The sequence below is a fragment of the Ideonella sp. genome (assembly GCF_041287625.1).
GTDB lineage: Bacteria > Pseudomonadota > Gammaproteobacteria > Burkholderiales > Burkholderiaceae_C > Ideonella.
In genome coordinates this window covers 56,821-111,665 of record NZ_JBGGNH010000056.1, presented here as the reverse complement: position 1 = coordinate 111,665, position 54,845 = coordinate 56,821, and the positions used below count along the sequence as shown (strand labels likewise).

52 protein-coding genes and 1 riboswitch (2 of these 53 only partly in view) are annotated in these 54,845 nt (G+C 68.9%); of the genes, 26 read left to right on the top strand and 26 right to left on the bottom strand.

Translation table 11 applies throughout. The features are described 5' to 3' along the window. From iolC to ACAH41_RS20890, 4 genes are all read right to left on the bottom strand, one after another. A protein-coding gene (gene iolC / locus ACAH41_RS20905; protein ID WP_370538448.1) for a 5-dehydro-2-deoxygluconokinase crosses the window boundary here: on the bottom strand, positions 1-887 show its beginning. The gene continues 1,138 nt to the left of window position 1, outside the view; only the first 887 of its 2,025 coding nucleotides appear in the window; its start codon is at positions 885-887; its stop codon lies off the left edge, out of view. Continuing rightward, a complete protein-coding gene (locus ACAH41_RS20900) occupies positions 887-1,687 on the bottom strand; it encodes an ATP-binding cassette domain-containing protein (protein WP_325654306.1) in 801 nt (266 codons plus the stop codon). Before ACAH41_RS20900 ends, iolC begins: the two co-directional genes overlap by 1 nt. Positions 1,688-1,717: 30 nt before the next feature. After that, complete coding sequence (locus ACAH41_RS20895; RefSeq protein WP_325654304.1) at positions 1,718-2,878, bottom strand: ABC transporter permease; 1,161 nt, start codon at positions 2,876-2,878, stop codon at positions 1,718-1,720. A 65-nt stretch (positions 2,879-2,943) separates the two neighbouring features. After that, positions 2,944-3,978, bottom strand: coding sequence for a sugar ABC transporter substrate-binding protein (locus ACAH41_RS20890; protein WP_325654302.1), 1,035 nt, complete (start codon positions 3,976-3,978; stop codon positions 2,944-2,946). Positions 3,979-4,176: 198 nt separating this feature from the next. On the opposite strand from ACAH41_RS20890, the gene ACAH41_RS20885 reads away from it, so the two are divergent. The 3 genes from ACAH41_RS20885 (at position 4,177) to ACAH41_RS20875 (ending at position 7,182) form a co-directional block, all read left to right on the top strand. Beyond that, the gene (locus ACAH41_RS20885; RefSeq protein ID WP_325654300.1) at positions 4,177-5,079 is read left to right on the top strand and encodes a MurR/RpiR family transcriptional regulator; all 903 of its coding nucleotides are present in this window, start codon (positions 4,177-4,179) and stop codon (positions 5,077-5,079) included. 73 nt (positions 5,080-5,152) lie between these two features. Next, positions 5,153-6,148, top strand: a complete 996-nt coding sequence (iolG, locus tag ACAH41_RS20880; RefSeq protein WP_325654298.1) for an inositol 2-dehydrogenase — start codon at positions 5,153-5,155, stop codon at positions 6,146-6,148. Next, positions 6,145-7,182, top strand: coding sequence for a Gfo/Idh/MocA family oxidoreductase (locus tag ACAH41_RS20875; RefSeq protein WP_325654297.1), 1,038 nt, complete (start codon positions 6,145-6,147; stop codon positions 7,180-7,182). Before iolG ends, ACAH41_RS20875 begins: the two co-directional genes overlap by 4 nt. 37 nt (positions 7,183-7,219) lie before the next feature. Here the strand turns inward: ACAH41_RS20875 and ACAH41_RS20870 are convergent, their stop codons facing one another. From ACAH41_RS20870 to ACAH41_RS20860, 3 genes are all read right to left on the bottom strand, one after another. Beyond that, positions 7,220-8,248 (bottom strand): amidohydrolase family protein, encoded by a 1,029-nt coding sequence (locus ACAH41_RS20870; RefSeq protein ID WP_325654295.1) that lies wholly within the window; start codon positions 8,246-8,248, stop codon positions 7,220-7,222. A 250-nt stretch (positions 8,249-8,498) separates the two neighbouring features. Further along, positions 8,499-10,058 carry a methyl-accepting chemotaxis protein gene (locus ACAH41_RS20865; RefSeq protein ID WP_325654293.1) on the bottom strand — a complete coding sequence of 520 codons (1,560 nt, stop codon included), beginning with the start codon at positions 10,056-10,058 and terminating at the stop codon, positions 8,499-8,501. Between the two features lie 54 nt (positions 10,059-10,112). Beyond that, positions 10,113-10,664 (bottom strand): hypothetical protein, encoded by a 552-nt coding sequence (locus ACAH41_RS20860; protein ID WP_325654291.1) that lies wholly within the window; start codon positions 10,662-10,664, stop codon positions 10,113-10,115. A 347-nt stretch (positions 10,665-11,011) separates the two neighbouring features. Here ACAH41_RS20860 and ACAH41_RS20855 point away from each other — a divergent pair, with 347 nt between their 5' ends. Next, the gene (locus tag ACAH41_RS20855; protein WP_325654289.1) at positions 11,012-13,237 is read left to right on the top strand and encodes an ATP-binding protein; all 2,226 of its coding nucleotides are present in this window, start codon (positions 11,012-11,014) and stop codon (positions 13,235-13,237) included. Between the two features lie 87 nt (positions 13,238-13,324). Here the strand turns inward: ACAH41_RS20855 and ACAH41_RS20850 are convergent, their stop codons facing one another. Continuing rightward, a complete protein-coding gene (locus ACAH41_RS20850; RefSeq protein ID WP_325654287.1) occupies positions 13,325-13,990 on the bottom strand; it encodes a TetR/AcrR family transcriptional regulator in 666 nt (221 codons plus the stop codon). Positions 13,991-14,124: 134 nt separating this feature from the next. Here ACAH41_RS20850 and ACAH41_RS20845 point away from each other — a divergent pair, with 134 nt between their 5' ends. The 19 genes from ACAH41_RS20845 to ACAH41_RS20755 all read left to right on the top strand — a co-directional run bounded on the left by ACAH41_RS20845 (position 14,125) and on the right by ACAH41_RS20755 (position 31,072). Beyond that, complete coding sequence (locus ACAH41_RS20845; protein WP_325654285.1) at positions 14,125-14,553, top strand: DUF2147 domain-containing protein; 429 nt, start codon at positions 14,125-14,127, stop codon at positions 14,551-14,553. A 30-nt stretch (positions 14,554-14,583) separates the two neighbouring features. Continuing rightward, positions 14,584-15,462, top strand: a complete 879-nt coding sequence (locus ACAH41_RS20840; protein ID WP_325654283.1) for a TorF family putative porin — start codon at positions 14,584-14,586, stop codon at positions 15,460-15,462. Positions 15,463-15,492: 30 nt separating this feature from the next. Beyond that, positions 15,493-17,121 carry an FGGY-family carbohydrate kinase gene (locus ACAH41_RS20835; RefSeq protein WP_325654282.1) on the top strand — a complete coding sequence of 543 codons (1,629 nt, stop codon included), beginning with the start codon at positions 15,493-15,495 and terminating at the stop codon, positions 17,119-17,121. Continuing rightward, on the top strand, positions 17,118-17,780 hold the full coding sequence (locus tag ACAH41_RS20830; protein ID WP_325654280.1) for a class II aldolase/adducin family protein: 663 nt from the start codon (positions 17,118-17,120) through the stop codon (positions 17,778-17,780). The genes ACAH41_RS20835 and ACAH41_RS20830 overlap by 4 nt, the downstream gene beginning before the upstream one ends. After that, positions 17,777-19,270, top strand: coding sequence for an aminotransferase class III-fold pyridoxal phosphate-dependent enzyme (locus ACAH41_RS20825; RefSeq protein WP_325654278.1), 1,494 nt, complete (start codon positions 17,777-17,779; stop codon positions 19,268-19,270). Before ACAH41_RS20830 ends, ACAH41_RS20825 begins: the two co-directional genes overlap by 4 nt. After that, positions 19,251-19,913 carry a hypothetical protein gene (locus ACAH41_RS20820; RefSeq protein ID WP_370538447.1) on the top strand — a complete coding sequence of 221 codons (663 nt, stop codon included), beginning with the start codon at positions 19,251-19,253 and terminating at the stop codon, positions 19,911-19,913. Before ACAH41_RS20825 ends, ACAH41_RS20820 begins: the two co-directional genes overlap by 20 nt. 29 nt (positions 19,914-19,942) lie before the next feature. Further along, complete coding sequence (locus ACAH41_RS20815) at positions 19,943-21,100, top strand: MFS transporter (RefSeq protein ID WP_325654275.1); 1,158 nt, start codon at positions 19,943-19,945, stop codon at positions 21,098-21,100. 5 nt (positions 21,101-21,105) lie between these two features. Next, positions 21,106-21,385: riboswitch (cobalamin riboswitch) on the top strand. Positions 21,386-21,526: 141 nt separating this feature from the next. Beyond that, positions 21,527-22,375, top strand: coding sequence for a precorrin-4 C(11)-methyltransferase (gene cobM / locus ACAH41_RS20810; protein ID WP_325654274.1), 849 nt, complete (start codon positions 21,527-21,529; stop codon positions 22,373-22,375). Continuing rightward, positions 22,372-23,385, top strand: coding sequence for a sirohydrochlorin chelatase (locus tag ACAH41_RS20805; RefSeq protein ID WP_325654273.1), 1,014 nt, complete (start codon positions 22,372-22,374; stop codon positions 23,383-23,385). Before cobM ends, ACAH41_RS20805 begins: the two co-directional genes overlap by 4 nt. Beyond that, on the top strand, positions 23,342-24,067 hold the full coding sequence (locus ACAH41_RS20800; RefSeq protein ID WP_370538446.1) for a precorrin-8X methylmutase: 726 nt from the start codon (positions 23,342-23,344) through the stop codon (positions 24,065-24,067). Before ACAH41_RS20805 ends, ACAH41_RS20800 begins: the two co-directional genes overlap by 44 nt. Beyond that, on the top strand, positions 24,064-25,245 hold the full coding sequence (locus ACAH41_RS20795) for a cobalt-precorrin-5B (C(1))-methyltransferase (RefSeq protein ID WP_325654271.1): 1,182 nt from the start codon (positions 24,064-24,066) through the stop codon (positions 25,243-25,245). Before ACAH41_RS20800 ends, ACAH41_RS20795 begins: the two co-directional genes overlap by 4 nt. An 8-nt stretch (positions 25,246-25,253) precedes the next feature. Further along, positions 25,254-26,639: a precorrin-6y C5,15-methyltransferase (decarboxylating) subunit CbiE gene (gene cbiE / locus ACAH41_RS20790; protein ID WP_325654392.1), complete on the top strand. Its 1,386-nt coding sequence runs from the start codon at positions 25,254-25,256 to the stop codon at positions 26,637-26,639. Further along, the gene (gene cobI / locus ACAH41_RS20785) at positions 26,636-27,457 is read left to right on the top strand and encodes a precorrin-2 C(20)-methyltransferase (protein WP_325654268.1); all 822 of its coding nucleotides are present in this window, start codon (positions 26,636-26,638) and stop codon (positions 27,455-27,457) included. The genes cbiE and cobI overlap by 4 nt, the downstream gene beginning before the upstream one ends. Next, positions 27,450-28,205 carry a cobalamin biosynthesis central domain-containing protein gene (locus ACAH41_RS20780; RefSeq protein ID WP_325654267.1) on the top strand — a complete coding sequence of 252 codons (756 nt, stop codon included), beginning with the start codon at positions 27,450-27,452 and terminating at the stop codon, positions 28,203-28,205. The genes cobI and ACAH41_RS20780 overlap by 8 nt, the downstream gene beginning before the upstream one ends. Continuing rightward, on the top strand, positions 28,202-28,636 hold the full coding sequence (locus tag ACAH41_RS20775) for a cobalamin biosynthesis protein (RefSeq protein ID WP_325654263.1): 435 nt from the start codon (positions 28,202-28,204) through the stop codon (positions 28,634-28,636). The genes ACAH41_RS20780 and ACAH41_RS20775 overlap by 4 nt, the downstream gene beginning before the upstream one ends. Beyond that, a complete protein-coding gene (locus tag ACAH41_RS20770) occupies positions 28,633-28,827 on the top strand; it encodes a CbtB domain-containing protein (RefSeq protein WP_325654262.1) in 195 nt (64 codons plus the stop codon). Before ACAH41_RS20775 ends, ACAH41_RS20770 begins: the two co-directional genes overlap by 4 nt. A gap of 11 nt (positions 28,828-28,838) precedes the next feature. Beyond that, a complete protein-coding gene (locus ACAH41_RS20765; protein WP_325654261.1) occupies positions 28,839-29,666 on the top strand; it encodes a CbtA family protein in 828 nt (275 codons plus the stop codon). A gap of 18 nt (positions 29,667-29,684) precedes the next feature. Then, positions 29,685-30,704 (top strand): precorrin-3B C(17)-methyltransferase, encoded by a 1,020-nt coding sequence (cobJ, locus tag ACAH41_RS20760; RefSeq protein WP_325654259.1) that lies wholly within the window; start codon positions 29,685-29,687, stop codon positions 30,702-30,704. Beyond that, positions 30,701-31,072 carry an NAD(P)H-dependent oxidoreductase subunit E gene (locus tag ACAH41_RS20755; RefSeq protein WP_325654258.1) on the top strand — a complete coding sequence of 124 codons (372 nt, stop codon included), beginning with the start codon at positions 30,701-30,703 and terminating at the stop codon, positions 31,070-31,072. Before cobJ ends, ACAH41_RS20755 begins: the two co-directional genes overlap by 4 nt. A gap of 98 nt (positions 31,073-31,170) precedes the next feature. Here the strand turns inward: ACAH41_RS20755 and ACAH41_RS20750 are convergent, their stop codons facing one another. Genes ACAH41_RS20750 through ACAH41_RS20730 form a run of 5 tightly spaced genes read right to left on the bottom strand, consistent with a single transcriptional unit; the run spans position 31,171 to position 37,094 of the window. Further along, positions 31,171-32,238: a tartrate dehydrogenase gene (locus ACAH41_RS20750; protein ID WP_325654257.1), complete on the bottom strand. Its 1,068-nt coding sequence runs from the start codon at positions 32,236-32,238 to the stop codon at positions 31,171-31,173. Positions 32,239-32,268: 30 nt separating this feature from the next. Further along, a complete protein-coding gene (gene hpaI, locus ACAH41_RS20745; protein ID WP_325654390.1) occupies positions 32,269-33,069 on the bottom strand; it encodes a 4-hydroxy-2-oxoheptanedioate aldolase in 801 nt (266 codons plus the stop codon). Continuing rightward, positions 33,069-34,550, bottom strand: a complete 1,482-nt coding sequence (locus ACAH41_RS20740) for an NAD-dependent succinate-semialdehyde dehydrogenase (RefSeq protein WP_325654256.1) — start codon at positions 34,548-34,550, stop codon at positions 33,069-33,071. Before ACAH41_RS20740 ends, hpaI begins: the two co-directional genes overlap by 1 nt. A 7-nt stretch (positions 34,551-34,557) precedes the next feature. Beyond that, positions 34,558-36,087, bottom strand: a complete 1,530-nt coding sequence (locus ACAH41_RS20735) for an altronate dehydratase family protein (protein ID WP_325654255.1) — start codon at positions 36,085-36,087, stop codon at positions 34,558-34,560. A 26-nt stretch (positions 36,088-36,113) separates the two neighbouring features. Further along, positions 36,114-37,094 carry a tripartite tricarboxylate transporter substrate binding protein gene (locus tag ACAH41_RS20730; protein ID WP_325654254.1) on the bottom strand — a complete coding sequence of 327 codons (981 nt, stop codon included), beginning with the start codon at positions 37,092-37,094 and terminating at the stop codon, positions 36,114-36,116. A gap of 103 nt (positions 37,095-37,197) precedes the next feature. Between ACAH41_RS20730 and ACAH41_RS20725 the strand changes: the two genes are divergently transcribed. After that, the gene (locus ACAH41_RS20725; RefSeq protein ID WP_325654253.1) at positions 37,198-38,142 is read left to right on the top strand and encodes a LysR substrate-binding domain-containing protein; all 945 of its coding nucleotides are present in this window, start codon (positions 37,198-37,200) and stop codon (positions 38,140-38,142) included. Positions 38,143-38,185: 43 nt separating this feature from the next. Here the strand turns inward: ACAH41_RS20725 and upp are convergent, their stop codons facing one another. The 5 genes from upp to ACAH41_RS20700 all read right to left on the bottom strand — a co-directional run bounded on the left by upp (position 38,186) and on the right by ACAH41_RS20700 (position 43,437). Further along, positions 38,186-38,809 (bottom strand): uracil phosphoribosyltransferase, encoded by a 624-nt coding sequence (gene upp / locus ACAH41_RS20720; RefSeq protein ID WP_325654250.1) that lies wholly within the window; start codon positions 38,807-38,809, stop codon positions 38,186-38,188. 14 nt (positions 38,810-38,823) lie between these two features. Then, entirely contained in the window at positions 38,824-40,044 is a 1,221-nt protein-coding gene (locus ACAH41_RS20715; protein ID WP_325654248.1) for a URC4/urg3 family protein, read from the bottom strand. Next, complete coding sequence (locus ACAH41_RS20710; RefSeq protein WP_325654247.1) at positions 40,037-41,308, bottom strand: GTP cyclohydrolase II; 1,272 nt, start codon at positions 41,306-41,308, stop codon at positions 40,037-40,039. The genes ACAH41_RS20715 and ACAH41_RS20710 overlap by 8 nt, the downstream gene beginning before the upstream one ends. 105 nt (positions 41,309-41,413) lie before the next feature. Continuing rightward, entirely contained in the window at positions 41,414-42,553 is a 1,140-nt protein-coding gene (locus ACAH41_RS20705) for an AAA family ATPase (protein ID WP_325654245.1), read from the bottom strand. Then, the gene (locus ACAH41_RS20700) at positions 42,550-43,437 is read right to left on the bottom strand and encodes an RNA ligase family protein (RefSeq protein WP_325654243.1); all 888 of its coding nucleotides are present in this window, start codon (positions 43,435-43,437) and stop codon (positions 42,550-42,552) included. Before ACAH41_RS20700 ends, ACAH41_RS20705 begins: the two co-directional genes overlap by 4 nt. Positions 43,438-44,027: 590 nt before the next feature. On the opposite strand from ACAH41_RS20700, the gene ACAH41_RS20695 reads away from it, so the two are divergent. After that, entirely contained in the window at positions 44,028-44,864 is an 837-nt protein-coding gene (locus ACAH41_RS20695; RefSeq protein ID WP_325654389.1) for an alpha/beta hydrolase, read from the top strand. A gap of 63 nt (positions 44,865-44,927) precedes the next feature. On the opposite strand, the gene ACAH41_RS20690 is transcribed toward ACAH41_RS20695, so the two are convergent. The 8 genes from ACAH41_RS20690 to ACAH41_RS20655 form a co-directional block, all read right to left on the bottom strand. Further along, positions 44,928-45,158: a DUF2789 family protein gene (locus ACAH41_RS20690; RefSeq protein ID WP_325654242.1), complete on the bottom strand. Its 231-nt coding sequence runs from the start codon at positions 45,156-45,158 to the stop codon at positions 44,928-44,930. 180 nt (positions 45,159-45,338) lie between these two features. After that, the gene (locus ACAH41_RS20685) at positions 45,339-46,322 is read right to left on the bottom strand and encodes an SLAC1 anion channel family protein (protein WP_325654240.1); all 984 of its coding nucleotides are present in this window, start codon (positions 46,320-46,322) and stop codon (positions 45,339-45,341) included. Between the two features lie 132 nt (positions 46,323-46,454). Continuing rightward, positions 46,455-47,114 carry an amino acid ABC transporter permease gene (locus tag ACAH41_RS20680; RefSeq protein WP_325654239.1) on the bottom strand — a complete coding sequence of 220 codons (660 nt, stop codon included), beginning with the start codon at positions 47,112-47,114 and terminating at the stop codon, positions 46,455-46,457. Positions 47,115-47,135: 21 nt separating this feature from the next. Next, the gene (locus tag ACAH41_RS20675; RefSeq protein ID WP_325654238.1) at positions 47,136-47,921 is read right to left on the bottom strand and encodes a transporter substrate-binding domain-containing protein; all 786 of its coding nucleotides are present in this window, start codon (positions 47,919-47,921) and stop codon (positions 47,136-47,138) included. Between the two features lie 177 nt (positions 47,922-48,098). After that, on the bottom strand, positions 48,099-49,979 hold the full coding sequence (locus ACAH41_RS20670; protein WP_370538445.1) for a hypothetical protein: 1,881 nt from the start codon (positions 49,977-49,979) through the stop codon (positions 48,099-48,101). 204 nt (positions 49,980-50,183) lie between these two features. Beyond that, positions 50,184-52,145 (bottom strand): hypothetical protein, encoded by a 1,962-nt coding sequence (locus ACAH41_RS20665; RefSeq protein ID WP_325654234.1) that lies wholly within the window; start codon positions 52,143-52,145, stop codon positions 50,184-50,186. Positions 52,146-52,293: 148 nt separating this feature from the next. Then, on the bottom strand, positions 52,294-53,754 hold the full coding sequence (locus ACAH41_RS20660) for a PLP-dependent aminotransferase family protein (RefSeq protein ID WP_325654232.1): 1,461 nt from the start codon (positions 53,752-53,754) through the stop codon (positions 52,294-52,296). Between the two features lie 9 nt (positions 53,755-53,763). Next, on the bottom strand, positions 53,764-54,360 hold the full coding sequence (locus ACAH41_RS20655; RefSeq protein WP_325654231.1) for a LysE family translocator: 597 nt from the start codon (positions 54,358-54,360) through the stop codon (positions 53,764-53,766). 132 nt (positions 54,361-54,492) lie between these two features. On the opposite strand from ACAH41_RS20655, the gene ACAH41_RS20650 reads away from it, so the two are divergent. Beyond that, a protein-coding gene (locus tag ACAH41_RS20650) for a winged helix-turn-helix domain-containing protein (protein ID WP_325654229.1) crosses the window boundary here: on the top strand, positions 54,493-54,845 show its 5' portion. Its footprint extends 31 nt past the window's final position; 353 of the gene's 384 nt are visible here — the first part of the coding sequence; its start codon is at positions 54,493-54,495; its stop codon lies off the right edge, out of view.

Sequence of the window (54,845 nt, the reverse complement as noted above, 5' to 3'; positions counted from 1 at the left end):
ACGTTGAGCACCTCCACGCGCTCGCCTTGCACCGTCAGCGCGTCGTCCAGCCGTGCGGGCACTTCGCCCGGCACATAGCTGCAGCCCAGGGGCCCGCGCTTGACCACCATGGCTGCCGGGGTCAGCGCCCGCACCTGGCGCAGCGAGCCCATCAGATCGCCCGGCACGCCGCCAGCGATCATGAACTCCTCCTCGGTGCCGATCAGCAGCTCGAACTGCGGCAGCATGGCCTGCAGGCTGGCGCTGACGGCCGCATCGGCCACGTAGCGGTTCTGGCCCTCGCCGCGGGCGGTGAGGCCCCACAGCACCGGCCGGTAGTCGATGTCCAGCACGCGCAGCGTGCCGTGCCGGCCGGCATGGGCCAGCGCGGCGCTGGAGGCCGCGCGCACCGTGGGCTGCGAGAGGTGGGTGCCGGTGATCAGCAGCGCCCGGCACTGGGCGATGAAGTCTTCCGAGATGCCCTCGGCCTGCAGCGCCATGTCGGCGCAGTTCTCGCGGTAGAAGAGCAACGGGAAAGTGTCGCGGTCCTTCAGGCCGAGCAACACCAGGCCGGTCAGGCGCTCGGGGTCGACCTGCACCATGCGGGTGTCGCAGCCCTCGCGCTGCAGCGTCTGCAGCAGGAAGCGGCCCATCTGCTCATCGCCCACGCGCGAGATCATGGCGCTGCGCAGGCCCAGCCGGGCGGCGCCGAAGGCGATGTTGGCCGAGCTGCCGCCCAGGTATTTCGCAAAGCTGCTGGCATCTTCCAGCGGGCAGCCGACCTGCTGCGCATACAGGTCCACGGCCAGCCGGCCCAGGCAGGCCAAGTCGTGGCGGCGGCCGCCGGGGATGGGCAGCGGCGGGCCTGGGTGGGCGTTGGGGGTGAGGTGCATCTCGGGGGTGTCCATCAGATCGTCACGCCTTCCAGCTCGGCCATCATCTTCTGCATCTCCGCGCCGCCGGCCATCATGTCCAGCACCTCCGCCTTGCTGACATCACGCTTGGCGAAGCTGCCCATGGACTGGCCGCGGTTGAGCAGCGTGAAGCTGTCGGCCACCGGGTAGGCGTGGTTGACGTTGTGGGTGATGAAGATCACCGAGATGCCGCGCTCGCGGGCCCGGTGGATCAGCTTGAGCACGTTGACGCTTTGCTTGACGCCCAGCGCCGCGGTGGGTTCGTCCAGGATCAGCACATGGGCGCCGAAGTGGATGGCCCGCGCAATCGCCAGGCATTGCTTTTCGCCGCCGGACATGTGGCCCACCATCTGGTCCGCGTCTCGCACGCGGATGCCCATGGCGGCCAGCTCCTGGGTGGCGATTTGGCCGGCCTGGGCGTGGTCCATCACCGGCAGCACGCCGAACAGTTTCCTGACCGGCTCGCGGCCCATGAAGAAGTTGCGCGAGACGCTCATCAGCGGCACCAGCGCCAGGTCCTGGTAGACGGTGGCGATGCCGGCGTCCAGCGCCTCGCGCGGCGAGCGAAAGCGCACCGGCTGGCCGTTGACCAGGTACTGGCCCTTCTCGGGCGCGAACACGCCGGCGAGGGTCTTGATCAGCGTGCTCTTGCCGGCGCCGTTGTCGCCCAGCAGGCAGTGCACCTCGCCGCGCCGCAGGCGCAGCGTGATGTTGCTCAGCGCGATCACGGCGCCGAAGTACTTGCTGATGTTCTCCAGCTGCAGGATGTAGTCGTCGGGCTTGGGGTGGCTCATCACGGCTCCGGTGTGGTGGCTGAGCGCGGCTCAGCGGCCCAGCGCAACGCGCCGGCGGATGTAGTTGTTGAACAGCACGGCGGCCAGCAGCATGCCGCCGAGGAACACGCGGTACCAGTTGTTGTCGATGCTGGTGTAGCCAATGCCGATCTGCACCACGCCGAAGATCAAGGCCCCCAGCGCGGCGCCGATCACCGAGCCAAAGCCGCCGGTCAGCAGGCAGCCGCCGATGACCGCGGCGATGATGGCTTCGAACTCCTTCTGCAGCCCGCGGTCGGCCGCAGCCGAGCCGGCATCGGCCACCTGCAGCACCGCGAACACGGTCGCGCAAAAGGCCATGAAGACAAACAGCAGCACCTTGACCCGGGCCACCGGGATGCCCACGTTCTTGGCCGCGTTGGCGTCGCCGCCCACCGCGAGGATCCAGTTGCCCACCCGCATGCGGGCCAGCACGAAGGCGCCGCCTGCCGTCAGCGCGGCCCACCACACCATCACCTTGGGCACGCCAATGGCCAGCGCCGCGCCATCGTCGCGTGCGGCCAGCAGGCCCAGCCGGGCCAGCGCGTTGAACAGGCCGGTCAGCACATGGCCCTGGAACAAGGCCTGCACCAGCGGGTCGGCGGCAATCAGTTCGTGCAGCACCGCGTCGCCATTGCTCGAGACGATGGTCTTGCCGGTCAGCAGCACCGAGATGGCCAGGCTCAGGCCGCGCAGGATGAAATAGAACGCCAGCGTGACGATGAAGCTGGGCAGCCCGGTCTTGACCACCAGCCAGCCGTTGAGCCCGCCCAGCGCCATCGCCGTGGCAAAGGCGAACAGCACGGCAAGCCAGACTGGCCAGCCCCAGTAAAGGCAGGGGATCGCCAGCATCATGCCGGCAAAGCCGATCATCGAGCCGATGGAGAGATCGAACTCGCCGGCAATCATCAGCAGCGCCGCGCCCACCGCGAGGATGCCCAGGAAGCCGGCCACCGTGCCCCAGTTGACGATGCCCTCGGCGCTGAACATGCCCGAGCCGCCGGCGCCGAGGCCGAACAGCAGGAACACCAGCGCGGTGCCGGAGAGCGCGCCAAACTCGGGCCGGGACAGCAGCCGCCGCAGGCGACCGACCTGGCGCAGGCGCTCGTCGCTGGCAGGAACCGGCGCCACCGGGGTGGGCGGCGAATGGGGAGTGGACAGCAGGACACTCATGAAAACCTCGTGCGTCGATCAACCGGGAAGATGCCGCGGCGCGCAAGGCGCTGCCGCGGCCGGGCTCAGCGATATTGGCCGGCGTATTTCTCGACCGTGGCGATGTTGTCCTTGGTCACGAAGCCGGGGCCGGAGCCGATGTGGCGCGGGCCGTATGCGGGCGCCAGGCCATAGGCTGTCAGCCTGGCCTTGAACTTCGGGTTGGCCTTCAGCGCAGCGGTGGCCTTGGCCAGGTCGGTGCTCTTGGCTTCGTGCATCAGCGCCAGCACGGCAACAGGGATGTAGCCCTGCAGGTAGGGCTGCTGGTCGATCGCGAAGTTGATCTCGCCGGCCCTGATGCCGCGCGAGATCTCGTCGGAGAGGTCGAAGGTGGCGAAGAAGAGCTTGCCCGCCAGGCCGGCCTTCTGCACCGCCTTGAGCGCGGGAGCTGCAGCGTCCGGCCCCAATGCCAGCACAGCCTGGGTGCCGGGGTACTGGCGCAGGTAGGCGGCGGTCTTGCTTTCCACCGAGGCGGGGTCGATGCCGGTGTCGATGGTGCTCTTCTTGAAGTCGGCGCCAATCGCCTCGGCAAAGCCGCGGCAGCGCTCGAACGAGGCTGGATTGGTGGCGAAGTGGTTGACGCAGACAAAGCTCTTCACGCCCGCCGCCTTGGCCCGCTCGCCTGCCCCCTTGCCGGCCTCGTACTCGGGCTGGCCCACATGCATCAGCGCGCCCAGCTTTTCGCTTTGCTCCGGGGTGCCGGAGTTCACCGTGATCAGCGGGATCTTCTTGTCGGTGACTCTTTTCAGTGCGCCCTGCAGCACCTGGAAGTCGGCGATGGTGGTGATCACGCCGTCGTAGTTCTGAGCGCTGGCCTGTTCGATGAGCCGGGCCATGTCGGCCAGGTCGCCGTTGGCCGGGTTGCGGTAGTCCACCGTCACGTCGAAGTCCTCGCCGGCTTGCTTGAGCGAGTTGCGGATGGTGTTCCACCAGGCGTCGGAGTCCGGCGCGTGGCTGATGAACACGTAGCGGCCGCCGGCCTGGGCGGCAGCGCAGGTCAGGCTGGCCGCCAGGACCAGGGTGGTGATGGCAAGGCGCCGGCTGAGCGAATACTGCTTCATGTGTTTGTCTCCTCGCAATGGGTTGCGAATGGCTGCAGATCTCATGGTGGACAAGCCTGTTCAGGGCCTGCCGCGGCGCCAGTTTAGGCAGAAGAGAAAAAAAATTCTTAGTGGATAACGATTAGAAAATGATTTCTAAATTTCCACCGGGCGACCTATCATGCGAACCGTTTTGTCGGCCCGTCCGCCCACCTTCCGATGCCAGTCTTGCCCGCCCCACTCGCGCCTTCTTCCGGCCCTTCCGACCTCGCCGATGCGGAACATCCCGTCAATGCACTGCTGCAGCGCATTGCCACCGAGTACCCCTCGCTGAGCAAACAGCTCAAGCTGATTGCCCAGCATGTGGAGCAGCACAGCGACCACCTGGGCCTGGAGAAGATCCAGGACGTGGCCGCGCGCTGTGGGGTGCAGCCTTCGGCCGTGGTGCGCTTTGCCAAGCACTTCGGTTTTTCGGGCTACAGCGAACTGCAGAAGGTGTTCCGTGACGGCATCGCAGCGCAGATCGCCCCCACGCGCAACTACCAGGCCCGCATCCGCGAGGTGATCGCCCAAGGCCAGGGCCGGCTCTCCAGCGCCGACATTGCCTATGAATTCATCGCCGGGGCGATTGCGGGCATGAATGAATTGCAGCGCGACCTGCACGCCTCCACGCTGGGCGAGGCGGTGGAATTGCTGGCCCAGGCGCCGGCGATCTGGGTGGTCGGCGCGCGCCGCTCCTTCCCGGTGGCCACCTACCTGGCCTACGCGCTGCAGCACACCGACAAGCCGGTCCAGCTCATCACCGGCATGGGGGCGATGCACGAGGGCCAGCTGCGCAGCCTGCGCCGCGACGACGTGATGATCGCCATCAGCTTTGCGCCCTACGCGCAGGAAACCATGCAGGCCGCCGAAGCCGCCGCCGCCCAGGGCGCACGGTTGATCGCCATCACCGACAGCCGCATGGGCCCGCTGGCGGCGCTGGCCCCCACCACGCTGCTGGTCACCGAGAGCAGCACCTTCGGCTTTCGCGGGCTGACCAATGTGATGGCGCTGGCGCAAAGCCTCTTCATCGCACTGGCCTACCGGCTGGAACTGGACTACCACCCTTCGGCTGGCGCGTGAGCAACCCGCCGCGCGCATGGCCGGCCGGCTGCTGCACGCGCAACTTCCCCCACTTTTCCAGAGGAGACACCCCATGAAAAATGTCGCCGTCTTCGGCGCCGGCCGCATTGGCCGCATCCATGCGAGCAACCTGGCAGCGCTGCCCGGCGTGCGCCTGCGCAGCGTGTGCGACCCCATGGCCGCGCAAGCCGCCGAGTTGGCCGGCCAGCTTGGCGCCGAGGTCTCGACCCCGGAGGCGGTGCTGGCCGATCCCAGCATCGACGTGATCGCGATTGCCTCGCCCACCGACACGCACAGCGAACTCATCACCCGCGCCGCAGCGGCCGGCAAGCACATCTTCTGCGAGAAGCCGATCGACCTTTCGGTGCCGCGTGCCCAGGCCTGCGCCCAGGCGGTGCGGGCCGCCGGCGTGGCCTGCATGATCGGCTTCCAGCGCCGTTTCGATCCCACGTTCAACGAGGCCCAGCAGCGCCTGGCGCGTGGCGAGATCGGCGCGCCGGAGATGCTGGTGGTGACCAGCCGCGACCCGGGCGCGCCGCCGGCCCAGTACCTGCGCGGCTCGGGCGGCATCTTCCGCGACATGCTGATCCACGACTTCGACATCTTCCGCTGGATCCTCTGCGGCGATGGCGACGAAGCGGCCACGCTCTACGCCACCGGTTCGGTGCTGGTGGACCCGGCCATTGCCGAGGTGCCCGACATCGACTGCAGCGTGGTCACCATCCGCACCCGCAAGGGCCGGCTGGCGCAGATCAACACCAGCCGCCGCGCAGCCTATGGCTATGACCAGCGCTTCGAGGTACTGGGCTCGACCGGCATGCTGCAATGTGGCAACCACCGGCCCACCGAAGTCGTGCAGTCCGACGCCCACGGCGTGCGGGGCGACAAGCCCGAGCATTTCTTCCTGCAGCGCTACCGCGAAGCCTACCGCCTGGAGCTGGCGCACTTCTTCGAGTGCCTGCAATCCGGCCAGGCTTTTCGCACCACCATCGAGGATGGCGTGGCAGCCCAGCAGCTCGCGGACGCCGCGGCCCAGTCGCTGGCCAGCGGACAGGTGGTGGCGCTGTGAGCGCGGCCACTTCAGCGGGCGCGCCGCTGCGCGTGGGCATTGCCGGCCTGGGCCGGCTGGGCCAGCGCCACGCCCAGCACCTGGCCCGGCATGCGCCCGGCGCCCGGCTGGTGTCGGCCTGCAGCCCCATCGCCGAGGAACGCACCTGGGCGCACGAGACGCTGGGCGTGGAGACCCTGCACAGCGATTTCCAGGCCTTTGTGCAGGACCCGCAGCTGGACGCGGTGGTGCTGGTCACGCCCACCACCCTGCATGCCGAGCAGACCATGGCGGCGCTGGCAGCGGGCAAGCATGTCTTCGTCGAAAAGCCTCTGTCGCTGGAGGTGGAGACCTGCGAGCGGGTGGAGGCCGTGGCCGCGCGCCACCCTGAACTGGTGGCCATGGTCGGCTTTGTGCGGCGCTTTGACCCCAGCTACCGCCAGGCCCGGGCCGACATCGCGGCCGGCCATGTGGGCAGGCCGTTCCTGGTGCGCTCGCAGACCTGCGACATGCACGACCCGGCCGGCTTCTTCGTGCGTTTTGCCCCCACCTCGGGTGGCCTGTTCATGGACTGCAGCGTGCATGACATCGACCTGGCGCGCTGGATGCTCGGCAGCCCGCGCGCCTTGCGGGTGTTCGCCAGCGGCACCATCGCGCTGCACCCGGACCTGGCCGAACACGGCGACGTGGACAACGGCATGGCCATCATCGAGTTCGAGGGTGGCGCCAGGGCCGTGCTGTACGCCAGCCGCACCATGCCGCATGGCCACGAGACCACCACCGAGGTCATCGGCACCCAGGGCGTGCTCAGCGTGGGCGTGGGGGCCCACCGCGACCGCGTGCAGACGCGGGATGCAAGCGGCGTGCACCACCGGCCTGTGGCCGATTTCTTCGAGCGCTTCCACGAGGCGTTCCGCCACGAATTGGACGCCTTCGTGCAGGCCTGCCGTGGTGGCCCGCCCACCGGCCTGAGCCTGGCCGATGCCACGGCAGCGACCCGCATCGGACAGGCCATGCGGCGCTCGCTGCACAGCGGCCAGCCAGAGCAGGTTTGAGAGCGCTCGCTGCCCCGGCTTCAGCGCCCTCAGGCGCTCAGAGGCCCCTGGTCTTCAATGCGGCATCCAGCCGTGGGAAGACGCGGCGCGCATTGCCTTCGTAGACCTGGTAGCGCTCTTCGTCGGTGAGGTTCTCGGTGGCCGCCACGTAGCGCTTGGTGTCGTCGTAGTAGTGGCCGGTCTCGGGGTCGATGCCGCGCACCGCGCCGATCATTTCGCTGGCGAAGAGGATGTTCTTCACCGGGATCACCTTGGTCAGCAGGTCGATGCCGGGCTGGTGGTAGACGCAGGTGTCGAAGAAGATGTTGTTCAGCAGGTGCTCGCTCAGCAGCGGCTTCTTCAGCTCCTGCGCCAACCCGCGGAAGCGGCCCCAGTGATAGGGCACCGCGCCGCCGCCGTGTGGAATGAGGAACTTCAATGACGGGAAGTCCTTGAACAGGTCGGACGTGAGGCACTGCATGAAGGCCGTCGTGTCGGCGTTCAGGTAGTGCGAGCCGGTGGTGTGGAAACACGCGTTGCAGCTGGTGCTCACATGGATCATCGCCGGGATGTCGTACTCGACCATCTTCTCGTAGATCGGGTACCAGCTCCGGTCGCTCAACGGCGGGCTGTTCCAGTGGCCACCGGAAGGATCGGGGTTCAGGTTGATGCCGACGTTGCCGTATTCCTTGACGCACTTCTCCAGCTCGGGGATGCAGGTGGCCGGGTCCACGCCGGGGGACTGCGGCAGCATCGCTGCCGGGATGAAATGGTCCGGGAACAGCTGCGAGACGCGGTAGCAGAGTTCGTTGCAGATCGCGGCCCAGGTCGACGAGGTGTTGAAGTTGCCGATGTGGTGGGCCATGAAGCTGGCGCGCGGGCTGAAGATGGTCAGGTCCGAGCCGCGCTGCTTCATCAGCTTGAGCTGGTTGCTCTCGATGGACTCGCGGATTTCGTCGTCGCTGATCTTCAGGCTGCTGGCGTCGGGCGCCTTGGACGGGTCTTTCAGGCCGGCGATCTGCAGGTCGCGCCAGGTGCCGAGCGCGGCCGGCGCGGTGGTGTAGTGGCCGTGAACGTCGATGATCATGGGGTGTCCTCGGAGGGGAAATCAGTGGACGGAGACGGCAACGCCAGTGCGTGGCGCGATGCAGCCGACGGCCGCGGTGTCAAAGCCGTCCGCCGCCGCATTGTTCTGCCGCTGCCCTGACGCTTCCAGCCCTCAGCGCCGATAGCAGCTATCTCGGTTTGAGATGAAACGAGGGTAATCACCAAGCAAAAAAGCCGTGCCCCTCGCGAGGCACGGCTTTCGAATGGTTGCGGCTTTGCCGCTGCAACGGTCAGGCCGGCACTGCATGCGCGCCGGGCGCCAGCGTGAAGACGTTGACCACGTCGACCAGCTTGCCGGCCTGCTGCTTCAGGCTTTCGGATGCTGCGGCGCTCTGCTCGACCAGCGCGGCGTTCTGCTGCGTGACCTGGTCCAGCTGAACCACCGCCTGGCTGACCTGGCCAATGCCGGTGGTCTGCTCCTGCGTGGCGCTGCTGATGTCGCCGATCAGGTCGGTGACGCGCTGCACCTGCTCGACGATGTCGCTCATCGTCGTGCCGGCGGTGCTGACCAGCGTGGCGCCGTTTTCGACGTTCTCGACGCTGGCGCCGATCAGTGTCTTGATCTCGCGCGCGGCCTGGGCCGAGCGTTGGGCCAGTGCGCGAACTTCGCTGGCCACCACCGCGAAGCCGCGCCCCTGCTCGCCGGCGCGGGCCGCCTCGACGGCCGCGTTCAGCGCCAGGATGTTGGTCTGGAAGGCGATGCCGTCGATGGTGCCGATGATGTCGGAAATCTTCTGCGAGCTGGCCTTGATGGCGTCCATGGTCGTGACGACCTGGGCCACCACCTCGCCACCCTTGGCCGCGGCGGCGCTGGCCGAGCTGGCCATCTGCGCGGCGCTGCGGGCGGTGTCGGCATTGTTCTTCACGGTGGCCGTCAGCTGCTCCATCGAGGAGGCTGTCTGCTGCAGGCTGGAGGCCTGCTGCTCGGTGCGCTGGCTGAGGTCGGCGTTGCCGGCAGCAATTTCCATCGACGCTGTCTGCATGGTTTCTGCTGCAAACCGCACTTGCAGCATCGTGCGGCCCAGATCGGTGTTGACCGTCTGCAGCGCCTTCAGCAAGCGGCCGACTTCATCGTCCGACTGCGCGCTGATGACGCGCGACAGGTCACCGCCCGCGACCGCCTGCGCCACGGCCACCGCGATGTTCAGCGGCCCGGTGATGCTGCGCTGGATCTGCCAGGCGATCAGCACGCCCAGCACCAATGCGGTGACCGACAGGCCGACGATCAGCATCACCGCGCGCTGGTAGGCCTTGTCGGCCAATTCGTTGCGCACCCGCGAAGCTTCCTGCACGGCTTCCACCACCTGGTCCAGCGCGGCCACGTGGGCCAGCTGGGCCGGGCGCACTTCTTCGCGCACGGTCTCGGAAGCGCCGGGCATGTCGTCGGCCATGGATTTGTCGATGGCTTTTTCCATCGGTGCCCTGGTCGCCAGCAGGGCGGCCGCGGCCTTGTCGAAGGCGGCCTTGGTCGCCGGTTCGGTCAGCATCGCGCCCAGGGTCTGGGCGGTGTGCTCGTACTCGGTGCGGGACTTCTTCATCAGGTCGAATTCCTTCTTCTTGAAGGCCACGTCGTCCTGCATCACCACGTCGCGCAGCGCGATCGCCTGGTAGCGGGCCAGGTCGCGCAGGTTGCTGGCCAGGCGCTCGGGCGCCTCGCCCGTCACCGCTGCCAGGTCGGCCTTGATGGCCGACAGCCGGCTCAGCGAAATCGCGCTGATCACCGCCATCAGTGCCAGCACCGCGGCGAAGCCGAGCGCCAGCCTGGCGCCCACTTTCAGATTCTTGAACATGCGTTCCTCCAATGCGGCCCGGTGTCCGGGCACGCATGGTTGATTCCTGCGAAATTACTTGGCGGTCACACCGGCTTGCAACACGCCGATGGCCTTGCCGCCATCCATCACCGGCGCGGCAACGTGCACGCTGGGGATCTGGGTGGAGGTGTCGGGCTTGATCTCGTTGGCGGCCCAGACCTGGCCCTTGATCGGGTTGGCAAACACCGGGCGGCTGGCGTTGTTGTAGATCAGCGGGCGGATGCTGGCGCCGATCAGGTTGCCTTTCTGGTCGCGCAGTACCAGCTTGTTGACCGTGTCGTCTTCGGTTTCCCACTTGGCGATCTGCACGCTGACCTTGCTGGCCAGCAGGCTCTTGATCACCGGGTCGGCGTCCGTCAGGTCGACCCACTTGCCGTTGGTCATGCCGGCGCCGTCGTGGCCGTTGGCTTCGCGCGCGGCGGCCACCACGGTGGGATTGGCCGCCAGCTCGACCAGCCGCTTCTTGGCCTTCTCGACCTTGGCCTGGACTTCGGCGGGCAGCTCGTTGCCGAAGGCCGGCAGCGTGCTGGCCAAGGTAAGGCTGGAGATTGCCACGAGCGTGGCAAGGCATTGCTTGCGGTTCATCCTGATTTCCTCTGTCGGATTCATTCGGGTGAGAGTGAGGGGATCCGGTGCTGCCGACGGCGTTGGCACCGGAATCCACGCGGCTCTTGCATGTATCGGCATGGTGGGCTTCTTCATTGAGCGGCCAAAGGCGGAACAAAGCCGCAAATCCGGCCCAGATCTGGCCAGCCACGGGCGGGTGCAGGGACGGTGGGCGGGCGCAGCGGGTGCGTCCCGGCAGACAGGCCCGGCAGCAGCGTGCTACAACCGTTGACCCTCAGCGCCCCGGACCTGCCGGGTCCGCGGTGAAAAATGGAAAACGCGGAAAAGCTGCAAAACGTTAAAAACGCGCGAACCAGCCGTCCCCCATGCCCATGACGATCAAGGCAGATCCGCCCCAGCGTGGCGGCATGCGCTGGACATGGCTGCTGCTGGGCGCCAGCGGGCTGCTGATCGCGTCGGCCTGGGCGCTCGGCGGGCTGGCGATCTGGCGGGCGCACGAAGACGCGCTGGCCGACTGGCAGCGCTCGCTGTCGGCCCTGTGCCGGTTGACCGGCCAGCATGCCGACCAGACGATTGCCGCGGCCGACGCGGTGCTGCAGCGGGTGGTCGAAGAAGCCGAGCGGGCCCAGCCAGCCGACGAAGCGGCGCTGCGCCGGCTGATGGGCACGCCCGAGGCCTTTGCCAAGCTGAAGCAGCTCCAGGCCGACCTGCCGCAGGTCGACGTCATCAGCGTCGCGCTGGCTGGTGGCGAGCTGATCAATTTCTCGCGCAGCTTCCCGCCGCCACAGATCCAGCTCGGCGCCCGCGACTACTTCGCGGCCCACGTGGCCGACCCCGCGCTCAAGCTCTACCTGTCGGTGCCGGTGCAGAACCGCGCCAACGGCAGCTGGACCTTCTACATCGTGCGCAAGGTGGCCAATCCGCAAGGCCGCATGATCGGCCTGGCGCTGGTGGGCATCGAGAGCGACTATTTCGGCGAGTTCTACCGCTCCATCAACCTGGCCCAGCGCGAGCCCACGCTGACGCTGCTGCGCCCCGACGGCAGGGTGCTGGCCCGCCATCCGACCAGCGACGCGCTGATGGGCCAACCGGTGCCCGGCGTGGCCCAGCGCCTGGCCGCCATGCCAAATGCCGCCGGCAGCACGGTGGCCGAGGTGCTGCGCGGCCCGCGGGCGAGCGACCCCAGCGACAGCCGGCTGCGCATCGTCACCGCGACCATGTCACCGGCCTACCCGCTGCTGGTCACCGTCACCGGCTCCGAGACCCTGGTGCTGGCGCGCTGGCGCGAAAGCGCCGCCTGGATTGGCGCCTTCATGCTCGCGGCCACTGTGGCGCTGCTCGCGTTGACCGCCGCCGTGCACCGCCTGCTGACGCGCCAGACCCTGGCGCTGGGCCAGCTGATGGCCACCCAGCGCGAGGCCAACGAGGCGCGCACCGCGGCAGACGATGCCAACCGTGCCAAGTCAGCCTTCCTGGCGAGCATGAGCCACGAGATCCGCACGCCGCTGAACGGCGTGCTCGGCATGGCCGACCTGCTGCTGCACACCGAGCTCACGCCGCGCCAGCGCGAGATGGCCCAGGCCGCCTACGGCTCGGGCGAGCTGCTGCTGAAGCTGGTCAATGACGTGCTGGACATCTCCAAGATCGAGGCCGGCGCGGTCGAGCTCGAGGAGATTGCGCTGGACCTGCGGGGGCTGGTCAACGAGACGCTGCAGGTGTTTGGCGTGCAGGCCCGGCGCAAGGGCATCGAACTGGTGGGCGAGCTGTCGCCCGACCTGCCGCCCGCGGTGCTGGGGGACCCGGTGCGGCTGCAGCAAGTCTTGTCCAACCTGCTCAGCAACGCACTGAAGTTCACCGAGGCCGGGCAGGTGCGGCTGGCGGTGCGCCCGCTGCCGGGCGAGCAGCCGGGCAGGGCGCTGCTGCAGTTCCGCGTGGAAGACAGCGGCATCGGCATCGACCCCTTGGCGCTGCCGCGGCTGTTCCGTCCCTTCAGCCAGGCCGACCGCTCGACCACCCGGCGCTACGGCGGCACCGGCCTGGGCCTGGCCATCGCCCAGGAGCTGGTGCACCTGATGGGCGGGCGCCTGGAGGCCAGCAGCGAGCAGGGGCGTGGCTCGGTCTTTCTGGCCACCCTGCCGATGACGCTGGCCGCCGAGTCGGCGCTGCCGGTGGCGATGGCCCAGGCACCGGCCGCGCCGGCCGAGCGGCCGCGCCGCTTCCAGGGCCGGCGCGTGCTGCTGGCCGAGGACAACGCCGTCAACGCGATGGTGGCGCGGGCCATGCTGGAAGACCTGGGTTTCGAAGTCTCCGAGGCGGCCAACGGCCGGCAGGCCGTGGAGATGGCGCTGCGCGATGACCATGACCTGGTGCTGATGGACTGCCTGATGCCGGAAATGGACGGCTTCGAGGCCACGCGCCGGCTGCGCGAAGCCGGGCTGAACGACCTGCTGATCATCGCCCTCACCGCCAGTGCGATCTCGGGCGACATGGAGCAGTGCATCGCCGTCGGCATGAACGCCTACCTGGCCAAGCCGGTCACCCGTGTTGCGCTGGAGAGCATGCTGGACCTGTGGTTGCCCGCGGCCGCCTGAAGCTGAGCGTTCCTCGCCGCGACCGGACGTTTCGCGTCAAAGCCGACGCGGTTCGGAAAATCCGCCGCCGAATTCTCCCGAATAGGCTCACCTGAAGCCCGACGCAGCCGAACCCGGCCGGATGCGTTCCAGGTGGCTGAGCAGCATGCCGGCCACGGTGCGGGCCACGGCCTGTTCGTCCAGCGCCTCGTCGAACAGCATTTCCACCGTGGCGTAGATCAGCTCCACGACGATGCGGCTGGCCAGCCGCAGTTCGGCCTTGCTGGCCTGGGGCAGCGCCTGGGCCAGCAGTTCGGTCTGGGCCGCGGTGACCTCGGCGTGCGAGGCCAGGCGCACCTGTTGCAGCGCGGGCACCGCGCGCAGCGCCCGCATGATCCACACGCCGCCGACTGTTTGCGCGGTGACACGGTAGGTGTCCAGCACCAGCCCGGCCACCGCGTCTTCCAGCGCCTGCGGGCTGCCGGCGAACAGCTCGACGCTGATCCAGCGGCCCACCAGCGCGTTCTGCTGCTGCATCAGCCGCTGGCCCAGCTCCGAGAGCAGCGCGTACTTGTTCGGGAAGTAGCGGTACAGCGCGGGCGGCGTGAGCCCGGCACGCTCGCAGACCAGGTTGGTGGACAGCCGCTCGATGCCAACGTCTGCCAGCGTCTGCGCCGTCACTTCCAGGATGCGCTCGTAGGTCTCCGTGGCGCGCGCCTGGGCGGGCTGTTTCTTGGTGGCCAGGGAAGGCGCGGGTTTGCGGGTCGAAGGCATCGGTTTGGCGGGGCTGTACGGGATTGTCCCAGCGAAAGCAGGCCAGGACAGTAGACACAAACGATAGTCATCGCTATAAACTAGCCATGACTACTTGATGACCCTCTGATTCACGTCAAGCCTGGAGCGTTGCGATGCCAAAGATGTTGTGTTGGGTGCCGTGTGTGCTGCTGTCTGCGTTGGCCGGCGCGTCGTGTCGGGCGGCCGGGCCGGAAGAGGCCCAGGGCCTGTGGATGACCGCCGAGAAAGACGCGGTGATCGAGTTCAAGCCCTGTGCCGAGCCGGCCGGCGCGCTGTGCGGCCGCATCGTCTGGGACAAGGACGCCGGCACGCCGGCCGACACCTGCGGCGTGCTGATCGCCCAGCTGGCGCGCTACGACAACGAGGCCTGGCGCGACGGCTGGGTCTACGACCCGCGCGACAAGAAGAAATACAAGGGCGCCGTGCGCGTCAAGTCGGGTGACCTGGCGATCCGTGCCTTCGTGGGCGTGGAGGTGCTGGGCCAGACCGAACTGCTCAAGCGGGTTGCTGCGCTGCCAGCGGCCCCGGTCTGCAAACCCTGACCTGTTCACCCACCGGAGGAGACGACACCCATGCCCACGCCCCGTTTGCTCATCGCCGCCTTGGCATTGCCCCTGGCCGCGGCCTTGCCGGCGCATGCCGAGTCCGACACCGCGAGCTTCGCGGTCGACACCTCGCTGAAGCTCAGCTCGGACCAGCGCACCCGCGGCATCTCCGATTCGCTGAAAAAGCCTGGCCTGCGCCTGAGCGTGGAGGCGGCGCACGAGAGCGGGCTGATCGGCCTGGTCGAGGTGGCGACCGTCAGCAAGAAGCAGTTCCTCGAAGGCGACGGCCTGGGCTTCACGGTGGCCGGCGGCTACCGCTTCGGCGACCCGGAAGGCTGGCACTTCGGCCTGGGCCTGGCGACCGAGTTTTTCCCCGGCGCCAAGTTCGAAGCACCGCACGGTTTCGACTTCAACACCTTCACGCCCACCGACGTGCGCAGCAGCAACTTCAACAGCAAGTTCGCGGTGCTGGAGATCAACTACGGCGCGCTGGAAGGCCGGGTGCTGAACGTCATCTCCAAGACCTACCGCGGCGCGGACACCGGCGGCGTCTGCGGCACGATGCTGGCACTGAACCCGGACCCGACGCCCGGCCTGGCCTGCTACGCCCGCGGCGACCAGAACTCGCGCGGCAGCTGGCTGTTCGACCTGGGCTACAAGTTCAACCTCGCGCCCGCCACCACGCTGAACCTGCATGCCGGCCTGCAGAAGATCAAGCACTTCAAGGAAGCCGACTTCTCGGACTACAGCATTGGTATCACCCACAAGCAATGGGGCTTCGAGTGGAACGCCGACTGGATGACCACGAACACCAAGGCGCGTGAGCTGTACCTCGCGGTGGACGGCAGCAAGCTGCGCGCCACCGATGACAACCGCTTTGTCGTCTCGGTGCTGCGCCGCTTCTGACCGTTCCCGTCTGCTGTTCGACCGCTGTCCATGCCACCTCTCTCCGATGCACGCCTGATCCTCGCAGTCGACCTCGGCACCTCCGGCTGCAAATGTGCGCTGGTCTCGCTGGACGGCGTGGTCATCGCGTGGGCCTTCCGCCCGGTGGCGCTGCGGGTGCAGGGCGCGCTGGCCGAGCAGCAGCCGGAGGACTGGTGGACCGCTTTGCTGGGCGCCGCGGGCGAGCTGCTGGCGGCGGATGCGGCGCGGCGCGCGCGCGTGGTGGCCGTGTGCTGCTCCACGCAGACCGAGGTGACGGTCTGTGTGGACCGGCAAGGCCAGGCCATCGGCCCGGCGATGAGCTGGCTGGATTCGCGCGGCGCCGCGGCCATTGCCCGCCGCGCGCGCGGCAAGCTGCTGAACATCGAAGGTTACGGGCCGTTGAAGCTGTGGCGCTGGCTGCGGCTGACCGGCGGCGCGCCGTCCGCCACCGGCCGCGACGCCGCCGGCCACATGGCCTACATCCGCGACGAAGAACCGCAGCGCTACGCCCGCACATTCAAGTTCCTCAATGCGCTGGACTACCTGAACCTGCGCCTCACCGGCCGCTGCTGCGCCACGCAGGACGCGATGCTCACCGCCTGGGTCACCGACAACCGCGACGTGCGCAAGCTGCGCTACGACGCCGGCCTGATCCGCATGCTGGGCATCGACGCCGACAAGCTGCCCGAGCTGGTCCAGTCCACCGCCATCCTCGGTCCGCTGCTGCCGGACGTCGCCGCGGCGCTGGGCCTGCCGGCCCGCACCGTGGTGGTGGCCGGCGCGATGGACAACTCGGCGGTGGCGGTCGGCGCCGCGGTGGGCGACCATCAGACCCACCTGTATTTAGGCACCTCTTCCTGGCTCGGCGCCCATGTGCCGAACATGAAGACCGATGTGCGCCACAAGCTGGCGGCCGTGCCCTGCGCCGTCACCGGCCGCTACCTGGCGATGGCGCTGCAATCGACCGCCGGTGCCAACCTGTCGTTCCTGCGCGACCGCATCCTCTACCACCCGGACGAGCTGGCCAACGACGAGGAACATCCTGCTGTCTACGAGCTGATGAACAAGATCGCCGCGCGCGTGCCGCCCGGCGCGCGCGGGCTGATCTACACGCCCTGGCTGCTGGGCGAGCGCACGCCGGTGGACGACCCGCATTTGCGCGCCGGGCTGCTGAACCTGTCGCTGGAGCATTCGCGCGAAGACATCTTCCGCGCCTTCCTCGAAGGCGTGGCGCTGAACACACGCTGGATGCTGGAGCCGTTTGCGCGCCTGCTGGGCCGCGACGTGGGCAGCATCACCGCGGTCGGCGGCGGCGCGCAGTCGGACGTCTGGTGCCAGATCATGGCCGACATCACCGGCCAGCCGATCCGCCAGCTCGCCAGCCCGATCCAGGCCAACGCCATCGGCGCCGCCTTCATTGCCGCGGTGGCGCTGGACGAGCTGCGCTTCGACGAGCTGGATGGCCTGCGCCGCGTGCGCGCGACCTACGCGCCCAACCTCGCACTGCAGCGCCTGCACCAGGACCAGTTCGAGACCTTCAAGGAAGTGCGCACCCGGCTCGCGCCGCTGTACCGCCGGCTGAACACGCCGAGGCCGGATGCTTCGCCGGTCGCCGCGGCGCTGGAGCCCGCCGCATGAAACACGCTGCCGTGCGCCAGACCGTGGTGGACCTGTGCCTGGCGCTGTCGCACAAGGGATTTTTCGCCGGCACCGGCGGCAACCTCGCGCTGCGCATCGACGCCGAACACTTCGCGGTCACGCCGTCGGCCACCGACTACCACGCGATGGGCGCTGCCGACGTGGCGGTGCTGCGGCTGGCCGACCTGGTGCAGCTCGAAGGCGAGCGTGCACCGTCGGTTGAGACGGGGCTGCATGCGCGTGTCCTGCGCGCCCGGCCCGACGTGGGCTGCAGCATCCACACGCACCAGCCGGTCGCCAGCGCCTGCGCGCTGCTGGGCCAGCCGCTGGCGGTGCCGCCCGCGCTGCGCGGCTCGCTGGGCCAACGCGTCCCGGTGGTCGGCTATGCGCCTTCGGGCACGGGCTGGCTCGCCGCCATGCTGGGCCGCGCACTGCGGCCGGACGTGCACGCCTACCTGATGCGCAACCACGGCATCCTCTGCTGCGGCGCCGGCATGGCGCAGGCGATGCAGGCGGTCGAGGACCTGGAGGCCCTGGCCCATGCCGAGCTGGCGCGGCGCATTGCCGAACGTGCCGCTGAGAACCTGGTCTTGCAACCCGCGCTGACACGGGTGCTGAACGCACTGTCTGCGCAACCGATGATCGATCCGATGCCATGAGTGCGCTGAGCTCCGACCCAATTGTTTTTCCCGCCGCCGCGCCGTCTCCCCGGCCGGCGATCTCGGCCTGGCCCGAGGTCGGCACGCTGTACCGCCGCTTCAGCGAACTGGTCCAGCAGCCGATGCGGCCGATCCGCCCGCCCGAGATGGCGCGCATGATGCGCTACTTCGACGAGCGCTGCCAGGGCTCGAAGCGCCTGGCCGAGCGGGCGCAGGCGGTGATCCCGGGCGGCGTGCAGCACAACCTGGCCTTCAACCATCCGTTTCCGCTCGCAGTCGCCAAGGCCGAAGGCGCGCACCTGACCGACGTGGACGGCAACCGCTACACCGATTTCCTGCAGGCCGGCGGCCCCACGCTGCTGGGCAGCAACCACCCGGCGGTGCGGCAGAAGGTCAACGAGGTGCTGGACGCCTGCGGGCCGGTCACCGGGCTGCTGCACGAATACGAAGTGAAGCTGGCCGAACTCGTCTGCAGCGTGATGCCGGGCGTGCAGATGCTGCGGCTGCTGGGCTCGGGCACCGAGGCGGTGATGGGCGCGGTGCGGCTGGCGCGGGCCTACACGCGCAAGAAATGGATCGTCAAGATCGGTGGCGCGTACCACGGCTGGAGCGACCAGCTGGTCTACGGCATGCGCTTGCCTGGCACCGGCCGCATGGAGGCCGTCGGCATTCCGCACGGCGTGACCGGCCACACGCAGGAATGCCACCCGAACGACCTGGACGCGCTGCGCCGCAAGCTGCAATGGAACCGCCTGCGCGGCGGCACCGCGGCGGTGCTGCTGGAGCCGCTGGGCCCGGAAAGCGGCACGCGGCCGGTTCATCCGGGCTACAACGCCGAGGTCCGCAAGCTGTGCGACGAATTTGGCGCGCTGCTGATCTTTGACGAGGTGGTCACCGGCTTCCGGGTTGGCATGGGCGGCGCGCAGGCGTATTTCGGCGTCACGCCGGACCTGACGGTGCTGGGCAAGTGCCTCACGGGCGGCTATCCGATGGCCGGTGCCATCGGCGGCCGCAAGGACGTGATGATGCTGCTGGTCGGCGGCATTGGCACCACCGCGCGGCGGGCGTTTGTCGGCGGCACGCTATCGGCCAATCCGCTCTCGTGCGTGGCAGGCTATTACGCGCTGAAGGAAGCGCAGCGCTGCGACGCGGCCGGCGTGGCCGGCCGGGCCGGCGACCGGCTGCGCAAGGGGCTGGAGGAGATCATCCAGCGCCGCGCGCTGCCTTACGTGGTCTACAACATGGGCTCCATCGTGCACCTGCAGACCTCGGGCGTGCTGCTGATGGACACCAGCAACCTCTACAAGCTCTGGCGTGCCAAGGACGAGGCCAAGGCGCGCAAGCACATGATGGAAGAGATGGGCGCGGCCTACACCGCGCACGGCTTGGTCACGCTGGCCGGCAGCCGCATCTACACCAGCCTGGCCGACACCGACGAGGTGATCGATGACGCGCTCAACCGCTTCGACGATGTCTTTGGCTGCGTCTGAGCTGGACGCCGCATGGTGGCCGCTGTTCGAGCGGCTGCAGGCGCGCGGCGTGATGGGCGAAGCCGGCCAGCGCAGCGCCAGTCTTTCGCTGCGCCTGCCCGGTGAAAAAGCCATGTGGTGGAACAGCGCCGGCGCCTGCATGCCACGCTGCTTTTCGTGGCAAGGCGTGAATGCGCCGGCCGCGTGGCCGGACGACGCCGACACCCATGCGGCGCTCTACCAGCTGCGGCCGGACGTGGGCGCCATCGCCATCGGAGGGGGTCCGTTCGGGTTGTGCCTTTCCGAGTTTGGCGGCGCCATGCCCACCGCGTTCGACGAGCAGGCGCGGCATCTGGGTCGGATGGGGCCGCCGGCCGACGATGTGTCCGAGCTGGGCCGCGCAGTGGCGGGCGGCGGCAACGCGCTGCTGCTGCAGGGCCGCGTGGTGTGCCTGGGCAGCACCGCGACGCGGCTGGCGCTGAATGCCGAGCTGTTCGAGAAATGCGCGAAGGCCTTTGTGCTGGCTGCGGCCACGGGCGGCAAGGTCAGGCCTTTGCCGTGGTGGGTGAGGCGCATCGCCAACGGCAGGTTGATGAAGGACGAGCAGAAGGCCATCGCGCGTTTTGCACAAGGCCTGTTGCCCGAAGAGGCAAAGGGATACTGATCCACGAGGGTGTTGGCGGAGGAGTGAGCATGAGCCGGAACGAAGCGGAGGGCTGGTCCACCTTGCAGGTGGCGGCGGCGCTGGCGGTGGGCGCCATCGCGGTGCTGATCATCGGCACCCAGCCCATCGTGCTGGGCGCGCTGCTGGAAGCCAGGGCGGTGACGCTGGAAGGCGTGGGCCTGGTGGCGATGGGCGAGATCGTCGCGGTCGGCCTGGGCGTGGTGCTGGGCGACGCGCTGCTGCCGGGTGCGCAGTTGCGGCGCATCACCGTCATTGCGGCGCTGCTGACGGTGGCCCTCGATCTGCTGACGCTGCGCGCGGTTGGCGACAGCGCACTGATCGCCGTGCGCGCGGCCGCGGGGCTCACCGAAGGCGTGCTGGTCTGGGGCACGACCGGCGTGATCGTGCGCTGTGCCCAGCCGGCGCGCATCGGCGGCGTGTTTTTCGTGGTGCAGACGCTGGCACAGGCCGCGCTGGGCCTGGTGTTGGCCAAGGCGGTGGTGCCTGCCTGGGGCTGGCAGGGCGCGTTTGTTGCGCTGGCAGCGCTGACGGCGCTGGTGGTCGCGCTGGCCTGGTTGCAGCCGGCCAGGCTTGCGCGGCTGGTCCCGGCTGCGGCCTCGGGTTTTCGCTGGTCGCTGGCGACCGCGTTGCCGCTTGCGGTCGTCTTCCTGCAGCTGGCCACGCTGGGCGCGTTCTGGGCTTACCTGGAGCCGCTGGCACAGGCGGCCGGTTTCGACGCCGAAGCGGCGCAGACCTTGATCGCCGGCGTGCTGGTGATGCAGGTCATCGGCGGCAGCGTCGGCTCGCTGGCGGTGCGCCGCTGGCCGGTGTTGCCGCTGCTGGCACTGGCCTCGGCGCTGCTGGCCGCCGCGACGCTCACGGTGCACGGGCTGCCGCCCGGCCGGCCGCAGGCCTTTGCGCTGGCCTGCGCGGTGTTCGGCTTTGTCTGGCTGTTCATGCTGCCCTTCCACATCGGCCTGGCCTTCCGCGCCGATGCCAGCGGCCGCCTGGCCGGGCTGGTGCCGGCGGCGCAGCTGCTGGGTAGCGCGTTTGGTCCGCTGGTGGCCTCGTTCATGGTGCAGGGCGAAGATGCCGGCCCGGTGCCGCTGGCCAGCGCCGGCTTTGCCGCGCTGGCCGCGCTGCTCTTGCTGGGCACGCGCCGCAGGGCTGCCGTGGCGCCGGTGTAGCCGTTACACTGCCGCCAGCTTCAGGTGTCTTGCCGGGCCTTCGGGTTCGGCAAGATGAAACGGGAAGCCGGTGCGCAGGAACCCCCAGGGGTCTGTCATTCCGGCGCTGCCCCCGCAACGGTAAGCGAGTTCTTGGCAGCCGATCGGCGACGGGCCTGGCCCGGCGTTTTGACCACTGCGCCCGACAAACAAGGGTGTGGGAAGGGGATCGGCGGCCAGCCGGCGTGCACGTGCATGGCCGGCGGCTCGCAAGCCCGGAGACCGGCCTGTCGCATGTGAGCAGGCCGTTGCGGTGGGCGATGGGGTGCATGCGCCTCCGCGTCCGTTCAACCCGGCCCTCCAGCGCGTCCATCCCCGTTTCTTCGCCTTCGTTTCGTCCTGCGCTTTGCAGCGCCATGCCCGGTGGGGGCGACGGAGGAAGACAAGATGCAGTTGGCACCCGATGCGCCGGCACCCGAGCGGCCTGTGGCCGCCGCACGCCTGGGCACGGTGTGGTTCGTCGGCGCCGGCCCGGGTGACCCGGACCTAATCACGGTCAAGGGCCGCGCGCTGGTCGAACGCGCCGGCGCCATCCTGTTTGCCGGCTCGCTGGTCAGCGAGGCCGCCACGCGCTGGGCGCCCGAAGGCTGCGAGATCGCCGACTCCAAGGACATGACGCTGGGCCAGATGGTGGCCTGGCTGAGCGAGCGCGCCGGCCGCCACGCCACCGTGCTGCGCCTGCAGACCGGCGACCCGGCGCTGTACGGCACCTTGATCGAGGTGGTGCAGCCGCTGGACGCCGCCGGCATCCCCATCGGCGTGGTGCCAGGCGTTTCGTCGGCCATGGCTTCGGCTGCGGCGGCGGTCGAGAGCTTCACGCTGCCCGAGGTCACGCAGACCACCATCTTTACCCGCGTGGAAGGCCGCACGCCGATGCCGGCCGGCGAATCGCTGGCCGAGCTGGCGGCGCACCGGTGCACGCTGTGCATCTTCCTGTCCATCACCTTGCTGCACAAGGTCGAGGCCGGGCTGCGTGAAGCCGGCTGGCCGGAAGACGCGCCGGTGCTGGTGGTGCACAAGGCCAGCTGGCCGGGTGAAGAGCGCATCGTGCGCGGCACGGTCGCCACCATCAAGCAGCTCTGCCGCGAGGCCGGCATCGTCAGCCAGGCCATGGTCATCGCCAGCCCCACGCTGGGCGCACGCGGCTGGGCCGAACTCACCAAATCCAAGCTGTACGACGCCACGTTCACGCACCGCTTCCGGCGCGCGAGCGAAGCCACGAAGGAAACCTCATGAACGACATCGTGCCCATCGCACTGCAAACCGCCGCGCACACTCACGCCACGCTGACCGATACGGTCCTGATCATTGGCCATGGCTCGCGTGAGCGCAGCGGCAATGACGAGATCGAGCTGTTCGCCGCGCAATGGCGCGCCAAGCACCCGGAATGGCGCATCGAGGTCTGCTTCATCGAGTTCGCCGAGGTGATGCTGGAGGCCGGCCTGCGACGCGCCGCCCAGGGCAGCCGGCGCGTGCTGGTGCTGCCGCTGATCCTCAACGCGGCCGGCCACGCGAAGATGGAAATCCCGGAGCACATCGCCGAGGCGCGGGCCGAAAACCCGGGCGTGCAGTTCCTCTACGCGCCGCACCTGGGCGCCGGTGAGCCAATCCTGAAAATCCTCCGCCGCCAGTTGCGCAGCGCGATGAACACGCTGGACATGCCGGACCCCACCGGCACCGGCGTGATCGTGCTGGGCCGCGGCTCTTCGGACCGCGGCGCCAATGGCGAGCTGGCCAAGATGGCGCGCTGGCTGCTGGAAGAGACCGACCACGAACTGGTGGACCTGGCCTTCACCGGCATCACCTGGCCGCGGCTGGAAAAAGTGGTGCAGCGCCAGGCGCTGCTGGGCATGCGGCAGATCGTCGTGCTGCCGTATTACCTGTTCACCGGCACGCTGGTGCAGCGCATTGGCCGGCAGATCGAGCACCTGCGGCTGCAGTACCCGCAAGTGCGTTTTGCCAGCGGCCACTACTTCGGCTTCGAGCCCGAGATCTTCGGGCTGATGGACCAGCGCGTGCACGACCTGCTGGACGGCACGCCCGAAGCGCTGATGCCTTGCGACGGCTGCAAGTTCCGCCTGTTCGCCGAGGAACACGGCCAGGGCCACCATCACCATGACGACGGCCACGTGCCGGCGGCGCATGACCACGATCACGCGCACCCGCATGACCACGGGCACGAGCATCCGCACGAACATGCGCATGACCACGCCTCACACGACCACGCGGGCCACAGCCATGCCTGAGATCCCGAACGGCAACGTCGTCACCGAGCAGCTGACCGCGGCCGGCCGTGCCATCGAGCACGACTCGTTTGCGGTGATCGACGCCGAGGTCGGACCGCAGGCCTTCTACACACCGGCGCAGTGGGCCATCGTGCGCCGCATGATCCACGCCAACGCCGACTTCGACTTCAACGGCCTGACCGACTTCCACCCTGACGCAGTGACAGCCGGCCTGCGCGCGGTGCGGGCCGGCGGCGCGCCGGTGGTGGCGGACGTGGAGATGATCTGCGTCGGCCTCTCGCGCCCGAGGCTGGCCCACTTCGGCATGGCCACGCACCAGTTCATCAGCGACGCGGACGTGATCGCCCTGGCCACGGACCAGGGCACCACGCGCGCGGTGCAGGCCATGCGCAAGGCGCACCGCCAGGGCTTGCTGGACGGCGCCATCGTCGGCATCGGCAATGCGCCCACGGCCTTGATCGAGCTGGTGCGGCTGATCCGCGAAGAGGGCGCGAAGCCGGCGCTGGTCGTCGGCATGCCGGTGGGCTTTGTCTCGGCCGCCGAGTCCAAGGACCTGATGGCCACCGTGAACGAGGTGCCGTGGATCGTGATCCGCGGACGCAAGGGCGGCTCGACGCTGGTGGTCGCGGCCATCCATGCGCTGCTCGGTCTCGCCGAAGCGCAGGAGCGAAGCCCGTCATGATGGAAAAAACCGCCAAGCGCGGCACCCGCACGGGCTTCACCACCGGCGCCTGCTCGGCGGCGGCGGCGCGCGCAGCGGTGCTGGGCCTGGTGGACGGCGAGGTGCCGGCCGAGGTGGATTGCGACCTGCCCAACGGCCAGCGGGTGCGATTCGCGGTCACCGAGCCGCGCTGCGAAGGCCAGGGCTGGGACCGGCGCGCGCATGCGGTGGTCATCAAGGACGCCGGCGACGACCCGGACTGCACCGACAAGGCCTGGCTCACCGCCGACGTGGCGCTGCGCCCCGAGCTGCCCGGCCAGGTGCTGCTGCTGGGCGGCTTTGGCGTTGGCACCGTCACGTTGCCGGGCCTGGGCCTGGCGGTCGGCGGCCCGGCCATCAACCCGGTGCCGCGGCAGAACATCGAGGCCAATGTGCGCACTGCCGCCGGCGCGTTGCTGGACGAATGCGGCCTGGCCGTGACCATCTCGGTGCCGCAAGGCCTGGACATGGCCAGGAAGACGCTGAACGCGCGGCTGGGCATCCTCGGCGGCATTTCCATCCTCGGCACCACCGGCATCGTGCGGCCGTATTCCACGGCAGCCTACCGGGCCAGCGTGGTGCAGGGCGTGGAAGTGGCGGCCACCACCGGCGCCGGCATGGTGGTGCTGACCACCGGCGGCCGGACCGAGAAGTTCGCCATTGCCGAGCGGCCGGGCCTGCCCGAGGCCTGCTTCGTGCAGATGGGCGACTTCCTGCGCTACGCGCTGGACACCTCGGTCAAGGTCGGCCTGAAGCACATCGTCATCGGCGGCATGGTCGGCAAGCTGACCAAGATCGCCCAGGGCGAAACGATTACCCACGCCAACCGGGCCGAGGTTGACACCGGCCTGCTGGCCGAACTGGCTGCCCGCATCGGCGCGCCGCCGGACGAATGCGCGGCGATTGCTGCGGCAGAGACGGCACGCTTCGCCTCCGAGCGCATGACCGCACTGGGCCTGCTGGGGCCTTTCCACCAGGCTCTGGCGGAGAAGGTCGTCAGCACCGTGATCGGCCGCTACCCGGGCCGCTTCCAGCTCGACGTGCTGGTCTGCGATTTCGACGGCGTGAAGATCGCCGAGGCCAGCTCCGGCCCACTCGTTTCAGACTCAGCTCTGCCCGCGTTTGAACCCGAATTCGATCCCGCTGGGGAGGACGATTGACCATGCAGATGGAACACCTGCCACCGCCACGTTGCCGCATCGTCGGCGTGCTGGACGATGGCGCCGCCAGCCTGGCACCACCGGCATTGCAGGCGCTGGCCGAGGCGGATCTGGTGATCGGCGCGCGCCGCACGCTGGCGCTGCTGGAAGCCCGCATCTCGCCCGAGGCCGAGCGCCGCGAGCTGGCCGGCCTGGCCGCGGTGGTCGAGCAGATCCGCGAGGCGCAGGCGCGCGGCCAGCGCTGCGTGCTGCTGGCCACCGGCGACCCGCTGTGCCATGGCATTGCCGGCTACCTGGCGATGAAGCTGTGCCTGGACGCGATCGAGGTGCTGCCCAACGTCTCCACCATCCAGCTGGCCTGCGCCCGCGTCGGCCTGGTCTGGCAGGACCTGAAGATCGTCAGCATCCATTCGAAAGACGCCGGTGAATGGCTTGTCGGCGCGGACCCGAGCCACGGCCTCTACGCACTGGCCCAGGCGCTGCGTCGCCACGAACGGCTGGCGCTGCTGACCAGCCCGGCCAACAGCCCGGACCGCGTCGCCCGCTTGCTGCTGGCCGAAGGCCTGGGCGAGGACTTCCAGCTCGCGGTGGCCGAGCGCCTGCTGCTGCCGGACGAGAAGATCCACAGCGGCCTCAGCGCCGCTCAGGCCGCCGGGATGACGTTTGCCGAACCGAACGTGATGCTGCTGTGGCGCCACCAGGCCCGGCCGCGGCCGGTCAGCTTCGGCCTGCCCGATGCGGCCTACGAACAGCGGCAGCCCGACAAAGGCTTGATCACCAAGCAGGAGGTGCGGGCGGTGTCGCTGGCGCGGCTGCAGCTGCGCGCGGACAGCATCGTCTGGGACATTGGCGCGGGCTCCGGCTCGGTGGGGATCGAGGCCGCGCGGCTGTGCCCGGAAGGCCATGTCTGGGCCATCGAGAAAAACGAGGCCGACGTGGCCATTGCCGGGCGCAACCGCGCCAGCTTCGGCGTGGCCAACCACACGCTGGTGCACGGCAAGGCGCCCGAGCAGCTGGACGGCTGGGCCGACCCGGACGCCGTCTTCATCGGCGGCTCCGGCGGCGAGCTGGCCGAGCTGATCGCGCTGTGCCTGCACCGCCTGCGCAGCGGCGGCTGGCTGGTGATGAACTTCGTGACGCTGGAAAACCTCGCCACCGCCACCGCGACGCTGAAGGCTTTGAACGGCGAGGTCGAGGAAGCGCCGGGCCGCCCCAAGCTTCCGAGTTCCCCCTCGGGGGGGCGGACGCCTTCAGGCGGCCTTGGGGGCCTTATTTCATGGGATGTCTTGCAACTGCAAGCGGCACGCAGCAAGCCCATCCTGCACATGAACCGCATGGCGGCCGAGAACCCGGTGTGGATCGTCTGCGCGCAGAAGGCGCAGGTGGGCGCATGACCGGCACCCTGTTCGGGGTGTCGCTTGGCCCCGGCGACCCGGAGCTGATGACGCGCCGCGCGTTTGCTTTGCTGCAGCGGCCGGATGCTGTATGGACCTGGCCGATCCGCAGTGGCAAGAGCGAAAGCTATGCGCTCGCGATTGCGTCGCGTGCCGGGCTCACACCGCCCGCCGCCAGCGCGGGCGAGTCGCAGGCACTGCTGTTCCCGATGACGCACGACGGCGAGAAGCTCGGCCGGGCCTGGCTGCGTGCGGCGCAGACGGTGCTGCCGCTGCTGCAGGCCGGGCGCGACGTGCTGTTCCTGGTCGAGGGCGATGCGTCCACCTACGCCACCTTCGGCCACTTGGCGCAGACGGTGAAGGCGATGGCGCCCGAGGTGGCGGTGGAGATCGTGCCCGGCGTGCCCAGCTTCATCGCCAGCTGCGCCGAGCTGGGCCAGCCGCTGGCCGAGCAGGACGACACCGTGGCCATCGTGCCGGCGGCCTATGGCGTGGACCTGGTCGAGCGCCTGCTGGACGACTTCGACACGCTGGTGCTGATGAAGGTCAAGCCGCTGCTGGACGAGCTGATCGCGCTGTTTGAGCGGCGCGGCCTGCTGGACCGGGTCTGCTTCGTCGAGAAGGCCGGCGCGCCGGAAGAGCGCGTGGTGCGCGACATCACCACGCTGCGCGGCGAAAAGGTCAATTACCTCTCGTTGCTGATCGTGCAGAACCCGCTGCGCCAGCGTGGCGAGCGCATCAAGGGCTGCAAGAAGAAAACCCCCGCGGCGACGGCCCAGCCGGCCGAAGCGGACACCGAGGAAATGGCCGATGACTGAAACTGAAAATCCCGCTGTGCGCATTGCGCTGGTGGCCATCACCAAGCACGGCGCCGCACAGGTCGCTTCGCTGGCCCGCGCATTGCCCAAAGCTGAGGTCTGCGTGGCCGCGAAGTTTGCCGACGCGATGGCTGGCCTCGCCAATCCCGTGCTGGCCTACAGCGGCGCCTTCAAGGACGAGATCGCCGGCCTGTTCCAGCGCTTCGACCAGATCGTGTTCTTCGTCTCGCTGGGTGCGGTGGTGCGGCTGATCGCGCCGCACCTGAAGAGCAAGGACGAGGACCCGGGAGTGGTCGTCGTGGACGACGCCGGCCAGTTCGTGATTCCGGTGCTTTCTGGCCACGTGGGAGGCGCCAATGCGATGGCGGAAAAGGTCGCCGCGCTGCTGCAGGCCACGCCGGTGCTGACCACCGCTTCGGACGTGGGCAAGACCATCCCGGTCGACATCCTGGGCCGCGAGCTGGGCTGGCGCGTCGAGGCGCCGAAGTTGAACATCACGCGGGTCTCGGCGGCGGTCGTCAACCAGGAGCCGGTGGCCTTTGTGCAGGAAGCCGGCAGCCCGCACTGGTGGACCCGCCCGACGCCGCTGCCTGCCAACATCCACCGCTTCGACCGCTTCGAGGAAGTGGACCTGGCCCGCTTCGCCGCGGTGCTGTGGGTCACGCATGCAGAGGTGCCTGAATCACGATGGCAGCAGCTGAGCGAGAAGCTGGTGGTCTATCGGCCGCCGGTCGAGGCCACGGCATGAAACTGTCCCTGGGCCTGGGTTGCGACCGCGGCACATCGCGCGAGACGCTGGCGCAGGCCATCGACCTCGCGCTGGCGCAGCTCGGTGCGAGCCTGTCCGACGTGGCCGCTGTCGCCAGCATCACGCTGAAGGCCGACGAGCCCGGGCTGCTGGCGCTGGCCGCCGAGCATGGCTGGTCGGTCCACTTTTATGCACCCGAAGAGCTGGCTGCGGTGAACGTACCCAATCCCTCCGAAACCGTGCGCCGCCACACCGGCACACCGTCCGTCAGCGAAGCCGCCGCGCTGCTGGCTGCCGGTGCGGCCGATGCCAGCGCGCTGCGCGTCGAGAAGCTGCGCCACCGTGGCGCCGATGGGCGCAATGCCACGGTGTCGGTCGCCCGCCTCGCCACCCAACCCCATTTTTCCCCGTCCCTCAAGGAGCTGACATGAACACCACCACGACGCTGAACCCCACCACCTTCGGTACCCAGGCCCTGACCGGCGCCCACCTCGCGCGCCAGCTCGCTGCCGCAGCACTGCTGGGCCTGGTGATGCTGTACGGCGTGGCCTTTGCCGACAGCCCGCTGGCGCACAACGCCGCGCACGACGTGCGCCACGTGACCGTGCGGCCTTGCCACTGAGCGGGGCGAGCATGCTGCTGCGACGCTTGATCTGGTGCGCGCTGGCGCTGGCGCTGGCCGTGGGCAGCCTGCAGTTTGCGCTGCAGCGCTGGCAGGCCGTGCCGCTGATATTGGCGGCCGAGGTGTTCGAAGAGCAGAAGGCGGAAGCGCCGGAAGCGGCCGAACATGAACATGCCCACGCCGACGCCGACGCCCACGACCATGCGCATGAAGAGGTGCACGAACACGCGCATGACCACGGCGCCGGGGCCTGGGAGCCCGCCGACGGTGTCGAGCGTGGCTTCTGGACCTGGGTCGCCAACGTGCTGAACGCGATGGCGATGGCGCTGCTGGTGCTGGTCGTCGCTTCGGTCGCCGTCTGGCGCCGCGCCGCGCCTGTGGGCTGGCGAACGCTGGCCGCCATTGCCGCGGCCGGCTGGCTCAGCCTGCACTTCTGGCCCTCGCTCGGCCTGCCGGCCGAACTGCCTGGCATGGACGCACCGGCGCTGCACCAGCGCCAGGCCTGGTGGCTGCTGAGCGCCGCCAGTGCCGCGGGCGCCTGCGCGTTGCTGGGCTTTGGCAGCCGCGCCTGGCGCTGGCCGGCCGCGGCCGCGCTGCTGGCGCTGCCCTTCCTGGTCGGCGCGCCGCAGGGCGGGGACGCACTGGCCGGCTTCAGCGGCAATGCGCGCGAGCAGATGCAGTCGCTGGAACAGCAGTTCGTCTGGGCCACGGCTTGGCTGGCGCTGGCCTTCTGGGCCTCGCTGGGCGCCGCGGCGTTGCCGCTGTTCCGACGCTTCCTGCAGCCCTTGTTGCTCGCCGGCCGCAGTGGCGCCGCGCAGCCGCTGGCGGCTCGCGCCTGACCTTGATTCGGAGCAATGATGACGACCGAGATCGATTCCCCTGAAGTGGCGCCAAGCACCGCCGGCAAGATCATGCTGGTGGGCATCGGCCCGGGCAGCCAGGCCCACATGACCGCCCGCGCCCGCGAGGCGATTGCCGAGGCCGACGTGGTGATCGGCTACGTCACCTACATCAAGCTGGTGGCCGAGCTGCTGGAAGGCAAGGAGGTTGTGCGCAAAGGCATGACCGAGGAGCTGGACCGGGCCGTCAGCGCGCTGGAAGCGGCGCGCGCCGGCAAGAAAGTGGCGCTCATTTCGTCGGGCGACGCGGGCGTGTACGGCATGGCCGGCCCGACCTTCGAGGTGCTGTTCCAGGCCGGCTGGACGCCGGACGACGAGGTGAAGGTCGAGATCGTGCCCGGTGCCTCGGCGCTGAACGCCTGCGCGGCCCTGGTCGGCGCGCCGCTGACGCACGACTTCTGCGCCATCTCATTGAGTGACCTCTTGACGCCGTGGCCGGTGATCGCGCGCCGGCTGGATGCGGTTGCCAGTGCCGACTTCGTGGTTGCGCTTTACAACCCGAAGAGCGGCCGCCGCACGCGGCAGATCGTCGAGGCCCAGCGCCTGTTCCTGCGCCACCGCCGGGCCGACACGCCGGTGGCCATCGTCAAGAGCGCCTACCGCCGCCGCGAGCGCATCGAGTTCACCACGTTGGACAGGATGGCCGAGGCCGACATCGGCATGCTGACCACGGTGCTGATCGGCAACAGCCACACCTTCGTGCGCCACGGCCTGATGGTCACGCCGCGCGGCTATGCCAACAAGTACGACCTGGACGCCGGCGGCGACACCCGCGAAGGCGAAAAGCCCGGCCGCTCGCTGTCCACCGGCCTGCTGGGCTGGCTGGACACGCTGCAGGCCGAACACGCCGCCGGCGAGAGCGCCGAGGCACTGGCACTGCGCCACCGGTTGCCGCTGGACTACATCGTCTCGACCTTGGCCGAGCCGGTCGCGGCGGCGGAACTGGCCGAGGCCGCCGCCACAGGAGACGAAGCATGAGCGACGCACCTGGGACCGCCGACAGCGCGGCCACGGTTACGAAACCCAAGATCGGCGCCTACCGCCGCCACCTGCTGGTCTGCACCGGCACCCGCTGCACCGCCAACGGTGAGTCGCAGCAGCTGTTCGACAGCCTGGGCGACAAGTTCAAGGCGGCAGGACTGAACGACGGCGAGCTGCGTGTCAAACGCAGCCGCGTCAGCTGCTTCGCCGCCTGCAAGGGGGGGCCGGTGATGTGCGTGCAACCGGATGGCACTTGGTACTACAACGTCACTCCCGCCAACATGGACCGCATCATCGAACAGCACTTGGTCGGCGGCGAGGTGGTGGAGGATCTGGTGTTTCACCAGGGGCCGACGGGGCAGTGACCGGTCGGTGCCATGTTTACTGCGCAGCAAACATGAGCAAATCGCCTAATCTGGTCCGATCCAAAAGAGGCCGTGCCTCGCTGCCAAGCCCCGTGCTGCTAGGCGATCAGTGCGGCGATGGCCTTGCCCATTTCGGTGGTGGACGCCTGGCCGCCGAGGTCCCGGGTGCGCGGGCCGCTGGAGAGGGTCTGCTCGATGGCATGGACGATCGCGTCGTGGGCGGCGCGGTGGCCCAGGAAATCCAGCATCAGCGCACCGGACCAGATCATGGCGACCGGGTTGGCAATGTTCTGGCCAAAGATGTCTGGCGCCGAACCATGCACCGGCTCGAAGAGTGACGGGAAGCGGCGCTCCGGGTTCAGGTTGGCCGAGGGCGCCAGGCCGATGGTGCCGGTGGTCGCAGGCCCCAGGTCGGAAAGAATGTCGCCGAACAGGTTGCTGGCCACGACCACGTCGAAGCGGCCAGGCTGTAGCACGAAGCGGGCGCTGAGGATGTCGATGTGCTGCTTGTCGACGCTGACGGCCGGGTAGGCCTTGGCCATCTCGTCTGCGCGCCCGTCCCACCAGGGCATGGAGATGGCGATGCCGTTGCTCTTGGTGGCGACGGTCAGGTGCTTTCGCGGCCGCTGCTGGGCCAGCTCGAAGGCGTACTTGAGCACGCGGTCGGTGCCGAAGCGCGAGTAGACCGACTCCTGGATGACGATCTCGCGTTCGGTGCCGGCATACATCACGCCGCCGAGGTTGGTGTACTCGCCTTCGGTGTTCTCGCGCACCACCAGGTAGTCGATCTCGCCGGGCTTGCGGCCTGCCAGCGGGCAGGGCACGCCGTCGAACAGGCGCACCGGGCGCAGGTTGATGTACTGGTCGAACTCGCGCCGGAATTTCAACAGCGAGCCCCATAGCGAGATGTGGTCGGGCACGGTGGCGGGCCAGCCCGCAGCGCCGAAATAGACCGCATCCATGCCGCTGAGCCTGGCCTTCCAGTCGTCAGGCATCATCTGGCCATGGTCCGCGTAGTAGTCGCAACTGGCCCATTCGATGGGCGTGAAGGCCAACGGAATGTCAAAGCGCCGGGCGGCAGCTTCCAGCACGCGCAGGCCTTCGGGCATCACTTCCTTGCCGATGCCGTCGCCGGGAATCACGGCGATCTTCAGTGTCTTGCTCATCTGTGGATTCTTTCGATTCGTTCGAGTCAATCAATAGGGGCCTGTGCCGCTGGCAAGCGGCGGGCCGCCCAGGCCAAATTCGGCAGCGCGCTGGCGCACGGCATTGACCATCAGTGTCACGTCGATGCCCACCGCCACGAAGCGCGCGCCCAGGTCCAGGTAGCGGCGCGCTGCCGCCACGTCGCCGGTGAGCGTGCCGGCGGCCTTGCCGCTGGCGCAGATGCGGCGGATCGCGTCGTCGATGGCGGCCTGCACTTCAGGGTGCTGCGGCTGGCCGAGATGGCCCATCGACGCGGCCAGGTCGGCAGGCCCAATGAAGACGCCGTCCACGCCGTCCACCGCGCAGATCGCCTCCAGGTTCGCCAGCGCGGTGACGGTCTCGGCCTGCACCAGCAGGCAGACCTCGTCATTGGCGCGGTGTACGTAGTCGGCCCGCGCGCCCCAGCGCGACACCCGCGCCACCGCAGCCCCCACGCCGCGCATGCCTTGCGGCGGGTAGCGCGTGGCGGCGACGATGGCGCGCGCCTGCTCGGGCGTGTCCACCATCGGAACCAGCAGGTTCTGGGCGCCGATGTCCAGCAACTGCTTGATCAGCGCGGGCTCGCTGTTCACACTGCGCAGCACCGGCTGGCCGCGGTACGGCGCCACCGCCTGCAACTGGGCCAGGCTGGCGCGCACATCGTTGGGCGCGTGTTCACCATCGATCAGCAGCCAGTCGAAGCCGGCGGTTGCACAGATTTCTGCGCTGTAGGGATGGGCCATGGACAGCCACAGGCCGATTTGCGGCTCGCCGCGGGCCAGCGCAGCCTTGAAAGGGTTGCCGGCGGCGATCATGCCAACCCTCCCTGGCAGAGGTACTTGATGTGCATGTAGTCGTCCAGGCCGTGGCGCGAGCCTTCGCGGCCATAGCCGGACTCCTTGACGCCGCCGAAGGGGGCGGCTTCGGCGGCAATCGCGCCTTCGTTGATGCCGACGATGCCGCACTCCAGCGCGCTGGCCACCCGGGCAATGCGGCGCACGTCCTGCGAATAGAAGTACGCCGCCAGCCCGAAGGGCGTGTCGTTCGCGTCCCGCAGCACCTCGTCCTCCTGTTCAAAGCGGAACAGCGGCACGACCGGGCCGAAGGTCTCTTCGGCACACAGCGCGGCGGCCTTGGTGGCGCCGGCCAGCACCGTGGGCGCGACATAGTTGGGGCCCAGCTCTTCCCGCACGCGGTGGCCGCCGACCAGAACCCTGCCGCCATTGGCCACGGCGTCGTCGATGTGGCGCAGGATCTTGTCAACGGCGCGCGCATTGATCATCGGCCCGATCTGGCTGTCGGCCTCGGTGGCCGGGCCCACGCGCAAGGCGCCCACCTGGGCCGCCAGCTTGTCGGCAAAGGCTTCGAACACGCCGGCCTGCACATAGACGCGGTTCGGGCAGACGCAGGTCTGGCCGCCATTGCGGAATTTGGCGGCCATCAGGCCCTGGACCGCCGCGTCCAGCTCGGCGTCGTCGAACACGATGAAGGGGGCGTTGCCGCCCAGCTCCAGCGAGAGCTTCTTGAGGGTCGCCGCCGACTCGCGCGCCAGGTGCTTGCCCACCGGCGTGGAGCCGGTGAAGCTGATCTTGCGCACGCGCCCATCGGCCAGCCAGGCGTCGACCACAGCCGGGGTGTGGTCGCGCGAGGCGCAGACGATGTTGAGCACGCCGGCCGGCATGCCGGCCTGCTCAGCCAGGCGCACCAGGGCCAGGGCCGTCAGCGGCGTGTCCTCGGCTGGCTTGGCCAGCACGCTGCAGCCCGCAGCCAGGGCCGGCGCGATCTTGCGGGCGATCATCGCCGCCGGGAAGTTCCACGGCGTGATGACCGCGACCACGCCCACCGGTTCCTTGACCGCGAACATCTGCCGGCCGGCCACCGGCGGCGCGATCACGTCGCCGCAGATGCGCACGGCTTCTTCGGCAAACCATTCCACATAGCTGGCCGCGTACAGCACCTCGGCCCGGCCTTCGGCCAGCGGCTTGCCCTGCTCGCGCGAGATCAGGCGGGCCAGGTCCTCCTGGTTCGCCAGGATCAGGGCCAGCCAGCGCTTGATGAGCTGGGCCCGGGCCTTGGCGGGGGTGGCGCGCCAGGCCGGGAAGGCCGCGTGGGCGGCATCGGCCGCCTGTTGCGCGTCTTCGGCGGTGCTGTCGGGCACCTCGACGATCAGGTGCTGGTTGGCCGGGTCGGTCACCGCCAGCGTGGCGCCGGCGGCAGCGGCGCGCCATGTGCCGGCAATGAAGTTCTGGCTGCGCAGCAATGCGCCGTCGTGCAGGGTCAGGTCGTTTTGCATCGGATGTTCAGCTCACTATTCCAAGATGCCAGGGGACGAACTCATGGTCGCCCAGGCCGAGTTTTTCGCTGCAGGTGGCTTCGCCAGAGGCCGCGCGCAGGATGTGCGCGAAGATCTGTTGCCCCATCTCTGCGATGTCGAGCTTGCCGTCGATGACCAACCCGCAGTTGATATCCATGTCTTCGCTCAGCCGCTCGAACATCGGGGTGTTGGAGGCCAGCTTGAGGGTAGGCGCCGGCTTGGAGCCGAACATCGAGCCGCGGCCGGTGGTGAAGCAGATCAGGTTCGCGCCGCTGGCAATCTGGCCGGTGGTCGCCACCGGGTCGTAGCCGGGCGAGTCCATGAAGACAAAGCCGGTTTCGGTGATGGGCTCGGCGTACTCGTAGACCGCACGCAGTGGCGTGGTGCCGGCCTTCATCGCCGAGCCCAGCGATTTCTCGACGATGTTGGCCAGCCCGCCGGCCTGGTTCCCAGGGCCCACCACGCCGTTGAACTGGCCGTTGTGGCCGGCGGTGTAGCGTTTCCACCAGTCCAGCCGTGCCAGCAGCTTGCGACCCACGGCCTCGCTGACCGCCCGGCGCGTCAGCAGATGCTCCACGCCGTGGATCTCCGGCGTTTCGGACAGGATCGCGGTGCCGCCATGGGCCACCAGGATGTCCATCGCCGCGCCCAGCGCGGGATTGGCGCTGATGCCGGAAAAGCCATCCGAGCCGCCGCATTCCAGGCCGATCTTCAGGTGGCTGGCAGGCACCGGCACGCGCTGGATGTCATTGGCCGCCGGCAGCATGGCCTGCACGGCGGCGATGCCTGCCGCGATGGTGGCGCGGGTGCCGCCCGCCTGCTGCATCACCAGGCTCTGCAGTTGCCGGCTTTCATTCAGGCCCTGCGAGGCCATCAATTCAGGCACCTGATTTCGCTCGCAGCCCAGCCCCACGACGACGACGCCCGCCAGGTTCGGGTGGCGCGCATAGCCGGCCAGGGTGCGCCGCAGCACGTCGAAGTGTTCGCTGGGCGAGGACATGCCGCAGCCGCTGGTCTGGGCGAATGCGACGACACCGTCCACGTTCGGATAGGCCGCGAGCCGCTCCGGCGTGAACCACTCGGCCACCTTGTGGATCACGGTGGAGGAGCAGTTCACCGAGGCGATCAGGCCGATGTAGTTGCGCGTGGCGACCCGGCCGTCGGCGCGCACGATGCCCAGGAAGGTCGCGCGCTCGGCTTCGGGCAGCAGCGCCACGGGACGCAGGTCGGTGCCGAATTCCCAGGCGAAGCCCTCGCGTTCCTCGTGGCGGATGTTGTGCGTGTGCAGGTACTCGCCTGCCTCGAGCGCGCGGGCCGCGAAGCCGATCACGGTGTCGTACTTGAGGATGGGCTCGCCCTCGGCGATGGCGCGGGCGGCGATCTTGTGCCCGGCCGGCACCTGGGCGCGGGCTCGCAGCTGGAGGCCGCCCAAGGCCTCGCCCAGCGCAATGGGGCGCCGGGCAATCAGCACGTTGTCACGGTCGTGCAGGCGGATCAATGGTGCGTCGTCTTGCATGGGGTGTTGGAGGCGGGCTGAGACGGTCATCCCTTGGCCAGCAGCTCGCGCAGCTTGAGCTTGTCGATCAGCAGCTTTTCCTTCTGCATGGTCTGGGCCACGTATTGCTCGTAGTCCGGGCCATCCAGGTACATCAGCGGTGCGTCGATCCGGTTGCAGGCAGCAGCAAACTCCGGGCTGGCCGCCGCCTGCCGGAAGGCCGCGCGCAGCTTGCCAAGCACGGCGGGGTCCATGCCCTTGGGGCCGCCGATGCCGTTGGGCGCGTCCACCACCACAGGGAAGCCCTGCTCGGTGACGGTGGGCACGTCCTTGAAATCTGCCGTGCGATGGGCGCCCAGGGTGCCCAGCAGACGCAGCTTGCCCGATTGCACATGGGGCGCCCAGGAGCTGGAATCGATCAGCAGGTTGACTTCGCCGCCCAGCACCGCCTGCAGGGCTGGCGCACCGCCCTTGTACGGGATGTGCAGCATCTCGATGCCGGCGACCTGGTTGAACTCTTCCATGCCCACATGCGTGGCACCGGCCACGCCGGCGCTGGCATAGGTCAGCTTGCCAGGGTGGGCCTTGGCATCGGCCACCAGTTCCTTGATGTCCTTCCACGGTGCCGCCGCCTGGCAGACGATGCCAAAGGTCTGTCCCGAGACACGGGCGATGTAGCTCAGATCCTTCAACGGGTCCAGCGGCACCGAACCGAGCTGCGAAAAACGCGCCACCGAGATCGGGATCTGGCCGATGGTGTAGCCGTCCGGCTTGGCCAAGGCCATCGTGCGTAGTCCCAGCATGCCGGAAGCGCCTGCCTTGTTGTCCAGCACCACGGTCTGGCCCAGCGACTTGGCCGCCTCCGCGCACAGCACGCGCATGGTCATGTCGGCCGTACCGCCTGCGGGCCAGGGGCAGATGAAGGTGATCGGCCGTTCGGGGTACCCGGCGGCAGAAGCGCGTCCGGTGGCGGTGAGCGCTGCTGCGCCCAGGCTGCCGAGGATGAAGTGGCGGCGGCTGGCAGTCATTGGGAATGTCTCCTGTTGTAGTGGCTGCCATTCTTGGCTTTTGCATCATGACGATCCAATCACATACTGGACTGTCTTCATTCCGTTCAGGTTATGGTTGGCCATGGCTGACATTGACCGTGTGCTGCGCTCCAACCTCAAGCTGCGTCACCTGCAACTGCTGGTGGCGCTGGATGAGTTCCGCCATCTGGGCCGCGCGGCCGAATTCCTGTCGGTGACCCAGCCTGCCGTGTCCAAGACATTGGCCGAGATCGAGCGCATGTTCGGGCTGAGCTTGTTCGACCGTTCTACCCGCGGGACCGAGCCCACCGCTTATGGCGCAGCCGTGGTGCGCTTTGCCCGCTCAGTGTTGGCCGACTACGGGCGAACGCGAGACGAGATCGCCTCCGTGGCCAGCGGCGCGACCGGCCGCACCAGCGTCGGCTGCATGGTGGTGGCGATGCCGGTGCTGTTGACCCGGGCCGTGGCCTTGCTCAAGGCGCAGTCGGAGCAGAGCACGGTGTTGGTGGAGGAGGGCGACCTGACCCGGCTGCTGCCTCGCTTGCGGGTGGGCGAGCTCGACCTGTTTGTCGGCCGGCTGGAGCCCGGCTACGCCTCGCCCGACCTGACCACCGAAGCGCTGTACGAGGAGCCGATGCGTGTGGTGGCGCGGCCTGATCATCCACTTGCCGGCCGGTCCAGGCTCTCATGGCGGGACCTTGCGCAGGTGCCGTGGGTGGTGCCGCCGCCCTGGGCGTCTTCCCGCATCAAGCTCAACCAGATGTTCTACAAGCATGGGCTGAACCCACCGGTGGACCTGATCGAGACGGCGTCCTTCCTGGCCACCCTCAGCTTCATGCGCGAGCGCGCGGCGCTGGGCTTTCTTGCGCAGCAGGTGGCGCTGCATTTCGAACGCGAGGGCTTGCTCAAGGTATTGCCCGTCCAGGTGCCGATCGAGCTGCCGCCGGTGGGCATCATCACCCTGCGCGGGCGCTTGAGCACGCCCAGCAGCGCGCAGCTGATCCAGTGCCTGCGGGAAGCTGCCAAAGGCCTGGTGGCTGGCCTGTGATGGCGAACGAGGGCCGGCGCACTGCGCCGAAGAGGCTGTGCAGCTACTTCGTCCCGAAGAGCCGGTCCCCCGCGTCCCCCAGCCCCGGCACGATGTAGCCGTGTTCGTTCAGGCCGCGGTCGATGGCTGCGGTGTAGACGGGCACGTCCGGGTGGGCTTCGGTGAAGTTCTTCAGGCCTTCGGGGGCAGCCAGCAGGCAGACGAAGCGGATGGACTTGGGGTTGGTTTCTTTCAGGCGGTCCACGGCGGCGACGGCGGAGTTGCCAGTGGCGAGCATGGGATCGAGCACGATGGCGTCGCGGTTTTCCATGTCGGCCGGCATCTTGAAGTAGTACTCCACCGCCACCAACGTCTTCGGGTCCCGGTACAGGCCGATGTGGCCGATGCGGGCGCCGGGCACGACGTTGAGCATGCCGTCCAGGAAACCGGCTCCCGCCCGCATGATGCTGATGAACACGGTTTTCTTGCCATCGATCACCGGGCTCTGCATGGCTTCCAGCGGGGTCTCGATGTCGATCAGCTGCGTGGGCATGTCACGCGTCACTTCGTAGGCCATCAGCATGCTGATCTCGCCCATCAGGCGGCGAAAGCTGTTGGTGCTGCGGTCCTTCTCGCGCATCAGCGTGAGTTTGTGCTGGATCAGAGGATGGGTGACGTGGTGGATCATGACTGCCCCGTTGCTCAAAACACCGTGCCGTCGCTGGTGATGTTCAGCGGCGGCTTGCCGCCTTCGCGCAGCGTCCTGGCGATCTCGCGGCCTGCGGCCCAGGTGCCGCCTTCGAGGATGCAGGCCAGCGGCATCTCGGCTGCGGTCTTGCCCAGCCGGGCACGCACCAGCGGCGCCAGTTCGTCGACCAGCGCGACGGTGAGCGCGCGCCATTCGATGATGGCCTCGTCCGCGGCCGTGTGCTGGCGCGCCGCGAAGTTCGGGTCGCGCGGCAGCAGCACCTGGGTGTCCAGCAGCAGGCCGCCGTTGCGGTACTCGGGCAGGCCAGTCATGCCGTCCAGGTCGGTCAGCGTGATGCCGGCCCATTCGAAGGGCTCCAGCAGCGAGTAGGTCAGCCATTGGCTCAGCTTGTGGAACGGCACCCAGCCGGCGGTGGGGCCGCTGCCGCCTGCAGACGGGTGTTGCCAGCAGTCGCCCAGCGGCAGGCCTTCAAGTTCGCTGCCGGTGAGCCAGATCGGGTTCAGGTGGTCCAGCAAGGCTTGCAGCACGCGCGGCGCGGGCAGGCGGTTGGTTTGGCCGTGGTCGGTGAGCAGGTCGAACAGCCCGCCCGGGCGGCCCTCGGGGCCGAAGGCTGCGGGCTGGGCGGCCAGCGTGTCGCCCAGCCGGCGCAGCAAGGTGGCACGGCCTGCGAGGCCGACCAGCGGGTTGTCGTCGCTCACCTGGAAGACGGCGGCCAGCGCGGCTTCGTCCACGCGCTGCAACACCGTGGCGTCCACCCGCAACGGGTCGTTTGCGTCGGACGAAAACAGCCCTTGCAGGAAGCCGCGGAAGCTCGCCACGCCCAGGCCCTCGGAGCGGGTGAACGTCTGGCCTGAAGCCGCCTCGGCGTAGCGCCACTGCGGCCCGGCGCCGGCGTCCAGCAGCACGCTGACCAAGGTCAGGTCGATGCGCGCACGTGCCTGCGCGGCTGCGTCGCGCCCCGCCAGCAGCGCGTCGAGTTCGCCTTTGCGATCCACGCCAGCGGATTCGAAATGCCGCCAGCGGCTGTGGTACGGAATGCGCAGGTCAGGGTACTGCCGGCGCGTGACTTGCTCGACCAGTTCGGCGGCGGCGTCGAGGCGGCTGCGCTGCACCGTGAAGTGGCGCGACTGGCCGGCTTCCGCCGCCGCGAGGATGTTCCTGCAGCGTTCGCGGATGGTCGCGGTGGACCGCAGTGTGGAAGCCAGGTCAGCCAAGCGTGCGCCCCTTGGTGGCCGCGAGCTGATCTCCGTCCGGCACCGCACCGTCGGTGAAATAACCCGCCGCGATCTTGGCCTCGATCTCCACCCGTGCATCGGCCGGCACCAGCTCGTCCGGGATCTTGACCCGCTCGCCGACCTCGATGCCACTGCCGGTGATCGCATCGAACTTGTCGTTGCTCATGCTGACCAGGCGGTGGATCTTGCGGATGCCGAGCCAGTGCAGCACGTCGGGCATCAGCTCCTGGAAGCGCATGTCCTGCACGCCGGCCACGCATTCGGTGCGCAGGAAATACTTGTCCGCGCTGTCGCCGCCGAGCTGGCGCTTGCGTGCGTTGTAGACCAGGAACTTGGTGACTTCGCCGAGTGCGCGGCCTTCCTTGCGGCTGTAGGCGATCAGGCCCACGCCGCCCTGCTGCGCGCCCTTGATGCACTCCTCGATGGCGTGCGTCAGGTAGGGCCGGCAGGTGCAGATGTCGGAGCCGAAGACGTCCGAGCCATTGCACTCGTCGTGCACGCGCGCGGTCAGCGTCACGTTGGAGTCGGCCAGGTCGCGCGGGTTGCCGAAGATGTACAACGTCTGCCCGCCGATGGGCGGCAGGAAGACTTCCAGGTCGCTGCGCGTGACCAGCTCCGGGTACATGCCGCCGGTCTCTTCGAACAGGTTGCGCCGCAGGTCGGCCTCGCTGACGTTGAACCGGCTGGCCACGCCCGGCAGCCACCAGACCGGCTCGATGGCAACCTTGGTGACCACGGCAGAGCCGTTTTCCAGCAGCACCCGGTTGTCCGGGATCAGGCGCTGGAAGACCATCGCGTGGCGGATCTCGGGCAGGTCGATGTGGGCCTTGGTGACGGCAATCGTCGGCCGCACGTCGTAGCCCTGGGCGATGTGTTCGCTGAACACGTCCGCGACGCTGGCGCCCCATGGGTCGATGGAGACCATCTTCGCGGCGTCACCCCACTGCGGGTTCGGGCCGATCAGGTCGGTCGGCGAGGTGTTGGTCAGGTCGGCCCGGTGGCCCTTGACCAGGTTGCCGGCCGCGACCGCCAGCGCGCGGTACACGCCATAGCTGCCGCTGTGGGTGCCGATGACGTTGCGCTGGCTGCGGTTCGTGGTGGTGCCGATGACCGGGCCGCGCTCGGCCGCGGTGGCTGCGCCCCAGTGAATGGCGGGCGCGCCGCTCGGGCCCTGCTGGCCCGGGTGGCTGGTGAGGCGGATGTGCCGGGTGGCACGCACGTCCCCTGACTTCTCACTGCTCATCTCGCACCGCTCCTGCTTGGTGGCCGACGTGAACAAGCATACGCCGCCGTGACAGAACCGGCAGCAAGTCCCGGGCCACGCCGGCGCACCGTCGCGAGACGGATGTCACCCTCCGATCACGTAGCGCACCTCGTGCGCCTCCCACGGCAGCGGCAGTTCCCAGCGGTGCAGCATGCGCGCCAGCGCCTGCTGGCTCAGCGTGGTGTCGCGCTGCCGGTTGCGCTGGAACAGCGTGGCATGCGGCACCTCCAGGTAGACCAGCTGCACCTGCGCGTCGTAGGCATAGAGCAGGTCCAGCGTCTTGTTGCGCATCTGTTCGCTCAGGTGGGTGGCGTTCCACACGAAGGGCGACTGCCGGCGCAACAAGGCCTTGGCCTTGTCGACCGCATGATGCGCGGCCATGCCGTCGTTCTCGCCGTGTTTCAGGCCCAGCTCGGTCTTGGCGTCGTCGAACGAAACCACCGGCAGGCCGGCCGCATGCCGGTCCACCCAGGTGTTCTTGCCCGAAGCCGGCAAGCCACTGAGCACGATGACCTGCGAGCCAGGTGGCTGGAACAGCGGCGTGTCCAGGTGCAGCGCCGCACCGCGCGCGTACATCAGCCGCGTGTGCGCCGAGGCGGTGGCCTTCGGGCCGTCCCAGCATCCGTCTTCGCGCGCCAGCTCCTCGAACAACGCGATGTCGTCCAGCCGGGCCTGCTGATCCTCGCAGATGCGGCCGCGCATGTCGGCCCGTGCCACGCAGACCAGGTCGCACAGGTCCAGCCCCCAGGACAGTTTGCGGGCGATGAACTCGGGCGACTCGCCGCGGCGCGAGTCGAACGCGAAAAAAGGCACCTGACGTGCGGCGACGATGCGGCAGATGGCCTCCCGCGCTGCAAACGAAACGCCGGCCTGCCACAGCAGCACCCGCACGTCGACCGCGCCGCGGCGCGAGTGGCCGGGCTGGCCGATGCCGCCGGTCAGCGGGTCCACCACCGTGGTCTCGGGCTTGCACAGGTCATGCAGCAGCGCAGCCAGGAACAGCACCTGCCGCCGCGTGTCGCCCGCCGCCTGGTAGTGCGGGTCGGCCAGCAAGGCGTCCAACACCATGCGGGTGTGGATGCCCACGTTGCCCTCGGCGTGATAACGCGGGCTTTGCGGCGTGGTCTCCAGAGCATGCAGGCGAGGAATGGCTTCGCAGCAGGCGGCCCAGTCGTAGTTTTGCCCCGGAGCGGGGCACAGTGCGTGCAAGGTGTCGGCGTTCATGCGGTCCTCCCATCCGGGTTGGGCTGTGGCCAGCCGACCAGCGGCTGCGGCGCGTAGAGGTCCACGCCATCGGCCAGGCCGTTGGGGATCAGAGGGCGGGTGCTGTGGTGCGAGCCGGAGTCCAGAATGGTCTGCACGAAGTCCGGCCGCACCCACTTGCAGCGGCCCAGCACCTGCTCGGTGTCTTCGATCTTGATGTACAGGCCTTCCGCCAGGTCGGACGCATCGGTCTGCCGCCAGGCCAGCGCCAGGTCCAGCGCCTGGCGCCGCACCGCTTGCTCAAAGGCCTGCCGCCACGCCGGCCCCTTGGCCAGCGAAGGCTGCAGCAAGGTGCGCAGCGGCTTCGGTGCCGTAGGCATTGGGCCTTCGTGCAGGACAGGCACGCTGAGCACCGGCGAGCCGGCCAGCAGCGCGTGTCGCCGTGGCGTGCTGAGGAACACGCCGGCCTGCCGGTCGAACACGTCGAACTCGCAGAAGTAATGCGGCAGCCGGTCATAGCTGACCGAGTGCTTGGCATACAGCCACTCGCCGTACATCACGTAGCGGTCTTCCAGCCGCGCAAGCAGCGTGGCCTCGTGCGCGGCAGCCCATTGCTTGAACGGCGCGAACTGGCGCTCGCGCCCGCCGCCTGCCAGGTAGTGGCCACGGGATTGCAGCAGCAACTCACCTGCGGCGGTGAACGAAACGGCGACGTTGGCGCCGTCGAGCTTTTCCTCGATGACAGCATGCTGGCCGCGCAGGTCGGCCAGCGGCACGTGCTCGTGCCCTTCGTCGCCGGCTTGCGACCGGGAGCCCTCCAGATGGGGCGTGCGGGGGTATTTCAGGATCTCCAGCGAGTGGAGTTCAGGCGCGAGCGGATGCTTCGCGTCAAATGGCGCAGACATGGTCGTGTCCAGGTTCGGGTGAACGAACCGACGACCTGACAACGCGGTGCCTGCCTGGCTGGGTGCGGCGTCTCCACCATGGCGTGGCGGCGCGGGCACGGAGCGCTTGCAGCAGCGGCCGGACTCTGGGCCATGCGCCGGGGCGGCGGCATGGCGAGGGCTGAGGGGTCAGCGCCTGTGCGAGTCGGAAAGCGGTCGACGGCTTAAAGGGCGGCGATGCGGCAGGGCAATTGAAGCTCCGTGGCGGCTGGGGTGGGAAAGGGTGCGCAGTCTAGCCAAGCGGAGAGGCGGTGACAAGGGCTGCCCAGCACTCCCAAAGGACAGGGTCAACCCGGCCATTCGACCTAGACCGGACACGGGTGTCATGGCGATGCCGGGTTTGACGTGGGTCAACACAATGATTTCGTCCAACCCACAAACCCGCCAGGAGCACCCCGGTGTCCATCGAATTCGAATCCACATTGGCGAACCTCAGCCGCCGGCAATTGCTGGTGGGCGGTGCCGGCCTGGCCGCCACGTTCGCCTTGCCCGGTGCGGCCACTGCCGCGTCTCATCTGTCCCACCCCAACGACCCAACAGGAAATCAAACCATGAGCTATGTGACCACCAAGGACGGCGTCCAGATCTTCTACAAGGACTGGGGCGACAAGTCGGCCCAGCCCATCGTGTTCCACCACGGTTGGCCGCTGTCCAGCGACGACTGGGACACGCAGATGATCTACTTCCTGCAGAAGGGCTTCCGCGTGGTCGCCCACGACCGGCGCGGCCACGGACGTTCGTCGCAGGTCAGCGACGGCCATGACATGGACCACTACGCGGCCGACGCGTTTGCGGTCGTCGAGCACCTGAACCTGAAGAATGCCGTGCACATCGGTCACTCGACCGGCGGCGGCGAAGTCGCCCGCTACGTGGCCAAGTTCGGCCAGCCCTCGGGCCGCGTCGCCAAGGCCGTGCTGGTCAGCGCCGTGCCGCCGCTGATGCTGAAGACCGCCAGCAACCCCGAAGGCCTGCCGATGGAGGTCTTCGACGGCTTCCGCAAGGGCGTGGCCGAAAACCGCGCTCAGCTCTTCCTGGACGTGCCGGCCGGCCCCTTCTACGGCTTCAACCGCCCAGGTGCAAAGACCTATCCGGGCGTGGTCCAGAACTGGTGGCGCCAGGGCATGACGGGCAGTGCCAAGGCGCACTACGACGGCATCAAGGCCTTCTCCGAGACGGACCAGACCGAAGACCTGCAGACCATCAAGGTGCCGACGCTGGTGATGCACGGCGATGACGACCAGATCGTCCCCATCGCAGATGCCGCGCTGAAGTCAGTCAAGCTGCTGAAGAACGGCACGCTGAAGGTCTACAAGGGCTATCCGCACGGCATGCTGACGGTCAACGCCGACGTCATCAACCCCGACCTGCTTGCCTTCATCAAGGGCTGAGTCCCTCCCTGCCCGAACGGAAAGCCCCGGCCTGCGAAGGCCGGGGCTTTTTTTCGTCTGCGCTCAGCGCAGCATCTGGTTCAGGCGGTCGACCACTTCGGCCCATTCGGCATCGTCGGCAATGCCGGTGCAGAGGAAGTCGGATTGCGCGGAGGTCCAGAAGCTGGCCTCGGACAGCGCGAGTCCGGCGGTCAGCGGGCGATGGGTGGCGACGAAGCCTGCGATGTCGTCTTCGGCGCTGGGCAGGCCAAGCTGCTGGAACAGCGCGGGCAGGTCGTAGCAGGGCTGGGTCATCGGAACTCCTGTGGATCGGTGGCGGTGCGCGACATGCGCCCATCGCGCATGCTCCCGCGTGCGCGGCAGTCCGTCCCCTTGCAAGTGGGCCGGGCCTGGCTCTACCGAAATGCAGAGGGGCGGAAAGCCGTTGCCGGCCCCCGCCCCCTTTGCGCTTGATGCGGCAGTGTCGCAGCGCGCTCAGTCTTCGAGGAAGGCCTTGCCCTGCAGGATGTACAACAGCGTGCGCCCCGTCATCCACAGCACCATCAGCGTGGCGCAGCCCAGCGCGACCGCGGCGATGGCGCCGGTGGCCGGGCCGGGCTGCAGACGGTGGTAGGCCAGGCAGGCGCCGGCCCAGCCGTCCAGCGGGAAGGTCATGGCCCACCAGCTGAGGAAAAACGGGCCGTGCGTGATGCGCGGCACCAGCGTGGCCAGCAGGATGGCGATGAACAGCGCCAGGTTGTAGAGCACGATGGCCAGCAGGCCAACCTGGCCGATCTGCGGGGATGTCAGCGCGGTGTAGGCGGCAAAGCCGATCGACGGCGGCGCCAGCAGGATGAACAGCGTGGGGATGCTGCGCTCGCTCAGCGGCGCGAAGAACAGCACCCGGTGCATCGCGATCGTGAAGAACACCAGCCACAGCACCAGGCCGACCGAAAAGAAGAACCAGCTGGCGTGCACATAACCCAGCGGCGCGCCGCCGACCGGCAGCAGGATGTTGCCGACCACTGGGATGAACCAGGCCGGCGTCATCACGCTTTCGTCCTGCGCGGCCAGCAGCCAGCGGCGGATCAGCGTGAGCGCCAGCGCGAAATGCGCCGCGGCGCCCAGGCACCACAAGGCGCGCGCCAGCGGTTCGTTGTAAGGCCGCAGGCCGATGGCCACGACGACGGTGGCGACCGACATCGCCGGGAAGAAGGTGGAGCGCACCGCGTGGTTGAACTCGGCGCGCACCGCGTCGAAGTGAAACAGTGCCTTGGCCACGTGCGTGACCACCAGCAGCGCAAACAGCGCGCAGCTCAGGCCTAGCAGCACCTGGCTGCACCACAGCGGCAGGCCGAACACCGCATGTGCGCCGGCATAGGCGTTGGCCAGGCCGCCCAGGCCCATGACCCAGGCGAAGTTGGCGACGGACTGGCGCGCCAGCAGGGGTTGGACAGTGGGCAGCGCGGTGGTGGTCATGGTCGTCTTTCGGAGTGGCATGCAAAGCGGGAGCGCGCATTCCGAGCGCGCGTCAGGCCCTGCCAATGTCAGCCAAGGGCCGCCCGGAAACGACCCCCATGTGGACGATGCGCAGCCCTCCCGGGTTGCTTGCTACCTGGCGTGTGCCCGGTTCAGCCGCTTTTCCTGCCAGGCCTGCAGGCGCTCGAAAGCCAAGCTCATCAGCCAGTACAGCGCGGCGGCGGCGAGGTACAGTGGCAGCGGGCGGAAGGTCGCGGCAATCAGTTCCTTGGTCGCCAGCATCAGCTCGGTCACGGTGATGACCGAGACCAGCGAGGTGTCCTTGATCAGGCTGATCAAGGTGTTGCTCATGCCGGGCAGCGCCGTGCGCAAGGCCTGCGGCAGCACCACGAAGCGCAGCGCCTGCGCATAGCTGAGGCCCAGGCTGTAGCCGGCCGCCCACTGGTCGCGCGAGACGCCGTTGAGCGCGCCGCGCAGCGTCTCCGAAAGATAGGCCGCGGCGTTCAGGCTCAGCGCCAGCAGCCCGGCGGTGAACGGCGAAAACTCGATGCCGATGCTGGGCAGGCCGTAGTAGATGACGAACACCTGCACCAGCAGCGGCGTGCCGCGCATCATGCTGACGTAGGCCGCAGCGAGGCCGCGCAGCGCCTTGTTCGGCAGCACGCGGGCAATCGCCAGCGGAAAGCCCAGCAGGGTGCCGCCCACCATCGCGCCGATGGCGAACATCAGCGTGTAGCCGCAGCCCTTGAGCAGGATGGGGGCGGCGTCCCGTAGCAAGTCCAGCAGTTCCATCGGTGGGCTTTCTTCGGCCGCTCAGCGCTCAGACGGCGCCTTGCTGACGTCCACGCCGAACCACTTGACCGAGACGGTCTTGAAGCTGCCGTCCTTGAACGCATCGGCCAGCGCCTTGTTCAGCGCGGCCAGCAGCAACGGGTTGCCCTTCACGACCGGAATGGCCGACTTCTCCACGTCGCCGACCGGCGCACCCGGCTTGATCGGCAGCGGCGAGGTCTTGACCAGGTAGCTGACCATCAGGCTGTCGTTCAGCGCGGCGTCGATGCGCTTGGCGGCCAGGTCCTGCAGGTACTCTGGCGCGCCAGGGTAGCTGCGCACTTCCACGCCCGGCGTGGCCTTGGCCTTCTGCTCGAAGTTCGTGCCCTGGCCCACGCCCAGCTTCAGGCCCTTGAGCGCTTCGAGGTTCCTGAATTCACGCGTCTCGTTCTTGCGCAGGATGAGCTGCGGCGCCGAGAGGGTGTAGGGCTCGGTGAAATCGAAGGCCTGCTTGCGCTGGTCGGTCACGCCAACCTGGTTGAGGATCACGTCGTACTTGCCGGCTGAGAGGCCGGCCAGGATGCCGCTCCACTCGGTGGTGGTGAACTCGGCCTTCACGCCCATCTTGGTGGCGATCAGCTTGGCCAGGTCGACCTCGAAGCCGGCCAGTTCGCCCTTGTCCTTGAAGTTGAACGGCGGGTAGGTGCCTTCGAGCGCGACGCGCAGCGTGCCGCGGCTTTTCACGCCGTCCAGCAGGTCGGCCGCGTGGGTGGCGAAGGCGGCAGTGGTCAGCGCCAGGGCTGCAACAAACGAGGTGGAAATCTTCATGATCTTGTTCGCTTCCTGAGTGAGGCGATGCCTGGTGGCATCGAAGGGAGTGAGGCCGCCACAGGCAGCGCGGAGATTGTGGACCAAGGCCTGTAGGGCTGCTGGGCACGGGGCGAAAGCACCAAGAAAAACGGCGCCCCGCAGGGCGCCGTCGGCGGAAAGCTCAGGCTGTTCGCCTCACGGGAAGCTGGTCACCGTGACCGGCGTGCTGGGGTTGGTGATGACCGCCGGGCCGCCGGTGCTGTTGATCACGTTCAGCGTGCCGCCCATGCCGTGGCTGGGGTCCAGGAAGACGGTGGTGAGGTACTTCAGGCTGCCCTTGGGCAGGCTGCGCGGCACTTCGAAGGCCCGCGCGGCGAAGATGTCGATGCCCTGGTTGAAGAAGCTGTACGAACCCAGCGCCCAGGCATTGAAGGCCTTCACGTCCTTGCCCACCTTCAAGGCGGCCCAGCCGGGGCTGGTGGGCGACTTGGACCAGGCGGCCTGCGAGGGCGGGTCGTAAGGCATTTCGTTCTGGAAGAAGATGACTTTGCCGCGCTCACCGTTCCAGATCGCCTGGTGCTTCTGGTAGTGCTCGACGAACAGGCCGTAGGCCGTCACATCGTCGCCGTTGACGATCACGCCGTGGTCTGCGGGGTTGACCGTCCAGCCCACGCCGTTGCCGTGGTCGGCACGCCAGGCCCAGATGTTGTCCAGGAGGGTGCCGCCGGTGTTCACCGCCAGGCTGTTGGTGGCCGAGCCGGCCGCCATGCCGCCAATGCGGAAGAACACGTCGTGCAGCGCGACGGGCTGGTCGGGGAAACCGGCGGTGTTGGCCTTGGTGCCGACCTGCAGCAGCACTGAGGACAGCACCGGGCCGGCGTCGAAGATCACGCCTGCGATGTCCACGCCCGGCACGTCCGCGACCTTCATTGCGATCACGCCGCCTTGCGGCACCAGCGTCGGGAAGCCCAGGCCCAGCACCACGGTGCCGGCCTTCTTGACCTGGATGGTCTGGCTCAGCTGATAGACGCCCGGCGTGAGGATCAGGTGCTTGCCGGCAGCCAGCGCCTGGTTGATCGCGGTCACCGAGTCGCCAGGCTTGGCGATGAAGAAGTCGGCAATCGGGATCGCGGTGCCGGCGGTCGGGCCGTTGGCCCAGGTCGTGCCGCTGGAGTTCTTGCGCAGGGCCGGCACGAAGACGTTGTAGCTGCCGTCACCGTCCACGTAGAGGTAGGGCGCCTCGCGCGTCACCGGGCTGGTGGCCAGCGTGGTGTAGGGACCGCAGTCGGTGCTGGCGGGGAAGCATTGCGCAGGTGCGCTCAGCACGCTGGAGAAGACCTGGTTCCAGACGCCGTTGCTCCAGCCGGCCATCGCGCTGTCGCGCACCAGCCATTGCTGCTGCGAGCCGTTGATCACGGTGTTCTCGAACTTCGAGTCGGCAATGAAGCCGCCGCTGGCATAGGACGGGCCGGTGCAGTAGTCCATCAGCGTGGTGTTGCCGTTGACGCGCACGCGGCGCATCGGCGCGGCCTGCGAGACGGCCCAGAACTCGCCGGCGTAGCAGCCGAAGCTGCTGTTGCTGACCTCGATGTTCAGGTTGGACAGCGAGCGCCAGAAGTTGCTCAGCGCAAAGCAGCCGCTGCTGTCGCACTGGTTGTAGACGTTGATCGAGCCGGTCACGGTCACGTCGGTGGGCGAACGGCCCAGGCCGGCGACCGCGGTGTTGTAGCCGACCTGGAAGTTCAGCGGCGCGGCGGGCGTGCCATAGGCGCCGGGCATGAACAGCACCGCGTCGCGCTCGGGGCCGAACTGGTTGGACACCTGGCGTGCGGCAATGCCGTCGACCACGGTCTGGATGTCGGCCAGCGCCATGTCGGGCGTGAGGATGTGCACGTTGGGACCGAAGTCCGGCGCGGCGGCGACGCTGGGCTTGACGGACTTCGCGAAGGCCGAGGCCGACAGGCCGGTGGTCGCGATGACGGCGGCCAGCGCCAGCATCAGCGGTCGTGTGCGCTGCGCATCGGCGCTGCGGCGTGCGGGCGCACAACCCGCCGGTGAGGTGGGAAGAAGCTGCATCTCTGTCTCCTTTTGTTGTGGCGGCGGCTGCGATGCGGGCAGCGCGCTGCGCCGGTTTGGAACCGATTCCATCGGTGCCGCGGCGCAGCTTACTCCGCAGGAGTTTCGAGGGGGTTACTTCTTGTGCGTCACGGCGCTGCGGCATGGGTGAGCCAAGAAAAACGGCGCCCCGCGGGGCGCCGTCGTGTCAAGGGCAAAAGCAGCTCAGTGGCAGGACTGGCCCGCCGAGGTGACGGGGCAGCTGCTGTAGTTGCTCTGCAGGTCCACGCCGTCGCCGGTACGGCCGTAGAGCGCCAGGGTCTTGGCGTCGTTGGCATTGACCACGCTGCCGCGGTTGCCCAGGCTGATGGTGGCGTCGCGCGCGCTGGGGCTCAGGCCGCGCTCGCCCAGCCGGCCGTTGCCGCCGTCGCCGCAATCGGCACGGCTGGCGCAGACGGTCGCACCGTCCAGGCCCAGCGGGCCGTGGGCGAAGCTCCAGGCGGCGTGGAAGCTGCCGCTGGCGCCGCCGTCGATGGCCAGGTTGCGCAGCGCGCTCACGCTGTCGGCGTCCAGCTCGGGCCAGGGCAGGCTTTCCATGGCCGACCAGACCGGCGGCACGCCGTTGACGTCCACGTCGTAGCTGGTCTGGCCTTCGATGGCCATCGGCACGCTGCAGTCGCCGTCGCTGAAGAACGAGAAGGTCACCGTGCGACCGCCACGGTAGAAGTTGCGCACCACGGCGTCGCCATCGGTGCCTTGCGGCAGCGAGACCCAGGTGTCGTCCGGGCCGCGCAGCTGGCCGACCAGGCGGTCGGTGCTGGCGCCGTTGCCAAAGCCGTCGGTGGTCCACAGCGACAGGCGCTGCACGTTCTCGCCGTAGCGTTTGAAGTAGGCGATGGTGGTCGCGGCGCCGCTGCTGTCGTGCTGCGAGACCTGGGCGCACATCAGGCCCGAAACCGCGCCCACGTCGAAGGCGAGCGCGCGGTCGTAGTCGAACACCGGCTCGGTGCTGTCGATGCGGCGGGTGCGCTGGGCCTTGGCGGCGGCGTGCAGGCTGATCGGCAGCAGGTCGCCGAGGAATTTCCACTGGCCGTCGATCTGGGTCACGGCCATGCCGTCGCCCACCGGCTTGACGTTGCCGTCGGTGTCCTGCAGCACGAACGAGACGCGGCAGGTCGGCGTGGCGCCGGTGTCGCAGCGGCCCAGCGTCGGGCTCATCAGCCGGGAGCCCCACATCGGCGTGCCGTCGTCGCCCTCGGCGAAGAAGCTGCACAGGCCTTGCGCGACCGCCGCGGCGCCGCGTGCCACGTCGTTGCCGTCGCCCAGCTGCATGTGGGCGCCCGGCGCCAGCGAGCGCAGGATGCCGGTGCTGGTCTCGCTGCAGGCCGAGGCGCTGGCCAGCGAGGCCGTCATGTTGTTGAACAGGGTTTCCAGGCCACCCAGCTGCAGGCTGCTGGCGCTGGCGGTGGTCGTCACGGTGCCGGAGGTATCGCCCTGCGTCATGTAGACGTTGCCCTCGCCGATGCGCGGCGTGATCTGGACGAAGGCGGTGCCGGCGTCCGAGCCGGTGCTCACGCCCACGGCGTCCAGCACACCGTCATAGCCGGTGCGCGAGCCGGCGGTCAGCGGGCTGGAAACAAAGTCGAGGGTGCCGGTGATGCCGGCGCTGGCCAGCACGCTGGACAGGCTGGTGCGCAGCTGGTCCTGGGCCGAGGCGATGCTGTCGGTGGTGAGGCCCGTGGCGGTGCCGCTCATCAGCGTGTCGGGCGACTGGCCGGAGGCCAGCAGCACCATCGCGCTGGTCAGCGGCGTGACGTTGGCGGTGCCGGCGGCGCTGGTCACCGAGTAGACGCACAGGTAGTTCGGGCCGGCGTAGCCGCAGGCTTCGATGCGGTAGGGTGCGGTACCGGTCAGCGTCACGTCGGCATAGGTGCCGTCCGCGGCAATCGCCAGGTCGCTGACGACCACGTTGCCGTTGGCGTCCAGCACGCGCAGCTTGCCGTTGGTGATGGGCGCCCCCACGGCCACGGTGCCGGAGATGGCATTGGCCGGGACCACCGGTGCGCCGCCGCTGCCGCCACCTGCATCGGCCGAGTCACTGCCGCTGCCGCAGGCGGCCAGCGTCATGAGGGAGGCCATGGCCACGGCCGTCAGGCCGAAGCGTCGCGTGGGCGAAAGAAGGCGCATCGAATGTCTCCTGCCAAAAAGGCGTTGGGATGAGGTATCCCGGCTTTTCGGCTGGCACATGGGCTGCTGAAGCGCAAAGCTGGCGGCGGCCGTTGCCGGGTCGCCAAGCGTGACGGGCGGCACGTTTGGTGCTGGGGTGACCCAAACGTCACGGCTTCAGTGCGTCGCCCGCCACCCGGCTCAGTGCCGAGCGGCCGCTGGCCAGCGCCTGCAGCCGGCTCTGCAGGTACTCAGCCAACCGGGCCTGCTGGCTGAACACCACGTTGAAGCGCAGGTGCGGGTCTGGCGCTGTTCCGGGGGGTGCTTCGGCGCGGAAGGTGGCGCCGCGGGCCAGCAGGATCTGCTGGCGATAGGCGTCCTGCACCAGCAGGTCCACGTCCACGCCGGCCGGCAGCTCGCCCCACAGGAACAGCCCACCTTCGCCAGGCGTGCCGAAGCTGATGCCGGCTTCCGTGAGCTGGCGGGTGCAGGCGTTGCGCGCGGCCAGCAGCTTGCGCTGCAGCCGCTCCAGGTGCTTGCGCCAGCGGCCGGCCGAGAGCAGTTCCAGCAGCACGTATTCGTTCAGCGCCGCACTGCTCAGCACGGTGTAGATCTTCTGGCGCAGCAGCTGCCGCAGCAGCTCGGGTGCGGCGGCCATGTAGCCCATGCGCAGCGCCGGGCTCAGGGCCTTGCTGAAGCTGGCGTAGTAGATGACGCCGTCCAGCCCCGAGAGCGCGGCCAGGCGCGTGGGCGTGCCGGGGTGGAAGTGGCCGTGCACGTCGTCTTCGGCCAGCAGGCAGCCGTGCTGCTGGGCCAGCACCAGCACGCGGTGCAGGTTGGCCGGCGTGCTGCCCCAGCCGGTCGGGTTGTGCAGCGTGCTCTGGATGAAGAACAGCCGCGGCCGGTGCGCGCGGCAGGCAGCTTCCAGTTCGTGCAGGTCCACGCCGTCTGGCCGGCGCGTGATGGGCACGATGCGCACCCCCGCCTCGCGCAGCCGGCCGAACATCAGGAAATAACCCGGGTTCTCGACCAGCACCGTGTCGCCCGGCTGCAGGAAGGCGCGGCAGATCAGGTCGATCGCCTGGGTGCCGCCGTAGGTGGTGAGCACGCGCCCGGCGTCCACCGCCATGCCCTGGCTGCGCAGCAGCATCGCAATGCGCTCGCGCAGCTCGGGCAGGCCTTGCGGCGGGCAGCGCGAGGCCATGCCGGCGCTGCTGCGCGCCAGGCCACGCTGCACCACGGCGGCCGGCACCGCGTCTTCCAGCCAGCTGGGCGGCAGGCCGCCGCTGCTGGCCAGCAGCACGCCGGGGCGCTGCTCGTTGGCCTGTTGCGCCAGCCACACCGGTTCCTGCTCCTGGCCGGCCTCCAGCGCCGCGGCGTCCGGCAGCGAGGCGGCCTGTTCGCAGACGAAAAAGCCGGCGGTGCCGCGCGAGTCGATGCAGCCGGCGGCGACCAGCCTGTCATAGGCGGTGATCACGGTCTGCAGCCCCACGCCGAGCTGCTGCGCCAGCTGGCGGATGGACGGCAGCCGCGCGCCGGCCGGCAGCTGGCCGCTGGCCACCAGCGCGCGCACACCGGCCTCGATCTGGTCAGCCAGGGCCACGGGCGAGTCACGGTCGATGGAGAACATCGCGGCAGTCTAGGTGCGCAGCATCGAGACGGCCAGCACCGCAAGCGTCAGCCCCATCAGCGCGTTGAAGGCGCGTTGGCGCCGTGGGTCGGCCAGGAGGCCGCGGATGGCCGCGCCGAACATCACCCACACCGAGTTGCAAGGAAAGCCGATGGCCCAGCCGACCAGCCCGATCAGCAGCGCACCGGCCAGCGGCGGCATGCCGGCCGGCATGAAGACGGCGCCCAGCGTCAGCGCCTTGATCCAGCTCTTGGGGTTGACCGCCTGGAACGCGGTCGCCTGCCAGAAGCCCGGCTGCTGGCCGGCGCGGGCCTGCGCGCCGGTGCGCGTGCGCGCCATCTGCCAGGCCAGCCACAGCAGGTAGGCCACACCCACCAGCCGCAGCACCGCATGCAGCCGCGGGTGCGCCAGCAGCAGGCTGCCCAGCCCGAGGCCGCACAGGACGGTCTGCACGAACAGGCCCATGTTGATGCCGAGGATGAACGGCAGGCTGCTGCGGTAGCCCTGGTTGGCGCCCAGCGTGGCCAGCATCACATTGTTCGGCCCGGGCGTGCCGGACATCACCAGGCAGTAGGTCAGCAAGGGCATCCATTCGGTGTTTGTCATGCTGTGCAGCGTAGGCGGCCGGGTCGCCGCTGCCCAGTCACAACAGCGCTGCGTCTTGCCGCATCTGTGCGGGTGCCGGGACCCGCACAGTGGTGCTCCAATGCAGCGGCTTTCACTGCATGATCCACCGCCATGCCCACCACGAAAAAAGCCGGCAAAGCCGCAGCGTCCAAGCCCGAACTGAAGCTGCGCATGCGCATCTCGCTGGGCGAACTGGTGGGCGTGGGCCCGGGCAAGGTGGCCTTGCTGGAAGCGCTGGCCGAAACCGGCTCCATCACCGCGGCAGCCAAGTCGCTGGACATGTCCTACCGCCGCGCCTGGCTGCTGATCGCCGAGCTGAACCGCGCGCTGCGGCAGCCGGCAGTGAGCTCCGCGGTGGGTGGCCAACGCGGCGGCGGCAGCCAGCTGACCGACACCGGCCGCGAGGTGATTGCGCTGTACCGCGGCATCGAGGCCGAGGCGCTGAAGGCCTGCCAGGCCGACAT

What these genes read in the sequence shown, in the direction of transcription:
- ACAH41_RS20855 (WP_325654289.1), top strand. Translation starts at nt 11,012, where the DNA reads ATGCCCATGACGATCAAGGCAGATCCGCCCCAGCGTGGCGGCATGCGC.
- ACAH41_RS20695 (WP_325654389.1), top strand. Translation starts at nt 44,028, where the DNA reads ATGAGCTATGTGACCACCAAGGACGGCGTCCAGATCTTCTACAAGGAC.
- ACAH41_RS20860 (WP_325654291.1), bottom strand. Translation starts at nt 10,664, where the DNA reads ATGAACCGCAAGCAATGCCTTGCCACGCTCGTGGCAATCTCCAGCCTT.
- ACAH41_RS20795 (WP_325654271.1), top strand. Translation starts at nt 24,064, where the DNA reads ATGATGGAAAAAACCGCCAAGCGCGGCACCCGCACGGGCTTCACCACC.
- ACAH41_RS20690 (WP_325654242.1), bottom strand. Translation starts at nt 45,158, where the DNA reads ATGACCCAGCCCTGCTACGACCTGCCCGCGCTGTTCCAGCAGCTTGGC.
- ACAH41_RS20800 (WP_370538446.1), top strand. Translation starts at nt 23,342, where the DNA reads ATGACCACGCCTCACACGACCACGCGGGCCACAGCCATGCCTGAGATC.
- ACAH41_RS20755 (WP_325654258.1), top strand. Translation starts at nt 30,701, where the DNA reads ATGAGCGACGCACCTGGGACCGCCGACAGCGCGGCCACGGTTACGAAA.
- ACAH41_RS20700 (WP_325654243.1), bottom strand. Translation starts at nt 43,437, where the DNA reads ATGTCTGCGCCATTTGACGCGAAGCATCCGCTCGCGCCTGAACTCCAC.
- ACAH41_RS20670 (WP_370538445.1), bottom strand. Translation starts at nt 49,979, where the DNA reads ATGCAGCTTCTTCCCACCTCACCGGCGGGTTGTGCGCCCGCACGCCGC.
- upp (WP_325654250.1), bottom strand. Translation starts at nt 38,809, where the DNA reads ATGATCCACCACGTCACCCATCCTCTGATCCAGCACAAACTCACGCTG.
- ACAH41_RS20730 (WP_325654254.1), bottom strand. Translation starts at nt 37,094, where the DNA reads ATGACTGCCAGCCGCCGCCACTTCATCCTCGGCAGCCTGGGCGCAGCA.
- ACAH41_RS20805 (WP_325654273.1), top strand. Translation starts at nt 22,372, where the DNA reads ATGAACGACATCGTGCCCATCGCACTGCAAACCGCCGCGCACACTCAC.
- ACAH41_RS20820 (WP_370538447.1), top strand. Translation starts at nt 19,251, where the DNA reads ATGTCTTTGGCTGCGTCTGAGCTGGACGCCGCATGGTGGCCGCTGTTC.
- ACAH41_RS20780 (WP_325654267.1), top strand. Translation starts at nt 27,450, where the DNA reads ATGACTGAAACTGAAAATCCCGCTGTGCGCATTGCGCTGGTGGCCATC.
- ACAH41_RS20665 (WP_325654234.1), bottom strand. Translation starts at nt 52,145, where the DNA reads ATGCGCCTTCTTTCGCCCACGCGACGCTTCGGCCTGACGGCCGTGGCC.
- ACAH41_RS20900 (WP_325654306.1), bottom strand. Translation starts at nt 1,687, where the DNA reads ATGAGCCACCCCAAGCCCGACGACTACATCCTGCAGCTGGAGAACATC.
- ACAH41_RS20750 (WP_325654257.1), bottom strand. Translation starts at nt 32,238, where the DNA reads ATGAGCAAGACACTGAAGATCGCCGTGATTCCCGGCGACGGCATCGGC.
- ACAH41_RS20735 (WP_325654255.1), bottom strand. Translation starts at nt 36,087, where the DNA reads ATGCAAGACGACGCACCATTGATCCGCCTGCACGACCGTGACAACGTG.
- cobI (WP_325654268.1), top strand. Translation starts at nt 26,636, where the DNA reads ATGACCGGCACCCTGTTCGGGGTGTCGCTTGGCCCCGGCGACCCGGAG.
- ACAH41_RS20685 (WP_325654240.1), bottom strand. Translation starts at nt 46,322, where the DNA reads ATGACCACCACCGCGCTGCCCACTGTCCAACCCCTGCTGGCGCGCCAG.
- ACAH41_RS20850 (WP_325654287.1), bottom strand. Translation starts at nt 13,990, where the DNA reads ATGCCTTCGACCCGCAAACCCGCGCCTTCCCTGGCCACCAAGAAACAG.
- ACAH41_RS20680 (WP_325654239.1), bottom strand. Translation starts at nt 47,114, where the DNA reads ATGGAACTGCTGGACTTGCTACGGGACGCCGCCCCCATCCTGCTCAAG.
- ACAH41_RS20890 (WP_325654302.1), bottom strand. Translation starts at nt 3,978, where the DNA reads ATGAAGCAGTATTCGCTCAGCCGGCGCCTTGCCATCACCACCCTGGTC.
- ACAH41_RS20870 (WP_325654295.1), bottom strand. Translation starts at nt 8,248, where the DNA reads ATGATCATCGACGTTCACGGCCACTACACCACCGCGCCGGCCGCGCTC.
- cobJ (WP_325654259.1), top strand. Translation starts at nt 29,685, where the DNA reads ATGACGACCGAGATCGATTCCCCTGAAGTGGCGCCAAGCACCGCCGGC.
- iolG (WP_325654298.1), top strand. Translation starts at nt 5,153, where the DNA reads ATGAAAAATGTCGCCGTCTTCGGCGCCGGCCGCATTGGCCGCATCCAT.
- ACAH41_RS20835 (WP_325654282.1), top strand. Translation starts at nt 15,493, where the DNA reads ATGCCACCTCTCTCCGATGCACGCCTGATCCTCGCAGTCGACCTCGGC.
- ACAH41_RS20840 (WP_325654283.1), top strand. Translation starts at nt 14,584, where the DNA reads ATGCCCACGCCCCGTTTGCTCATCGCCGCCTTGGCATTGCCCCTGGCC.
- ACAH41_RS20740 (WP_325654256.1), bottom strand. Translation starts at nt 34,550, where the DNA reads ATGCAAAACGACCTGACCCTGCACGACGGCGCATTGCTGCGCAGCCAG.
- cobM (WP_325654274.1), top strand. Translation starts at nt 21,527, where the DNA reads ATGCAGTTGGCACCCGATGCGCCGGCACCCGAGCGGCCTGTGGCCGCC.
- ACAH41_RS20705 (WP_325654245.1), bottom strand. Translation starts at nt 42,553, where the DNA reads ATGAACGCCGACACCTTGCACGCACTGTGCCCCGCTCCGGGGCAAAAC.
- ACAH41_RS20765 (WP_325654261.1), top strand. Translation starts at nt 28,839, where the DNA reads ATGCTGCTGCGACGCTTGATCTGGTGCGCGCTGGCGCTGGCGCTGGCC.
- ACAH41_RS20845 (WP_325654285.1), top strand. Translation starts at nt 14,125, where the DNA reads ATGCCAAAGATGTTGTGTTGGGTGCCGTGTGTGCTGCTGTCTGCGTTG.
- ACAH41_RS20830 (WP_325654280.1), top strand. Translation starts at nt 17,118, where the DNA reads ATGAAACACGCTGCCGTGCGCCAGACCGTGGTGGACCTGTGCCTGGCG.
- cbiE (WP_325654392.1), top strand. Translation starts at nt 25,254, where the DNA reads ATGGAACACCTGCCACCGCCACGTTGCCGCATCGTCGGCGTGCTGGAC.
- ACAH41_RS20895 (WP_325654304.1), bottom strand. Translation starts at nt 2,878, where the DNA reads ATGAGTGTCCTGCTGTCCACTCCCCATTCGCCGCCCACCCCGGTGGCG.
- ACAH41_RS20725 (WP_325654253.1), top strand. Translation starts at nt 37,198, where the DNA reads ATGGCTGACATTGACCGTGTGCTGCGCTCCAACCTCAAGCTGCGTCAC.
- ACAH41_RS20815 (WP_325654275.1), top strand. Translation starts at nt 19,943, where the DNA reads ATGAGCCGGAACGAAGCGGAGGGCTGGTCCACCTTGCAGGTGGCGGCG.
- ACAH41_RS20660 (WP_325654232.1), bottom strand. Translation starts at nt 53,754, where the DNA reads ATGTTCTCCATCGACCGTGACTCGCCCGTGGCCCTGGCTGACCAGATC.
- ACAH41_RS20675 (WP_325654238.1), bottom strand. Translation starts at nt 47,921, where the DNA reads ATGAAGATTTCCACCTCGTTTGTTGCAGCCCTGGCGCTGACCACTGCC.
- ACAH41_RS20825 (WP_325654278.1), top strand. Translation starts at nt 17,777, where the DNA reads ATGAGTGCGCTGAGCTCCGACCCAATTGTTTTTCCCGCCGCCGCGCCG.
- ACAH41_RS20655 (WP_325654231.1), bottom strand. Translation starts at nt 54,360, where the DNA reads ATGACAAACACCGAATGGATGCCCTTGCTGACCTACTGCCTGGTGATG.
- ACAH41_RS20775 (WP_325654263.1), top strand. Translation starts at nt 28,202, where the DNA reads ATGAAACTGTCCCTGGGCCTGGGTTGCGACCGCGGCACATCGCGCGAG.
- ACAH41_RS20885 (WP_325654300.1), top strand. Translation starts at nt 4,177, where the DNA reads ATGCCAGTCTTGCCCGCCCCACTCGCGCCTTCTTCCGGCCCTTCCGAC.
- ACAH41_RS20865 (WP_325654293.1), bottom strand. Translation starts at nt 10,058, where the DNA reads ATGTTCAAGAATCTGAAAGTGGGCGCCAGGCTGGCGCTCGGCTTCGCC.
- ACAH41_RS20770 (WP_325654262.1), top strand. Translation starts at nt 28,633, where the DNA reads ATGAACACCACCACGACGCTGAACCCCACCACCTTCGGTACCCAGGCC.
- ACAH41_RS20710 (WP_325654247.1), bottom strand. Translation starts at nt 41,308, where the DNA reads ATGAGCAGTGAGAAGTCAGGGGACGTGCGTGCCACCCGGCACATCCGC.